This is a genomic window from Alkalihalobacillus trypoxylicola, from assembly GCF_001590785.1.
GTDB classification, from domain to species: Bacteria; Bacillota; Bacilli; order Bacillales; family Bacillaceae_D; genus Alkalihalobacillus; species Alkalihalobacillus trypoxylicola.
On the sequence record NZ_LTAO01000009.1, the window covers coordinates 1 to 57,671 of the forward strand.

Here is a 57,671-nt window from a genome sequence, read left to right on the forward strand (position 1 = left end):
AATCAAAACCACCCGTGGTAACGGGTGGTTTGCTCTGCGGCTAGAAGCCTCTCTTACCGGCCTCGGCCTTAAAGGCCCACTGAATAGGTCTCCCGCTTGCACCACATTCACTCACCCATTCTAAAGAATTTCTTTATCTCTTCTTGTTCTTCTCACCGGTAAATKGATCATAGTCTTCSAACAACGATATCTGGTCTCCTCTATGRTCTTCTACTAGCTGCTCCCTAATGTATTGTTGTATTTTCTTTTTATTCCTACCCACCGTATCGACATAGAAGCCACGACACCAGAACTTCCGATTTCCATATCGATACTTTAAATTCGCATGTCGATCAAATATCATGAGACTACTCTTCCCTTTTAAGTATCCCATAAATTGAGAAACACTTAGCTTTGGCGGGATRCTCACTAACATATGAATGTGGTCGGGACAAGCATTTGCTTCATGAATCACCACACCTTTTCGTTCACATAAATCCCTTATGATTTGACCAATACTCTTTTTATATTTTCCATAGATGATTTGCCTTCTGTATTTTGGCGCAAAGACGATATGATACTTACAATTCCATGTTGTGTGTGCTAAACTATTCATGTCCTTCACAGGGCATACCTCCTTCTTTGGTGAGATAAAGCGGTCGGGAAACCAACTTTATCCTACCATGAAGTGAGGTTTTTTTAATACCACGCTAGAAGCTCTTTTGAACCCCCGGCATAGCCAGGGGTTTTCTAAACCCGGTCGGGAAACCAACTTTATCCTACCATGAAGTGAGGTTTTTTTAATACCACGCTAGAAGCTCTTTTGAACCCCCGGCATAGCCAGGGGTTTTCTAAACCACTAAAAAAGGTTGAAGAAGCGGGGGCACACTTCTTCAACACAACTAAACCCTTCTAGTAACAAAGCCCTTATTATAATGTCCGTTCTATAAAGTATATGCAAACACTTCTTATAAGCGTCAACATTAGCCTAAGAGTTTGCTTTATTTTTTATTAAACATTTTTGCAAGAGAAGAGAAATCACCTGGAACTTTATTTTGTAAAATCGCTTGAACAAGCTGGTCTTCTTTTTCCTTTGAAACTGGTTTGTTCGCTAATTTTGCTACTTGGTTAATTAACTGACGAACCGTTGCTTCATCTTGAAAATTGGCACTGCTAACAGAATTCGCCAACTTCAACAATTGATCAGGTCTTACATTCGTATTTTTTTGAACTTTATCCATAAATGAATGGTCGTTCTTTTGAAACATGATGCGACCTCCTCCATACTAACATAGTTTCAACATATCCTATGCGAAGAAAGGAGATAGGTGCAAATCCTATTATTGATCGATTTCAGTTAATAGATAATTGGATACCTCTTCAACCTCATGTTTTTTTAAGCGACCCATCAAAAGCTCTGCAGCTTCTTTTGGATTTACTTGTTCAAAAAGCACTTTATATAAAGCATTGGTAATAGGCATCTCCACATTTAACTTTGTTGCAAGCTCATGGGTAGCTTTCGTTGTACGAACACCTTCTACAACCATACCCATTTTATCCAAAACCTCATCTAAAACAAGGCCTTGACCAATCATTTGACCTGCACGCCAATTTCGAGAGTGCACACTCGTACATGTTACAATCAAATCTCCTAATCCAGAAAGACCCGAGAATGTCATTGGATTTGCACCAAGCTTAATTCCTAATCGTGCCATCTCTGCTAAACCTCTCGTCATAATCGCCGCCTTGGTATTATCTCCATATCCAAGTCCATTCGTTAATCCACAAACTAAGCCAATGATATTTTTTAATGAACCGCCTATTTCAACACCTATTAAATCAGCGTTCGTATAAACACGGAAGTGATGATTCATAAACAAATCCTGTACTTGCTCTGCTGCATTGATATTTAGAGAAGAAGCCGTAACCGTTGTTGGTTGCCTTAATGCCACTTCTTCTGCGTGACTAGGCCCTGATAGTACAATTAAATCTTTCATGAAATTGGTTTGCTCAAATTCTTCACTAATCATTTCCGACACTCGCTTGTGTGTCCCTGGTTCAATTCCTTTTGACGCATGAATAATGACCGCTTCTTTTTCCATCACCTTGATTAATTGTTGAACCATCTCTCTTATCACTTTTGTAGGGGTGACTAACACAATAAATTCAGCGCCCGTAATGGCTTTTTTCAAATCCACAGTACCTTCAATTGAAGGAGGTAAAGTAATGTTAGGTAAATATTTATGATTTGTATGCTTATGAGTGACTTCATCCATTTGTTCCTGTCTTCTACCCCACAACTTCACTTCATGCTCATTATCAGCAAGAACAAGCGCCAAAGCTGTCCCCCAGCTACCAGCTCCTATTACTGCTACTTTTGCCATAAGCATCATCTCCTAATTCAGAAATTTTATCATAACTATTAGACAGCTTTTTTTCCAATTTTATTTTCTGTACCATTAAAAATCCGAACGACATTTGTACGGTGTCTCCACAATGAAAGAAGCGCAACGATAAATGTGAGTATAAAGTACGAAGATGGAATATTTAATGTATTCAACAATAAAAAAGTCGTCACTGGAGTTAGAATCACAAATAATAAGGAACCTAAAGAAACATATTTAGTCAAAAATATACTTGCTATCGCAATCACTCCTGCAATTAAAGATGGTAAAAATACTAAAAACGCCAGCACTCCAATCGTTGTTGCCACACCTTTCCCACCTTTAAAACGGAAAAATATCGGCCAATTATGCCCTAATATCGCAGCTAAACCTGCCATCGCTGGATACCACCCTAAATCATTTGGAGCTAAAAGTGAGGCTATAATGACTGCAATGATCCCTTTTAGGATGTCCAATATTAGTACAGCCACTGCCGGCCCAACACCTAGTACACGTAATGTATTCGTAGCCCCTGCGTTTCCACTACCATGCTGACGAATATCCACTTTTTTTATTTTCTTAGCAATCAAATAACTAAAACTAATCGATCCTAATAAATAACCAATGATAAGGCTTGTAACGAATAAAATAACGTCCATATTCTCCCCCACCGCTTTTAATCGTTCTTTTTACGAGCTATGATTTTAATTGGCGTCCCTTCAAATTCAAAGGTAGCTCGAAGCTTATTTTCTAAAAACCTTTGATATGAAAAGTGCATAAGTTCAGGTTCGTTCACAAAAAACACAAATGTTGGCGGTGCAACGGTTACTTGAGTAACATAACTAATCCTTAATCGCTTTCCTTTATCTGTTGGCGTCGGATTCATTGCGACAGCATCCATGATCACATCATTTAAAATATGCGTTTGTACACGAAGCTCATGATTTTCAGCTACTTTATTTACTGTTGGCAATACGAATTGTAAACGTTGCTTCGTTTTAGCCGACAAAAATAAAACGGGTGCATAACTTAAAAACAAAAATTCATCTCTAATTTTTTGTTCAAAGTTCTTCATGGTTTTATCATCTTTTACGACTGTATCCCACTTATTTACGACAATGATGACTGCTCTTCCAGCCTCATGAGCATAACCCGCTATTTTTTTATCTTGTTCGATAATTCCTTCTTCTGCATTAATAACAACTAGCACTACATTAGAGCGCTCTATTGCCTTAAGAGAACGAAGCACACTATATTTTTCTGTTGCTTCATACACTTTCCCTCTTTTTCTCATACCAGCGGTGTCAATTAACACATATTTGTCGTCATCTTTTTCAAAAGGTGTATCAATAGCATCTCTTGTCGTTCCTGGGATGTTACTGACAATGACTCGTTCTTCTCCTAGCATGGCATTTACTAACGAACTCTTTCCAACATTAGGACGACCAATTAAGGCTATACGAATAGTTTCTTCATCATAATCTTCTGTCTGCTCAGGAGGGAAATGGTCATTGACGGCATCTAATAAATCCCCTAAACCTAAACCATGTGCTCCTGATATAGGATATGGTTCTCCAATTCCAAGTGAATAAAACTCATATAATTCTTCACGCATTTGAGGGTTATCAATTTTATTTACCCCGAGTACTACTGGTTTTTTTGAACGAAATAATAGCTTGGCTACTTCTTGGTCTGCTGATGTGATACCTTCTTTTCCATTTACGATAAAAACAATTACATCAGCTTCCTTAATCGCTAACTCGGCTTGTTCTCTCATTTGAACAAGTAGCGGTTCATCTCCAATTTCAATTCCACCTGTATCAATTAAATTAAATTCCCTATTGAGCCATTCTCCAGAGCTATAAATACGATCTCTAGTAACTCCTGGCATATCCTCTACAATTGCGACTCTTTCACCAACGATCCGATTAAATATCGTTGACTTACCAACATTCGGACGGCCTACAATCGCCAATACTGGCTTCGTCATAGCGTCACGACCTTTCTTTCTATACTTAATTACTTTTATCTTACAACTTATTTATTCTACTAAAACTTATCCGACTTGTACATATTTATTCGATAAATGGCTCTATAATGATTTTAACCTTTAGCGACTTGACCTTTTATAGTTGATTTCGCAGATTGAGTATTTGAAAAACGCTCTTCTTCAATCCAGTGTCTGCTTTTTAACCATAGAGTAAGAATTCTATTTATAAATAAAGCACATTGCTTAAATCCATATAAGGAAAGCAAAAACAATGCTGAGTAAAAAACAACATCAAAAATGAATAATCGACCAATCTGGCCAACTGAAAAAAATGTATAAGAAGTAATCCCCCAAAAGAACTCACCTATAACAATTCCCATTATACAAGTCGATAATTTATGACTAAATCGCCCAAAAACGAAAGCAGCTAACAAAATAGAAAATGCTGATAAATAATATCTAATGTCTATAAATAAAACGACCGGATCGTAAAGGGAAAATAATTGGAAGCTAATGCATGCCATTGCAATACAAATAGAGATCCCGAGCATGTAGAGTAGCTTTAGTAAGCGAATAGTCCTCATTAAGTAACACAAAAGAATAAAAATAAAAATAATGGCCATATTTAATTTCACTGAAAATAATTCTATTTCCACGGGTATTAAAGCTATTAATAATAAACTTATAGTAGCTAAGTAAAATCGTTTGTTTGATTTTTCTAAAAAAAATGTAGACCAAACCCATAATAGCCAACACATCCAAATAAACGAACTTCCTTCCATATCCCCTCCTCCTCTTGGTTGATTCTATAAAAAGTATCGACCAAGAATCGTAAATTTAATCATCATAATTTAGAGCCTATAAATAAGACACCAAATCTAATCATATAGAGGTCGATTCGTTCGTTCTTTGCTAAAAATGTTACTTAGCCCTAACACAACGGCATTTTTTCTCTTCACGCAGAGCCCGTATCGTGGGGGGCTGTCAATCGAACATACTTAAAAAAGTCAACTCTAGTTGAACAGTCACTCCACTGAAATTCTTTGACTGGTTTTCTCTAAAGTGTGTCATTTCATAAAGGTTCTTTCAAATTCACCATTCATTTGCAAAGATTGACTTTAATACTTTCACTTTTTGTCTTCTTATTAAATTTAAAGAACATTATGATTTGTATTTTTTTAATTGGTCTCCAATCATATCACCAAGTGAAAATCCAGTCGACTCTTCTTCTTTCATCTTCTCATATTCTTCATAATTCTCTTGCCCTGAATCTTCCTGTAAAAGAGCACGAATACTTAATGAGATTCTTTTTTCTTCCTTATTGATATCTAGCACTTTCGCTTCGACTTCTTCTCCTTCTGTTAAAACTTCTGATGGAGTACCTATATGTCGATTGGCAATTTGTGAAATGTGCACAAGCCCTTCCACTCCGTCAGCTACTTCAATAAAAGCTCCGAATGACACCATACGTCTCACGATCCCTTTAACTGTATCACCGACCTGTAATTGCTGCTCAACCTTTTCCCATGGTCCTGGTAGTGTATCCTTAATAGATAACGAAACACGCTCGCTTTCTGTATCCACAGAAAGAACTTTCACTTTTACTTGGTCTCCTTCAGAAACAACATCTGAAGGGGTTTCAACGCGATGATGCGCTAATTGAGAAATATGCACAAGTCCATCAACACCACCTAGATCAACAAAGGCGCCAAAATTGGTTAACCTTTGAACCGTACCTTCTATCACATCACCAGCTTGAATTTCTTGTAATACATTCTTTTTCTTTTGGTCTTCTTCTTCATCTAAAACAGCTCTTTGCGATAATATTAATTTATTATGCTCTTTATCTAACTCAACGACCTTCAGACGAACTAATTTTCCTTTATAATCTGAAAAATCTTCCACATAATGTCTTTCTACTAAGGATGCTGGTATAAACCCTCTTACACCTAAATCAACCACTAAACCACCTTTAACAACCTCAGCTACTTCGACTTCTAATAATTCGTTTTCCGTAAAGGCTTGCTGTAACTTTTCCCAAGCTTTTTCAGATAAGACAGCTCTCTTTGACAAAATAAGCTCATCATCTTCTAATTTAATAATTTTTAACTCTAATTCTTCATCTACTGATAATACATCAGACACTTTTTCAACATGCAAGCTGGATAATTCACTAATAGGAATAATCCCATCCAATTTATAACCAACATCTACTAAAGCTTGTTTCTCTTCTACTTTTGTAACTTTTCCTGAAACCACATCACCGACTTCTAAAGCTTTTAATTCCTCTAGTCCATTCTTCATTTCTTCCGTCATCATTCTTCCTCCTTTAAACTTCATTTTTTTAAATGATTTATATTAAAAATAATGTATAAGCAAGGTTTATCATCAAGAATGTTCATCAATTAATTTTTGAATTTCGCTCATAATGATCGATGTAGCTTCTTCTGCCCCTATTTTTTGTTCACGATATGTTTCAAAGTCAATCGGTTTACCATAAACCATTTTTACAACTTTAAATTTTTGATATGGACCAACGATCGCACAAGGGATAACAGTAGCTTTTGACCTTAAAGCGAAAAATCCTGCACCAGATAAGCCTTTCCCTAGCTTGCCGTCCTTACTGCGAGTTCCTTCAGGAAATAAGCCTAATATCTCGCCATCTTTTAAATATTGGATAGCCGTTCTAAGCGCTTGCTTGTCGCTCATTCCTCTTCTTACAGGAAAAGCTCCTAGCTTTGGTAACAATCCTTTTAAAATTGGTTTCTCAAATAATTCCTGTTTAGCCATGTAATGAATAGGTCGTTGTAAATAAGCACCTAACAAAGGAGGATCTAAGTTGCTAATATGATTTGAACATAATACAACTCCCCCTTCCTTTGGAATATTTTCTTCACCGACTATTTCCACTTTATAAAAAGAAGAAAGGAAAACTCGACATACCATTTGACCAAATTGATAAATGCCCATTTATGATACTCTCTCCTTCACAAGTTCAATAATCTTTGCTACAACTTGTTCAATCGTTAATGTCGTTGTATCTAGCTCGATCGCATCTACAGCTTTCTTTAAAGGAGCAATCGCTCTTGTTGAGTCCAGTTCGTCTCTTCTAGCAATGTCCTGTTTTAATTGTTCAAAGTCAGTCTCTATCCCTTTTTTCAACTGCTCTTCGTATCTTCTTTTCGCACGTTCTTCAACGGAGGCCGTTAAGAATACTTTCACCTCTGCTTTTGGTAAGACATGTGTTCCTATGTCTCGACCATCAAGTACTACTTGTCCACTTTCAGCTAAAACCCGCTGGCGCTCTACCATTTCTATCCGAATTAGTTCATGACTAGAAACTAATGAAACATTCTGATTTACTTCGTTTGTTCTAATATCTGTTGTAACATCTTCACCATTTATTAATACCTTTGTCCCTTTTTCTTCACTTATAAGCTTAATCGAAATGCTATCTAGCAAATCTCTTAATTTCTGCCCATTTTCTAAAGGTACATCTTCTTTTATGGCTGCATAAGTGATGGCTCTATACATCGCTCCAGTATCAATATATAAAAAAGATAAGTTCTCAGCTACTAACTTAGCGACTGTACTTTTACCTGCACCTGCTGGTCCATCAATGGCGATAGCTATACAATTATTCATTTATTACACCTCATCCAAGTCCAAAAGCTTCTACATTAAGACTTTATTACAATTTTGATATTTTTCACATATTCTATTTTATCATACTCTTTTTTTGCGGTCTAATGAGATTATTTATACAATCAAATCAATTTTATCATTCATATCTTATAATGAAAAACGAACGATAAGGTTTTGATTTTCACTTTAGGTAGATGCTTTGGGCTTATCTTCAGCTAACTCTGACTATTCAGAGCTTCGTCAGAGTGGATCTTCAAACTGCGCTCATTCTTTGGGAGTCACTACCTACCGTTACAATCAACAAGTTTATTTAAAAACATTCAAAACATATTTTATAAGAGACGTTCGGTTTCATTGGCTTATAGAGCAATGATGAAATTCACTCAATCATGACTATTTTTCTGTTTTTTCGAGTAATTGCTTTTTATAACAAAATTGAATAATATGCTCTCTCTCCCGCACCGGAATATCTAAGAATTCACAAGAAATCATCTGCTTATTTCCTCTTACTGTATTACTGCGTACCACCCTTGATTTCGTTCGAATCGTACGTATACCATTTGGTAATTTTAAAGAAAGGCTTAGCATAAACTCTTGATCATCTGTAACCTTAACTTGTTGTGAAATTAAAAACGAGCACCCACCACCACTCAAGTCGATCGACGAACTATGTATACTTTTTCCATTAATTGATAGGGACAAATCCATATTAGCTGATACTCTCACATATTCCCTTCTTTGAATCCGTTCGAAGTCAACGGGTCCCTTAATAATAAGAACAGGTATTTCTTCTTTTTTTCTCCCTATAATCTCTGTTTCAAATTGATAAACAGCGGTATCCTGTCCAACATAAGATGCTAAAAACTGAGTTCCATCCCAAAAGAAGCTTTGTTTTCCCGTTTCGACACTAATGGGGTACTCAATGACTATATCATGCTGTAATAAATCTAGGACTTTACTATGATATTTTTCAGGTTGTCCACTTTCAGATTGTTTAATTAATTCAAAATGTAGTGTATCTCCTACTTCTACCATCTTTTCACACCCTTCCATTTTCCCATATTTATTATTATCGCATGAAATAAAAAAAAGAAGAAGCTACTGTTTGCTTCTTCTTCAAAGTTTTTATTCATAATGATGCATAGATTCTGATTGTGGTAATCTTTGAACAAACTCTTCTTCACCATCTTCTGCATTAATAAAAATTCGATAGGTTTCATCGTTAATTACGCCTAGAAACTCATAGCATAATACTTCTTTACCTAGTTCATTTTTAATTAAACCTACATGCTCTTCCATCACTTCAACACGAGGATTTATATTTTTTCTAGCTTCTTCTATGGATATACTTGGATTTGGTATATCTCGCTCCTTATGATTAATAATATAATCCTTTGCTTCATACCCAAGAATGTCCCCGTCATCCAGAGCAACCTCTAACATGATAGAATCCGTATAAACTCTTACATCTTCATCAACATAGACAAATTCTAAAACGCCTACTGAATCATATTGTTTACTATCGACTAGCTGCATCCCTTTATAATTTTGTTTTTCTAGATACTTTTTACCTAATTCAGATGCTTCATTCAAACTAATTTTTCTTTCCTCTATTTGCCGATCCTGTAAAAACCAAATTGGCTTTCCTCCATGTATACTAATATCCATATAATAATTCTTCTGATGATCGGGGTCATCAATCTCTAATGTATATGCTGGATATTGCAGGCTGTCCCCTGCTTCGGTGATGTTAATCATAATATCTTCTTCAATATTTAAATAATCTCTTGCTATCTTTTTAGCTTCTTCTTTGGAGATTTTTTTTCCTGTTAATGCTTTTTTCAATTGTCCATTAATATCTCGCATAGAAGCATTCTCGGGTCCCCATTCAATCTCACTATAACCTTCAACTGATTTATTCATGATCTCAAAATTAGATAACACTCCGCTACTTTCTGGAGTTTGTTTAGCATTCATTTCCTTTTCAATATCAAGCCAGCTCTCACCATTAGCTAAAACCTGTGCCTGTGAATGTCTAATTTCTTTTCTAATTTCTTTAGATAAACCATATAAATTTTCTAATTTTTGATATTCTTCTTCTGTAAGTGGTTCTTTATCTAAATCTCTAATCGATGTTCGATAGCTAAACTTACTTAGATTGTATAAAAACTCTTCCGTTTGTGTATTATCAATTGAAGAGAGTGGTAGTTGACCAAATTCATCTTGTGCCAAACTGGTTACTCTCCAAACCTCAGCAAGCGATGGGGTAAGCTGTCTTCTAGTATTCATCGCCAATGTCGAGCCTAGCTGATCTTCAATTTGATCAATGTGAAAAGCTAGATCATGAAAAGCACGCTGATAATTATTTTCACTATTTATTTGTAAGGCAAGCTTCTGCTCTCTCTCTTGATAGGCCCAGAAAATCGAACCAATAAGAGCTACTGTCAAAAGTCCAATAATGACATTTCTAGTCACAATTTTTGTATCTCTATTCATCGAATTACCTCCTTCATCGAATTAATGGCAAAAGATATGCTTTCCGATTTGTTTAATTTGTGGTCTTGTCCAAATCCAACCTGAGGTCGCTGTATTAGGATTAAAATAATATAGAGCATTACCGGTAGGATCCTGACCATTTATAGCATCTAAGACAGCTCTTCGAGAGATTTCATTAGGCTCTAGCCAAATTTGGCCATCAGCGACCGCAGTAAAAGCTCGCGGTTCAAAAATAACATCTGATACTGTATTTGGAAAAGTTGGGCTATTGACTCGATTTAAAATAACGGCCGCTACAGCCACTTGACCAATATAAGGCTCTCCTCGCGCTTCTCCATAAACAGCTTGTGCCATCATTCTAATATCATTGTCAGAGTATCCTGCTGGAACATTTGTTGCTTTTTCAATTGATATTTCATTTCCTTGTTCAGCAGGTTGTCCAGGGCTTGGAGTTTCAACATTTTCAGGAGTTCCCGCTTGCTCCCCACCTTGCTGTTCTCCTTGGTCCCCACCACCGTTTCCTTGATTATTTCGATTAGGTGTAGGCTGTTGTCCTTTGGAAGCACCGCCACCTCGTTTATTACTTCCCTTTTCACCCTTTTGGATAGATTTTGGTGTCCCTCCATAATGTGTAAATTTCCGACCTTCTTCTAATGATTTCTGAACATGCTGACGATTATAATTAGTTGATTTTGCAAGCATATTTTTCATTTTAGGTCCCACTAAACCATCAATATCCATTCCAAATTCATACTGATAGTTGCGCACAGCCCAATATGTTCCCCAGCCAAACACTCCATCAATCTTGCCATTATAAAAACCGATATACTGTAATCTAGATTGCAATTCGACTACATCTTCTCCTGTTGCTCCATGTTGTATGACTTGTTCTGAGAAAGCATCTGCATGCTGTAAAGGGTATGTCATACACAATAAGCTAAAAAGCATTAAGGTCATTAAAATCGAACGCTTATTGAACAGATTATTTTTCATCTCGTTAACCTCCTGTTGTCGATCCATCTGTTAGTTTTAGCTACCTATTTTTGATCGGATTATTTGTTTCAAATTTATTTTTAGACAAAATCTGTTTAATTATCCGTTCACTTACTAAATAATCCAAAAAACCTTTTAAAGAAGGTTCAATGATTTCGAAATCGATGAATATATGAACAAAATCAAACTGTATTTGGTTATAGTAATTTCCCCATAATAAAACCCTACTTTGTTTAAATACAAAGTAAGGGTTCATTCATTAAAATGGATAAAGAAAGATATTCTACATGTAATAGAGACTGGTGAATTAAATTCAAACAAATAGAGTTAAAGAATTTTTTTAAAATAAATGATTTTTCTTTTTAAATAAATCCATTTCATCATTCCTATCGTATAACGAGAACCGAGCGGGTTGGTTTTTGATTTTCACTTTAGGTAGATGCTTTCCCAAGGGCTTGTCTTCAGCTAACTCTGACTATGAAGAGCGTCGTCAGATTGGATCTTCAGACTGCGCTACTCCTTTGGGAGTCACTACCTACCGTTTCAATCATGAAGTTAATTCGCAAATGTTAAAACATATTTTATAAGAAACGTTCGGTTTTATTCGTTTATAGAGCCCTTATGAAATTCACTCATCTTGCTTGATTTGATTAAGTTCTTTTTCAGATGAAAAAAATGAACGATCAGTAATAAGAGAACGAGAGATATGAAACTGTGATACAGAGTAAATTAGTACTCACCATTTTTTTGAAAAACTTATTGTAATTTTTGAGTGTGTTTCTCGTTAAACCTTCAAAACCTTCAATTTCTTTTTTTCGTTTTAATCGCCTTGAACCTTTTTAGTCATTAAAAAACCTCCTTTTCATTATATGAATGAAAAAGAGGTTTAAATTTAGTAGATGGTTTCATGTATACTTTTTTATGGAAATGATTCAACTGCCATAAATTATACTAAGATAGTTGAATCAAAACCTAAAAATTCATATAGCTACTGTTACATCCATGTTTTTGATTAATTCTTATAAAACATTAAAATAACGGCCCTCAGGATGAGCAAAGACCATTGCGGTTACACTTGCTTCAGGCTCCATCATAAAACCTTCTGTTAGCTCAATCCCTATTTGCTCTGGGTTTATAAGCTTAAACAGCTTCGCCTGATCTTCTAGATTTGGACAGGCAGGATATCCAAAAGAAACCCTTACACCTTGATATTTAGCCGCAAATCGCTCATCCATTGTAAAGTCAACCGGATCAGAGAATCCCCATTGATCTCTCATTAGTTGATGAACTCTTTCTGCTAATCCTTCTGCGATCTCTAAAGCAGCAGATTGTATTAAATGACTTTCTAAATAATCACCTGATTGCTTGGCAGCTTCAGCAAGCTCCCTAACTCCTTTGCCTGCTGTTACGGCTAAAAAGCCTACATAATCCATCTCTCCACTCGAAACACTTCTTATATAATCAGCTAAGCATAGGTAAGGTGCTTTATTTTGACGAGGAAACTCAAAAGTTTCAATAATATTCTTCTTTATTGGATCATCATAAATAAAGATTTGATTTCCATTTGATTGAGCTGGGAAAAATCGATAGAGAGCATGACTTTGTAGCATTTCCGTTGCTTTTACTTTGGCTAGAAAATCATTGACTTTTTCATTCAATTCAACGGCTCTCTTATCTCCCTCAGCAAGCAAACGGCTAACCTTCCCTTGTAATCCTAAATGCCGACCTAAGAGCATTTGTCGATTCACATATGGCTCTACATGAGATAGCTTGTAATTTCTAATCACATGACTTTGTAAATCTTGTGGCACATAAACAGAAACACTCTCGGACACATTTGAGCGCTCAGGCACTTTTTCATCGCTTGTTTTTTCACGTTTTATGGCTGCCTGTTTATCACTTTTTTCACGACTTTCAGCCACTTCAAGAGCTAACTTTTCTCGCTCTTCGACTTTTACTAATCGATTAGCAATATCTAATCCATTCATGGCATCCTTTGCATATAAGACAAGTCCATCATATTCAGCGGCAATTTTATTATTAGTAAACTTTCGTGTTAAAGCAGCTCCTCCCACTAAAATAGGAATTGAAATTTCTTGCTGCTTCAAATCTTGAGCTGTTAATACCATTTGCTGAGCTGATTTAACTAATAAGCCTGAGAGACCAATGGCATCTGGTCTTTCTCGTCGGACGGCATCAATAATTTCATTCGAACTAACCTTAATTCCTAAATTAACAATTTTAAATCCATTATTACTTAATATAATTTCTACTAAATTTTTTCCGATATCATGCACATCACCTTTAACCGTAGCTAAGATAATTTTTCCTTTGCCATTATCGTCTTCTTTTTTCTCCATAAATGGCTCTAGATGTGCAACAGAGGCTTTCATCACCTCTGCACTTTGTAATACCTCAGCAACAATTAGCTCATTATTATTAAACAATCGGCCAACTTCATCCATTCCTTTCATAAGTGGACCATTAATAATATCCAAAGGAGTATCATACTTGGATAAAGCTTCATCTAAATCCTTCGTTAACCCTTCTTTTGAGCCTTCTACTATATAATCGGCAAGCCTCTCTTCCAAAGTTAAATGAGAAAGCTCCTTCTTCTTCTCTGTTTTTTTCCCTCGATAAAAAGCGGTAAATTCCGCCAGGCTCTCATCCGTTGTTTTAAATAAAAGCTCTTCTGCCATTCTTTTCTCTTCTTCTGGAATCGAGGCAAACCTTTCAAGCTTCTCGGTATTTACAATCGCATAGTCAAGTCCAGCCTGCGTACAATGATATAAATAAACAGCATTTAGCACTTCTCGGCCAACTGGAGGTAATCCGAAGGAAACATTACTTACACCTAAAATGGTTAAGCATTCTGGCAGCGCCTCTTTAATTAAACGAATACCTTCAACCGTCGCTTTAGCCGAGCCTATATACTGTTCATCTCCCGTCCCTACTGGAAAAACGAGTGGATCAAAAATTATATCGCTCGGTTTGATTCCGTATTGATCGACTAATAATGAATAAGAACGCTTTGCAACCTCTAACTTTCGTTCAGCAGTTACAGCCATACCTTCCTCATCTATCGTACCTACAACGACTGCCGCTCCGAATTTCTTTATGGTCGGAACAACTTTTGTAAATCGTTCCTCTCCATCCTCTAGATTAATTGAATTAATAATCGCTTTTCCTTGTGAATAAGTTAGGGCCGATTCAATAATGTCTTCGTCCGTAGAGTCGATCATTAAAGGAACTTTCACTTTATTTACGACATAAGATAAAAAGTTATCCATATCCTCTTTCTCATCACGATCGGGATCAGCTAAGCAAACATCAATGACATGTGCACCTTTTTTTACTTGAGCACGAGCGATTTCAGAAGCTTCTTCATATTTCTCTTCCTCTATTAACCGTTTAAACTTTCTAGACCCAATGACATTCGTTCTTTCCCCAACAAAAAGGGGCCGCATGCTCTCATCATATAATAGTGGCTCAATTCCTGAAACCGCATGGCCCTTTTTTTCTTCCTTTTTTCTTGGCTCGTATTTTGAAAACTCTTCTCGTAGCACACGAATATGCTCAGGTGTTGTTCCACAACAGCCTCCAACAACATTCAACCAGCCTTTTTCAGCAAAACCAGCTAGCTTTTTCGCTAAAGATTCTGGTGATTCATGATAATGACCTTCTTCATCTGGTAGCCCTGCATTAGGGTAACAGCTTACATAAGTCGATGATAGCTCTGAAAGAGAGCGAATATGATCTCTCATAAATTCGGGGCCAGTCGCACAATTCAAGCCTACAACAATTGGTTTCATATGCTCTAAGGATAAATAAAAAGCTTCAATATTTTGACCCGCTAATGTCGTTCCCATTGGTTCGATCGTTCCAGAAACCATAATAGGGAGCTCTATATTTAATTCAGTAAAAGCCTGTTGAATACCTAAAAAAGCAGCCTTTACATTTCTCATATCCTGACTTGTTTCTAATAATAATAAATCAGAGCCGCCACGAATCAGCCCTCTAGCCTGAATAAAATAAGAATGAATTAGCTTTTCAAAAGTTGTACCACCTGTAACCGATAAGGATTTTGTCGTTGGCCCCATGGCTCCAGCTACAAACCTCGGCCAATCATTAGTTGAATATTTAATCGCCTCTTGTTTTGCTAAGTAAGCGGCTTGAAAGCTAAGTTCCTCTGCTTTAAAACCGATATCATAGTCATCTAAAACTAAATCAGTTGAGCCAAAGGAATTCGTTTCAATAATATCCGCACCTGCTTCTAAATACTCAGCATGTATGTTTGAAATCACAGCCGGTGCTGTTTCATTTAGATGCTCATTACAGCCTTCAAATTCTTCTCCTCCAAAATCCTCTGCTGTTAATTCAGCATTTTGAAGCATCGTACCCATGGCTCCATCCATGATTAAGATTTTTGATTCTAGTTGCTTTTCTATTAAAGATTTTGTCATGAAAACTACCTCTCTTTTTCTCTCCAAAAACATCCTATAAAAAACTTTTTTCCTTCTCTATCGTTTTTGAACGAATATAGTTCGTTAATTGCACGGTCATTTCGTATCTTAAAAATGGTGTGATTAAGTATATACCATTAAAATGCTCCAAAGCTACATCTATTAAAGATTGAGCAATTGAAATTCCTTCTTTAGCAGCCGCCTCTTTATGATCGCCATGTTTAGCCATGACTTCCCTAATTTGATCGGTTAACTTAATGCCCGGTACCTCATTATGAAGAAACTCTGCATTTCTTGTATTAGTTAAAGGCATAATCCCAATATAAATAGGCTGCTCTATATGTTTCGTTTCATTATATAACTGAATAATTTGTTTTTCGTTGTAAATGGGCTGAGTCATAAAATAATCAGCACCACTAGTAATTTTTTTCTCCATTCTCATAACCGCTTTGTCGAGATGACGGACATTAGGATTCAAGGCCGCTCCTACCGAAAAGCTTGCCTTTTGACCTAAATCCTTACCTGAAAATGAAATTCCTTCATTTAATTGTTTAATCATAGAAATGAGCTGGAAAGAAGTCATATCATAAACAGATGTTGCTCCAGGAAAATCACCAATCTTTGTTGGGTCTCCTGTAATCGCAAGTAAATCATGAATCCCTAAAGCGTGAAGACCCATTAAATGGGATTGTAATCCAATTAAATTTCGGTCTCGGCACGTCACATGAACTAATGGTCGAACGGAATGATTATTTTTCATCATAGCCCCTAATGCCATGTTATCTACCCTTGGACTGGCCAAGGAATTATCCGCTAAAGTAACAGCATCCACTCCGGCTTCCTTTAAAGCTTTTGCTCCTTTTAAAAAACGATCTACAGCCAATCGTTTCGGTGGATCTAACTCTACTATTACGGAAGAACGTTTTTTTACAATCTCAGGAAGAGTCTCTTGAATTTTTTCAACCGGCATTTGATGGCTAATTTCTAGGCGAGGCTTTACCACTTTCTCTAGAACCGGCTTAGAAGACTTTGCTACTTTCGCAAATGCACGAATTTGTTCAGGAGTTGTACCACAACATCCACCTATCAATCTCACACCTTGTTCAATAAACCTCTTACCCATATCAGCAAAATAATCGGTGTTTGATTGATAATAATATCGACCATCTCTGAAATCAGGTAAACTTGCATTAGGATAAACAGCTAAATATCGGTCTTTTGGAATGGGAATACCTTCAATGGACTTCAACATGTGAAAAGGTCCCATTCGACAATTTAATCCAACAACATCGGCTCCTACTTCTACTAACTGTTGATGAGCTTTCTCTAATAAAACACCACCTTGAAGCACTCCCACTTCACCTAATGATACATTAACGACAATAGGCTGATCCGTTAATTTCCTCGCAAGTTTAGTTGCCATGATAGCTTCTTCAATATCATAAAAGGTTTCTAATAATAAACCATCTACACCTTCTTTTAGAAGCTCTGTCATTTGCTCAAAAAAGGCAGATTTTATTTCTGCAAGTGACCATTCCTCCATTTGGTAACGCCTAATCCCGCCAACCGTTCCTAATACATAGATTTCATCATTGGCCACTTCATTTGCAATCTCCACGCCTTTTCGATTGATTTCCTTCACTAAATGGGCCATTCCGTATTTTTCTAATTTTAATCGATTAGCTGCATAAGTATTTGTTTGAATAACATTTGCACCAGCATCTATATACGCCTTATGCGCTTCCGTAATTCTACTAGGATTGGAGAGATTAATGGCTTCAAAACAAGTGTCAATACCTTGTTCATACAATAAAGTCCCCATCGCTCCGTCTCCCACAAGGATTGAATTTTCTAATTTCTCTAATAAATTCAAAATGGATCTCTCCCCTTTACTTTGAGATTAATTTAATACAGATTCGAATGCTTGCTCTAAATCAGCGATTAAATCTTCTGCTTGCTCTACCCCAACTGAAAAGCGTAACAAACGATTACATACACCATTCGCGATTCTTATTTCTTCTGGAATATCCATATGCGTTTGTGTAGCAGGATACGTCATTAAGCTTTCTATCCCACCTAAACTTTCGGCAAAAGAAACAAGGGAAAGATTCTGTAAAAATGGATTAACCATTTCCTCTTTTAAAATTCTAAATGATAACATTCCGCCTTTACCTGGATAAAGAACATCCGTAACGGCCTTATGTCCTTGAAGATATTCAACCATTTTTTGTGCATTTTCCTCATGTTTTCTCATTCTTAATGCCAATGTCTTCATGCCTCTAATGAGTAACCAGCTATCAAACGCGGAAAGAACTCCTCCAATGCCATTATGGAAATAGAATAACTTTTCACACAATTCTTCTCCTTTTGCTACTACAAGTCCTGCAATCAAATCATTATGTCCTCCTAAATACTTAGAAGCACTATGGATTACAATGTCAGCTCCTTCTAAAATAGGCTGCTGTAATAAAGGGGTATAGAAAGTGTTGTCAACAATTAATAACAAGTTATTTTCACTTGCCACTTTGGCTAAATCTGAAATAGAAGCCTCCTGCATTAACGGATTCGTTGGTGTTTCAATAAAGATAGCTTTTGTTCTTTCCGTTATACATGATTCAACTTCATCTAAATTCCGTGGATCTGCGTAGTGAAAATCGATACCCCATTTTTTCCATCCTTGTTCAAATAAACGATAGGTTCCGCCATATAAGTCTTTTGATGCAATAATTTCGTCTCCTTGCTCAAAGATAGATAGTACCGTTTGAATAGCTACCATTCCAGAGCTACACGCAAAGCCTCTATCACCCTCTTCTAGCTCGGCAATAGCATTTTCTAATACCTCACGAGTCGGATTACCTGTTCTAGCATAATCATAGCCAGTTGATTCGCCAATTCCTGTATGTCTATATGCTGTTGAGAAATAAACGGGAGTATTAATAGTTCCCGTTTTATCATCTAATCGATTTCCTATTTGTGCTAATAATGTTTCAAGATTTTTTCTCTCCATAAAGTCCACCCCTACTTTTTTGTCATTTTGCTTAAAATATACAGAAAACACCTTCTCTCAAGTAATAAGAAGAAGGTGTTATGGATAACCAAATATATCTTCTCCTTATCTTTCAAGCATTCGCTTGATGGATTTAGCACCTGACCAAAAGGCTGGTTGCTGAGACTTCGTCGGGCCATTCCCTCCATCTCTCTCGATAAGAAACCATCTATGCATTTATGTGTATTGAAATAAAATTACAATAATTCGAACATTTTTGCAAGTACTTTTTCATATTTCCATAAATGTACATCCATTTATTTTTCAGGAGTCGCGTCTATAGTTAAGCTAGATTCATTGCCACAGACACATTTTTTAAAACCCGTTTCGTATTCTCCTTTTTCATTTCTTTTTCCTCTAAGAATATATTTCTCTCCACATTGTGGACAACGAATGATTACACGATATCGAATATTGTTCACCTTGCTCACCTCAGATATAATAATTAGTCGTCTAACTGACTTGCCACTTTTACTTTATGTAGCGCAAACCACCATAACAAAATCATAAAAGGGATCATGATATAAAGGAAATAAAAATGAAATACAGAAAGAATTAAATCATACAAACTATGTAAAGCCACTGGTAATAATAATGCTAAAATCATATATGAGCTTTTATTGTTAGGCTCTAGCTTCGATTTACCCATATAATAACCCATAATAACACCAAATAATGAATGACTTGATACTGGTAAAATAGCCCGCCCAACAGCATTTTCTAATCCATGTGCAAATAAGTAAAATATATTTTCCACGGATGCAAATCCTAATGAAATCGAAACACCAAATATAATACCATCATATCTTCTCTTAAATTCCCCATGTTGATACGCAAAAATTATTAACAAAAACCATTTGAAAAATTCCTCAAAAAAACCATAAACAATAATGGATTGAGAAATCGAATCGGAAAAAACATCTTCTATCATAAATGCATATTGTAAAACCATTACAGGAAAAACTAACAAAGCTCCAATAAAAAAAGTTCTTAAAATGAGACCATTAATTGTTGGAGTATACTGATTTCTTAAATAAAAATAAGCCAGAAGCGCCATACCAGGCGCAATGGCTGCTGTGAAAACCGCAAACAAATGAGTCCCGACCTTTCTATGCAATATTCACTAAACTTGTGAAGAGAAAAGTAAGTGACGCTAAAAAAATTTAACGTTATAATGTAAAAATGTACTATTTCCATATTATCATAATTTGAGGTGGATTTTCATGAAGAAAATTTTAATTATACATACAGGCGGAACAATCAGCATGCAAGAAAATTCACAAGGAGCCGTCATTCAAAATGAATCTAATCCATTATATTCCATAATGAATACTCTATCAACTATAGCACTTGTTGATAATGACGATTTTCTTAATCTCCCATCCCCGCATATAACGCCTGAATTAATGCTGCAGCTCGCTAAAAGAATACAGCAGAAAGTGGCAGAAAATCATTATGAAGGCATAGTCATTACTCATGGAACAGACACGTTGGAAGAAACAGCGTATTTACTTGATTTATACTTCGATTGGGAAATTCCTATTATTGTAACAGGTGCTATGCGTTCTAGCAATGAAATTGGCTCTGACGGACCTCATAACCTTATTTCTGCGGTTCGAACTGCTGCAACTACTGAGGCCCAAAATAAGGGAGTGCTTGTCGTATTTAATGATGAAATACATAGCGCGAAAAACGTCACTAAAACTCATTCAAGTAATATCGCCACTTTCCAAAGCCCACAATTTGGTCCTATTGGTATGATTACAAAGCAAGAGGTTCGATTTCATCATACTTTAATTGAAAGAGAAAATTATACGATCACTAATCTCAACAAAAAAGTCATTCTTTTAAAAGCCTATGCTGGAATGACAGCTGAAATCATACAAGCACTTTCAGCAACAGAGTTAGATGGATTTGTTTTAGAAGCTTTTGGCCAAGGAAATATCCCACCTTCTATCGTCGAGCCACTTAATCATTTATTAAAAAGAAATGTTCCTGTGATTCTAGTATCGCGTTGCTACAGTGGCGTAGTACAGGATGTTTATGCCTATAAAGGTGGTGGAAAGCAACTTAAAGAAATGGGCGTTATTTTCACCAATGGACTAAATGGTCAAAAAGCGAGGCTTAAGCTAATGGTTGCCTTAGAGATAACCAATAATCAAGACCAACTGCAATCCCTCTTTTTGAAATAATGGATTAGGAAAGAGGTTGGGACCTTACGTATGAATGATTCCTCATGTTAGGTGACCGGTTATTCGCTCCGCCATGACACTTCCTGTCCGGTGGGGTGAGACCGAACTAACTTTTTTTAAAAGTGGAAACTCAGCACTTTTCCGCTTTGAATCCCTATTAGAATGATATGGTGAAAATTAGCCAATCAAAAAAGGCTGCACCCTTTTAGATTTTTAAATAAAAACCACTTGGTACAACCTATTCTATCTGTATTATTTTTTTTTCTCTTTTTCCTTAATATAAGAAGCTATCGGCTTTCCATGCTCGCGACCATTTTCTATAAATATCTCATTCGCATTATTCCCGGCTGCGATGACACCTGCAATAAATAAATTAGAAATATTCGTTTCCATCGTTTCATCGTGGAAATAAGGTCTTCCACTTTCTGAATCCACCGTCACTCCCATATTTTTTAGAAACTGATGATCGGGGTGGTAGCCAGTCATGGCAAAAACAAACTCTGCCTCTACTTTCTTTTGATGGCCATTAACAGAATAGATAACTTCATTTTCTGTGATTTCTTGTACATCAGCTTCAAATTCTAACATAATACGATTATTGTTAACGAGTGATTGATATTCTGGCATAATCCATGGCTTGACACTTGATGAATAATCCTTTCCACGATATAAAGCCGTTACATGCGCACCCGCTTTTTCGAGCTCCAATGCTGCATCAATTGCTGAGTTTTTTCCACCAATTACGACTACTTTTTTTCGGAAATAAGGATGTGCTTCTTTAAAGTAGTGAAAAACATGATTTTGCTTTTCTCCTGGTACATTTAGAAAATTTGGCGAATCATAATAGCCTGTTGCAATAATGACATAACTCGCTTGATATTCATCTTTTGATGTTTTGATATAAAAATCGCCTGACTCTTTCTTTTCAACTGACAGTACTTGTTCAAAAGTCTGAATACGAATATTTTTTCTTTCGACAACATCACGATAATAAGATAAAGCTTGATTTCTTCTAGGCTTTCTTTCCTCTGTTACAAAAGCTACTTCACCAATTTCTAATCTTTCACTTGTACTAAAAAAAGTTTGGTGAGTTGGAAAGCGATATAATGTGTGAACAACATTTTCCTTTTCTATAACAAGTGGTTCAAAGCCTGCATCTTGACAAGCAATTGCAGCGGCTAATCCACAAGGTCCTGCTCCTATTATAATGATTTTTTCTTTGATCATTTTTGCCACTCCATTTCGCCCATTACATTCTTTATTTTTTCCTGGAAAGATTAATTAGTTCTTCTATCATATCATCATAGGATAACCCTATTTCATGAGCAGCATCAGGATATAGGCTTGTTGGCGTCATACCAGGTAACGTATTAACCTCTAAAATAACCGGCTCTCCCTCTTTGGGCACAATAAAATCTACTCTAGAGTAAATATCACAGCTCAGAGAACGGTGCGCGATTACGGCGTGATTTTGGACATAAGCTAGCTGTTCTTTTGAAATCGATGCAGGAATAATATGTTCACTCATCCCCGTCGAATATTTAGCTTCATAGTCATAAAAATCATTTTTCGATATAATTTCAACAACAGGTAATGCTTTCTCTTTTCCTTGATTACCCATAACAGCGACCGTTACCTCTTTACCACTAATAAACTCTTCTACTAATACAGTTTGGTCCCATTGAAATGCTTTTTCAATACCTTCTTTTAATTCGTCGTCGTTCTGTGCAATGGTAATCCCAATAGTAGAGCCTTCTTGGTTCGGTTTAACCACAACCGGGAAGGAAAAAGAATGTTCAAATGAATTCTTATTATATGATCTTTTATATACCACTAAGTCTTTAGCTATTCTAGTACCTGCTTGCTCAAAAAATAGCTTGGCTTTTGCTTTATCGATAGCTAGTGCTGAGCCTAGTACTCCAGAACCTACATAAGGAATTTCTAGCATGTCTAACAATGCTTGTACTTTTCCATCCTCGCCAAAACGACCGTGTAAGCCAATATAAACCATATCAACTTGAAGATTCATCACTTCATCGAGTTTTTCTGGTGAAAAATCAATTCCAACTACATCATGACCTTTATTTTTCAACGCTTGTATAATCCCTTTTCCAGACGAAATCGATACCTCTCTTTCGGCTGATACTCCCCCATATAAAACGGCTATTTTCATACGTTACCACTCCTAAATATATGTATCTCTATTCTATTCTGATAAACAAACTTGGTTGCTAGTCTTTAATATTGTAACATATTCTAATCATTATCTTCCTGTTCAACGAATGTTTTAAAGTGATCGATTCCATACATTTCCGACTTTTTTTTACAAAATAAAACTTGATGACGAAGTGGCCATCAAGTGCTCATTTTCTTATAAAGTGCTGATGTAATTGTTCAATTGAATTTTCTTCTATAATAGTCGTTCCATATTCTTTAATTCGATGAATGGAGGCCGTCGCTGAACTGCCATATTCTGACAGAAGGGCAATGAATGCATCTTCTTCTAAAGGTTCGAAGTCGAACTCTTCAAAGTTAAGAAAGTAGCGATTCTCATAGGAAAATAACGCACCGCCAATGACACCATATGAATAGAGACGTTCGACTAGTCCTAAAATATCTTCAAAATCCTTATATTCATAAAGAATATCTTCATATTCATCTAGCGTAACCTGCATTTCTATATATCCCTCTTCAAAAGCATCTAAATCAAAATCTTCATCAATATCGCCTTTTGTCACAATAATAACCATACCTTGTGCTGGCATTGCAAATACTTCTACAGCAATCGGACCATCAATTTTAAAGCCTAATTCATCATCGGCTTCAATCATCATATCTCGAAATAAGTCATGTACTTTAGGAACATCCTGCCATAAATCTTCTTTAGTAATTCCTCTTTCATTCATATCATCAAAAGTTAAAAAAGCTTTAAACTTATTTATATCTAAACGTTCGAGTCGCACTCATGCCCCTCCTTTTGTACAAGCAATCATCACCATACATAAAATTCCTCTTATCATACGGTATGTGAGACTATTTAAGAAGGTTCTACATCATTAGCCTTAGGACAAACTTATTTATTTAATATTAATGCTTTCATCCAATTCTCCGTGTCTCGTTTGTTATGTCTAATCAATTGTACATTTTTTAATAAACCTTCAGGTTGCTTGGACAACCTAATATTACTAGTAACAACAGCGATCGTAATTCCACTTAAAACCTGCAATTGTCTAACTAGTGTTAATGATTTCTTATTTATAATCTGAGACCCTAAAGACATTATAAGAACACTCGCTTCTGTTTCTTTAATCAGTAATTCTACATCTCGAACTGAATATCCTGCCTCCACAACTACCACCTCAAATTGGTGTTTCCTCAAATGAAGAAAAATAGCTGATAAGTGTAATTCATCGATGTATTCTTCATTACAAATAACAAGCACCTTTGGAAATGGCGTTTGAATTAAAAAAAGATTAGAAACTTGGTGTATCTTTCTCGAGAAAAAGCTTAATACAAATTCTTTTTGAACTTTATGGCTATTTTCCCCCATTAACTTTAAATTAATCAATTCTTCTAGTTTAGAAAAATAAGTCCATCTAAAGTCATCGTCAATAAAATGATGAAGAAACGGCTGAAAGATACGTTCAGCAGTATGAATTCGAAATCTCATTAACTCGTTCATTGTTTCATGAAGCATCGTTTGCACAGAAGAAAATTCATCTGCTATTTTTGGATTATAAAGTGATGTTTGATGTTCATTTCCTAATAATTCAATTGCTTGTCCGATCGTTATCCCCACATCAAGCTGATTTTGTATCCACTTCATCTGCTCAACATCTAAATCGGAATACAAGCGGTGCCCCAAGCTATTTCGCTGAGGTTTTAGGAAGGAATATCGCCTCTCCCAAGCTCTTATGGTACCTGGCTGAATCCCGACCATTTTGGAAAAAGCTTTCATATTATATTTACCTTTTTCATTCATTGAATTTCTCACCTTTCAACTACAAAAACAAAAAAAAAACTTCTATCACCCATCTTATTTTTTATTAATCTCAATTAAATGAGTTTCACTTGGTGCACCTAACCGTAAAGGTACTAAAGTTGTTCCATAACCATTACTAACTAAACTCGCAAACTGTTGTTTCCATTTTAAGCTGCCTCTTTCTTCTAAACCGAAGTTACCTAAGCGAATTTGACCACCATGTGTGTGCCCAGCCAAAAGCAGAGAAAAAGGATGATTTAATGGTAAGTAATCTTCTACATTAGGGTAATGGCTAATTAAAAGTACAAAATCATCCTGTTTTATCTCTTTATAAAAAGAATAATAATCAATGGGGTACTGCAGTTCATTCACACCCACTAACGAAATAAACTGGTTTTTTACCATAATCCTTGAAACTTGATTATCTAAAATAGTGATCCAATATTTGTTAAAAAGCTTTACAAGTAAATGTGTATTAACCTCAAGATCGTTATTTCCCCATACAAAATATATTTGATTACAAAGAGCTTTTAGTCTTTTTATATTTTCCTCGGTTCGATGTAAAGGTACTCCTTTTTCAGTAAAATCACCACCGATGATGATCAGATCACATGTTCCGACAGATTGAAGCATCTCCTCAGAAATACATCTAGCGTGAACATCTGATATAAAATAAATAGTGAAACCATTTGAATGCTTTGAGATTTTCTGAAAAGATAATTCGTGTGTTAGAACAGAATTTCTTTTAGCCTCAAATGCCATATAGCCTAAACCTACTAATCCAATTCCCATTAACGTACCTAACCATCTTTTCAATGAGTGTTTCCTCCGTTTTTTAGCAATTAGCTCAAACAAAGCCTAGCTTAATTTTTACACTAAACTAGGCTTTACACTATTTTCATTTATTATGACTTACGTTAAAAAAAAACACAATTCATTAAGACTTAGTTTTCCCATTTTATAGAATTTATCATTTTTGTGATCATGTCTTCACGTTCGTAAAAGTCTTGATCTCCATTAAGAACAATTGTATATAAAAATAGTATTTCTTGATTATGTTCCTCTAAAATATAATAAATCCATTCATCACCTTCTTCAACTAACCAATCAGCTTTTTTGTGCTTTTGTAAAGGTACATGAAATGATGATAATATTGGGTGATCTTCTTTATTGATTAATGCTTCCTGCTTTATATTATATTCCTCTGTGACGTCTCTATCCTCTGACCACTTTTCAATAATGAATAGAGGTCGATCAGATTGATAAATCGTTAGCAAGTGTTCATCAAAAGTATAAGACATTTCATTAGGTAGTGAGATTTTGAGATTCCAAGTTGGGTGATAAACCTCTTCCCATTGTCCTATATCTTCACTCATTTCTCGACTACTATTCTCTGTTGCCATTTCTAATTCAGCATCATAATTTACCACCTCATCAGATTCTTCAAGCATCATGATTTCACCAGAGCTTTCTGCTTCTGATGACATCTCCTGTTCATTAGAAGAAATCATTTGAAAAACCAAACCGCCAGTAATGAATAGAATAATACAAGCAGCGATTGAACCAAATTTCCAATATGATTGGGAATAGTCTTTCGATTGATTTTCCTTTTTTATCTGATTCATGATAGAAGAGGCAGTGTTTTGACTCGGAATCTTATCATATTGTTTTTTTAATGTATTTAATTTTTCTTCAATAGGATCCTTAGCCATTATGTTCACCTACCTTTTCATACTTTTCCTTTAGCATTTTTTTGGCTCTTAATATTCTCGATTTAATAGCCCCTTCGCTCACTCCTAAAACGCCTGCAATTTCCTTGTAATTCAAATCATGAAAATAATGTAAAATAATAGGAACTTTATATTTTGCATCTAATTGTTGAATTTTTTCATGTAAATCAAATGAGTCATGATCCATATAGGATTCTATATATGATGTTGAGTCCTGGCTCTTTTTTAAGAGTTTAAATTTCTTAATTTGTCTTTGCTCTTGCCTGTACATATCTCTAATCACATTTAATGTTAACGAATAAAGCCATGTCGTAAATTTACCATGAGTTTGCTTTGTTATGAATCGATAAACTTTTATAAAAACCTCTTGGACAACATCATCCACCTTTTCCTGTGATACACCCATTTGATAGCTAAACCTTTCTACAGTTTTTATATGTTTATCCATTAATAGATGAAAGGCCTCATCATCACCAGCTTTTGCCCTTTTTATCCAATCTTCCTCCATCTCTTTCCCCCCCATGTTACAAAATGAGTGAATATTGAGGTTGAAAAAGAGCATTCCATAATGAAACGCTCTCTATTCTTATATAGTTTCATTTTCGTAAATTTAGCTTTATTTACAAAAATTTCTATGTGCACTCAACCAAATTTTCACCTACGAGTTTTTCGTCTTCTAAGTAATGAACGGCTGCTGTTGCTAATAATTTTGCTGCGACTAACAACGCGCTTTCATCAAAATCAAATTTTGGATGATGATGTGGATATGTTTTTCCTAACGATTCATTACCTGCTCCGATAAAAAAGAAGCTTCCTGGAACATGCTTTAAATAGTAAGCAAAATCCTCTCCTCCCATAACCGGATCTATTTCAATAACTTTTTGATTTTTAAGATTAGATACACTCCACTGTACTAATTTTTCCGTTTCCGTTTTTGAATTCACAACAGTAGGGTAACCTTTTTTGTAATCAAACTCATAATCAGCTCCTGCAGCAAGACAAATCCCATTCACAACCTGATTCATACGTTCAATAATGAAAGATTGTATTCCCTCTTCAAAGGTTCTAACTGTACCTACAATTTTAGCTGTATCCGGTATCACATTAAAAGCTTCTCCAGCATGAAATGAGCCAATACTAATTACTGCTGACTTTAATGGATCTACATTTCGGCTAACAATTTGCTGTAACTGTTGAACAATGGAAGTGGCAACAGTTATGCTATCGACCGTTTCGTGTGGGGACGCTCCATGACCACCTCGCCCCTTCACTGTTAGCTCAAAACGATCCGCAGCTCCCATAAACGCTCCTTCTCGAAAACCAATTTCTCCATAAGGTAGGGGTGTCCATAAGTGCGCACCGAAAATAGCATCCACATCTTTTAAACAACCATCTTCAATCATTGAAATTGCACCTCCAGGCGCCAATTCTTCTGCAAATTGAAAGATAAGGACAACATCACCTAGCAGTTGATGTTCCTGTTGTTTCAAAGATTTTGCTACAAGCAACAAAGCAGCTGTATGTCCATCATGTCCGCAGGCATGCATTTTACCTGGTACAGTTGAAGCAAAAGGTAATCCCGTTTCTTCATGTATTGGAAGAGCATCAAAATCTGCTCGTAATGCTACTGTTTTACCACCCTTTTTTCCACGAATATAACCGACAACTCCACGTCCCCCCACTTCTGTACGATGCTCAATGTCTAAATCCTTAAGATAAGTAGCGATCTTTTTCGGGGTAACAACCTCTTCAAAGGATAGTTCAGGAAACTTATGAAGCTCTCTACGAATCGCAATCAGTTCATCTTCACTGTTTTCTAACATTTCAAAAATTTGTTCAATCATTGAAACACCTTCTCCACTATTTTCTTTTATTCTACCTTTCTCATTACTAAAAAGAAAATAATATTTTCAAAAATAGGCCCTGAATGAATTATTTTGAAACGTAAAAAGCTGATACCCGATTGGATACCAGCTTGGATTCATACATTTTATTTTGATAGTTGGGATAATTTCAATAAGCCGAAAGCCATAATAACAGCTAAAAGCATGGCTAATAAACCAATTCCTAAGACTGCTGTAAGTTGAACTAAAGTCATCATTCAACACTCCTTATCTGTGTGTATACTTACTATACTTATAATAACATAGATTAAGAGAGTGCTCCTTTTAAAATGTGACAATTTTTTTAACACCCTTAAAATTTTTGTCACATTTCAATGGATAAAAAAGGGTAGAAAATCCAACAAATTAATTGAAAAGTCAAAATAAAACACTTATACTTAGAATAATCATCATCAGAAAACGCTTTCAATGATCTTACGTTTTATATTTAAAAGGAGGAAAATAATGAATATTTTGAAAATTACAGACAAATCTTTAATCACTAACGCAGATTTGCAGTTCAGTAAAAATTTAGGTTTACCCGTAGAAGTGTATTGCTCTAAAAACAAAAAAACAGTAGCATTTGGTCAAATTCAGGATTTTAATAATGAGCAAATACAAATTTCTGGAGTTACTTTCCGCAGAGAGAATTATTTATTTTTCGGAAACCGCCATGAATCTGCTTAAATTCATTCTATTAGATACTAGTTTCAAGGTGATCTGCGTATTTAGACAGACTGTAGAATAAATTCAAGTTTGAAAGCATTTCCTACAGTCTGTAGACACTAAAAAGGATAATGAGTTTTCTTTTTTATTTATGAAATAAATTTATATCATTCTCAGACTTAATTTGTGTAAAGATTAAATGCCTTTTTGACCAATCTTGGTCCTCTTGCCAAAATTCAGGGCTTCGCTCAATGATTTCTAACCTTAATTCCTCATATTCCTTCTCAGCTTTTTCTTCTTTCTTTTTAAAATACTTAACCTGTAGGACTCCTAAAGTCGTTATCATAATCAATAAAATTGTTGATGTATTTAGTGTGAAAAATTGACGTATATTTGTAGATGCTGTATGAATAAAATACGTGTAGATTATATATATAAAAGCAATCGCCATTGAAGTAAACACGAAGATTGACCAGTTTATTTTTGCTTTTTCATGTTTATCCATTTTTTTCTTACGATTAATGAGCTCAGTAAGCATAAACTGAAAATATTTTGGCGTGTTATTATTTTTTTTAGATGTTCCCATAAACTCCTCCCCCTTACTTTGATAAGTATGAGAGAGAACATTTATTTAGAACAAGCTTTAAAGGAGCCAGCTTGGTACTAAAAACGCGCCAATGACAATGATTAGAAAAAGTAATAGTAAAATACGGACTATAATTAAATTTAGTGCTTTACTCTTCTTTCTTTCCCCTCTCTTTTTCTTATGCTTTTGACTTCTAGGAGGTAAATCCTTCGGTTTGTTTAATTTCTCTAAATCATATTGATAGTTTTCATCATTTTCGTTCCAGTCTTCATGTGATTCTGACATGTTATTCATTGAGAGGAACCCTCCTTACTTATTTTCTAATATGAATCCATACTCCAAGTATTAAATCAATACAAAAATGGGCAAATATAGTGACCCATAAATTTTCTGTTACCATAAAAACATAACCAAGGAAAAAGCTTATACTTACTACCCCTAATAATAGAATTGGTTTTGATAAGTAACGGATGTGCAAAAGGGCAAAGACAATACTCGCAAACCATAATCCAAAGTTTGTTTGCAAAACCCCTCTGAATAATAGCTCTTCAGTGAAAGAAATAAGCATACAAAGACTTATGATTGTCGGAATGTTTATTTCTGTAAAAAGTTTTTTATTCAAGCCTCCATCATCTAGTGATTGACTACCAAAAATCAGCAATAACATGAAATTAAAAAAGATAACGCCTGCAGTTACAATTAAGCCAATCATGAGAATTTCTTGAAAGTTCCACTGAAACAAAGCTCTCCAATGACTCAATGAAGGGAAAAGTATTATACTAAGAATGAAAGAGATGATTAAAAAGAATAATTGAGTGAACAAAACACTCCAGGCAATATCAGTTCCTTTTATTTGGTCCATTTCACACCTGTAAAAGCTTCTTTTTTAATAATTGTTGCCAATCTTGGACTTTGTCTGCATTCAACACATGATTTCTCTCTCGTTTCCAAAAGCGACGATCTGAAAACCCACAAATATCACAGCACTCTTCTGGCTTATCTTTTAACGTTTCAGTAAAAAATTCCAAAATAGCTTCCCTTCTGCAAGTACGAGTATTCATAAAATCCTCAAAATATTCCCATTGCTTCATACGTTTCATGCGCCTATTTTGATAATGCTTTATCAAACCATCGATTAAAAGGTTTAACTCAAGTTTTTTCACTTGATTATTTTCAATAAATTGAAATTTTTCTAATAAATATTTAAACACTCTCCAAGTTGATTCTGAAAGGTTAAATTGCGCTTGTAAAGACTCCTCCAACTGCGTCGTTATTGTTTTTTGTTCGGATAATAAACCGACAATTCTTTTAATAACCACTTCTTCTATTTGTTCAATATCAATAAACCGATGTGTGAGATGTTTATCTTCACTCGAATAGAATAGATAGGATATGCTTTTTTTACGATCTCGACCAGCTCGACCGATTTCTTGTAAGTAACTTTCCATTTGCTTGGGAGGATGAAAATGAATAATATAACGGATATTATTTTTATTTATACCCATTCCAAAAGCATTCGTACAGCATATGATCGAGAGTTGATTTTGCATAAATTGCTGCTGTATAAGCATTCGGTCATTATTAGTCATGCCACCATGATAGTAGCTCACTTGCTGTCCCTGCTGCTGTAATAGCCTTGTTGCTCTTTCAGCACTTTTCCTACTTGAAAAATAAATCATCCCAGGACCTTCTAATTTTTCAACTAAATTTATTAGCCTCTTCCATTTATCGTCGGGTTCAGAAAATTCCTCAATACGCAAAGCAATATTTCTTCGGTCGACAGAATAAATATGTTCTTTAACATCTCTCAGATGTAATAATTGAATGATGTCCTTTCTTACCTCCTCTGTTGCTGTGGCTGTAATAGCTAAGGTAGGAGGAAAATTAAGCTGAGCGATTACATGACTTAGCCTAATATAATCGGGTCTAAAATCATGTCCCCACTGAGAAATGCAATGAGCTTCATCAATAATAAAGTAAGATACCTTCATGCTCATTAATCGAGCAATCAGCCTTTCACTTTGAAGCATCTCAGGAGAAAGATAAATCATCTTATACGTGGACAACTTTCTAAAAATCTCATTTTTTTCATCGTAATTTAAGAAGCTATTAATCGCTACTACATTCTTTATACCTAATGTTTTAAGCTCTTGTACTTGATTCTCCATTAAGGATAATAAAGGTGAAACAATGATGGTCACTCCATCTGCTAGTAAAGCAGGCAATTGATAACATATAGATTTACCAGTTCCTGTAGGGAGCATTGCAAGAACATGCTGTTCATTCATAATGCTTGTAATGATTTCCTTTTGACCTTCTCTGAATGTTTGATATCCAAACCAGCGATTTAATGCTTTAGATAAATCCATTTGTAAAATCCTTTCTAGCTAATACTAACCGAATCAAAAAATAATCAACGGCTACGGGTAGCGCTTCTTTAATATCCTTCAATTTATGAGACTTTGATTGTTTGATCGCTTTTTGAATCATTAGGTATTCTTCTAAAGTCATAAACTTCTTTAATGAAAAATGGGGGTCCACTAATGCTAACTCTACGATGTGATCCAAAATCGTCGCGGACTTCAACTGCCTTTTTTTACTAATATCTTTTATTGATAACCCGTTTTCTAACAACGATTTCGTTTTCTGTGTAGAAACGGTCAATTCTGATTTTTTCTGTAAGTCTTTAAGAAGCCTATTTAGAATACTAATCGTATTTTGGTCATGTATGAGTAATTCAGAAATAAGCTGATGTATAGTGGCTTTATGAATGAGCGTTGCTTCAACTTTTGTAAGGTCCTCCCGCTCTGCTACCTGATTTAATGTTAGACCAACAGAATTTGAACTAGTGAGTAAAGCAACGAATATACTTGCTTGGATTGGCTCACACCTTACTAAAAAGGAGTGGATCTCTTCATAAATAGCATGCAATAATGAATCAACCGATTGATTTTGGTTCATCAAATAAACTTTTATAAATGCTTGTATTTTCCAATCCTGAATAATTGGGTTAAATTTTTTTTGGTTTTTGATGGAGGTTAAGCTTTGAATTAAAAGTAAGCATCGATTCCAAAATATGATATCCATTTGGGAGTATGAATAACCATTCAGGGAAGCAAAATATGGATGGTCATTCCAATACTCTTCAACCATTAATGCTCCTTTATCAGTCAAGGAAATAACGTTATGTTCATCAGTTTGAATGATGTTCTTCTCGCTATTTTTTTTAATACTTTCCTCAACCTCACTTCTTGTGATGAATGGCAGCAGACCAAAAAAAGGCTTCAGATTGAATAAATGAAGATCCTGTATCGTTTGCATCGTTTTATTGCCCTTTAGGACATGATATGAACTATATATACTGCGCTGTCCTTGATTTAATTGATGCACTTTAAAAAGTATTGGACTAATATCAAAATTCACAAATCATTCCTCCGCCTATGTACATCTACCTACCATTTTATCAAAAATTCACGTGGAAAATGTCCTATTTAATAAAACTTTTTTTATTTATGATTCTTGTAAACATTAAGGTCCGTATTGTAAACAACATGAACAATGATAAACGTTTTCCTTTAAAACATGCATCTAATTTCTGAAATTAAGCATCAAGTTATTGAAAAGTTTTGATTTTGCCTTTAAAATAGATGAAGACAATACACCAGTCTACTTAAGGAAGAAATATCTTGATATAATCTCTACATTCTTTTCGGTGTAAACACCTGTCCTTTATTTATCTAGAAAAAAAGGAACAGTAGCACCCTGATTGATACAATGATGATTCTGTTAATGGCCACTTAGCCGCCCAACAAAATCTATTTTCTTTTTTATATAGTGACTGATTACTTAAAGATAAAATGGAGGTTTTTTTCAATGCCAAAATTCACAATAGTCGACCAAGATACATGTATCGCTTGTGGTGCATGCGGTGCGGCTGCTCCTGATATTTATGACTATGATGATGAAGGAATTGCTTTTGTTATTTTAGATGATAATAAAGGGGTAACTGAAGTACCTGAAGAATTAGAAGAGGATATGATTGATGCTCTTGAAGGATGTCCTACTGATTCAATTAAAGTAGCTGATGAATCATTTGAAGGCGATCCATTAAAATATGAATAAAAAAAACTGATGGTCTCCATAAGGACCATCAGTTTTTTTATGAAAATAACAATAAATTAATTGCAGATATAGCAACTATAACCATAGCAAGGATACGAATCTTCTCAGCTTTCCATTTAGTAAAGCTTCGAACTCCAATACCTGAACCTATTAAGACAGCTACAAAACCAGTTAAGAAATATAGCATAAACGATGAATGAAAATCACCGTTAATACCGTGTGAAACGACAGTTAGAAGACTGGTAATAAAGAATACAGCTTGCAGATTTGCCGTGTACTTTAGCTTGTCCTCATAAATGGTCAAAAAATAAAAAACAAAGAATGGTCCACCAACAGCAAATACTCCCCCTATCAATCCCCCCACTAATCCTAAACAAATAGTAAAAATGGTTGCTACCTTTCTTTCACCTTGGGACGGCTTTTTATTGAACCATAAATATACGACTAAAAGTAATAAAACGACACCTAGCCATTTTTTTAAAATCGGTAGCTCACCGAAATGAGTTAATATAAAAAAGCCCCCGATTCGTCCAATAATCGCAGAAATAAGAATAACAGAGAGTCTATTAAATTCAATATAAGGGTAAAAACGCATAAGTATACGTAGTGTTAGTACAATGGTTAAACTCATTATCAGTAAAGTACTATCAAGCAAATGGAATAGAAATGGCAATAAACTCATTGCAATTAATCCAAACCCAAATCCACTAACACTTTGAATATAGCTCCCTACTGCAACAATAATAAAGATAAAAAGTAATTCTAAAATCATGCTGTCACTTTCCTTCATGTAAAAAACTTAACTGTACGATTATTTCTAGAATAAGAAGTTGTCATTCTTTATGATATAAAATAAGAAAATGGTTATAAAATAAACATTTCCTAAAGCATTTTCGGATTTCCTAAGTTAAGTACTATGGAATGAAAAGTGATTTCTCAACCCCTAAAATATGATCCATCATTGATTGAAAAGCCTTTTCCTCATTCCTTTCCTTAATGGCTTCATAAATTTTTTTGTGCTCATTATAAAGCGCTGTTAGTTTTTCTTGGTCACCATATAAATAAGTCATTCTAGCTTCTTGCATGGCTGCTTTCATCGTTTCAGAAATCGTTTCTAGTAGTGATTGAAGCATTTCATTTTTGGTTGCTTTAACTATTGCCTGGTGAAATTGTATATCAGCTATTTCACCCAATTTTCCGTCACCTAATGCTTGTCTCATTTCTTGTAATACTTGTTCAAATCTTTCTAAATCTTCTTCCGTTCTCTTTTCTGCCGCAATTTTTGCAGCGCCCGTTTCAATCATTTTTCGAATTTCAAATAATTGTTTTAAATCTTTTTTTTCTAATAAATCAACAGAAGGTAAAATCATCTTTGCTAAGTCGTGTTCTATTTTCTTAACAAAGCTTCCTTCTCCTTGTCTAATTTCTATTAATCCGACTGCTCTTAATGCACTTAAAGCTTCTCTAATCGCAGACCGACCGACCTGATATTTAGTAGCTAGCTGCTGTACAGAGTCCAAACGATCCCCAGCTTGAAGCTGTCCATTTTTGATTTCATCTGTAATTTGCTCAGCAATCATTTCATAAATTTTCTTAGCCTTGATCGGTCTTAATGACATGATGATCCCCCACATTTTCGTCGTCAAACAAAGGCAGAAAATGTACTTTTCTGCCTTCCTAACGCTATAACTTATAATCCTCTTATTGACTTAAGTTTATCATGCTTCAAGAGATAAAACGAGCCTATTTTTCTATAAACGAAGTCCTTCCAATGCTAAAAATAAATTATTAGACCAGATTTCATTTATGGCATCGTTATTCAAAGGGTTCACCCCAACACCAACTTCTATCGTAAAGCCAGGTCGTTTTGTTTCTTGGATAAACCAGTCCTTATAACCTCCATCACTCTCTGCGGTATGAATGGGAGTATAGGAACTGACTAATGATAGCTTTTGGACCATATCCTTACTTTCTGCCGGCTCATAGCCTCTATATCCCCAATAAATCACTTGACCTTGTGAATGAAAGGCTAATACATAAGAAAAATCATGATTTAATGTACATTTATAAATCGCCTGTGCTTCTGGTTCAGTTAACGGAGCTATGCCACTAAAATGTCGTGGCCATGGTTGCTGTGGACTTTCCTTCGCTTCCTTTTCCCAGCCTGCTGGCCATTGGTGGTTTAAATCTACACCTCTAATATTGCTTGACCAATGCTCAAATCGTTCTGATCCCTTATTAATTTTTAACACCTCATGATAATAGGGATGCTCCTTATAAATACCTTGCTGTACTAACTCGATTCCATCAGGGTTAACCATTGGAACGATAATTAATGTTACCTTTTCCAACAATTGTTTTATATTGTATGAATAAATAGATGAATTAGATTGTAAAGCCTCTACACATGTATAAAGGAATTTCATTAAAAATTTTGAGGTGTGCCACTCATTAGCATGCCATCCACCACTGTAGAATACTTGCTTTTTTCCTGTTCCTATTTTAATTTGATAAATGGGCGTTCCTAATACAGAATGACCACATTTCTTAATATCAACATTTGATTGTACTAATTGTTTTAAATCATCTTCTAAATCCAATGGACCATACTCCGTGACAATGTCCCCTCCAATACCTGCTTGTCTTTTATATTCTGGTAAATAAAGCGTCATCCCTGGATAAATATAGGTGTGTTCATTAATGATTGAATGATTTTCCAAAAGTATATCAAATGGGCGCAAATCATGCTTAGCTGAAATTTTTGAAATGGTATCTCCTCTTTTTACACGATAATCCATTCTATCCCCCCTCATTGAAATGTATGAAATTAAAATGATTTCATGAAAAACATTTCTGAGCTTTTATAAAAAAGCTAATTGACAACCCACCATTCATATGATAAATTATCTAACAATTAGGAAAGATGAAAAACTTTGATGAAGAATGAAAAAATGGTTTCCATTTAAGAGAACTAGTGGTTGGTGTGAACTAGTATGGAGCATTTTCGATAGCGCTTCGGAGTTAGTGTATTGAACTTAAGTAAGTACACTCGGTTAATCCGTTATCTTGGATTGTTATCCACAAGTTGCATGCTTTAGCATGAATGAGGGTGGTACCGCGGTTCAAACCTTCCGCCCCTCACATTCCGTGAGGGCTGGAAGGTTTTTTGTGTAGCGCTTTCATTAAGACGATTTACGTTTTTAGAAAGTTAGCAAAATGATGATTGACTTTGCTACGTCAAAGCAGTAGAGTTATTAAAAAGTATAAGGAGTGTAAAGAACATGAGTGATCAAGCGATTGCAGAAAAACAAGCCTTAAACAAACAAAACGCAAAATATCGAATTCTCGTATCGGACCAAATGAGTGAAGAAGGTCTATTGCCACTGTTGCAAAGTGACTTTGTAGAATGTGTTCAAAAAAATGTTGACGTAGTAGAAGATTTAACTGTTTTTGATGCACTACTTGTTAGAAGTGCTACAAAGGTAACAAATGAATTACTAGAAAAGATGACAAATGTAAAAATTGTCGCTAGAGCTGGTGTAGGTGTTGATAACATTGACTTAGATGCCGCAACAAAACGAGGCGTCGTAGTCGTTAACGCTCCAGATGGAAATACGATTTCCACAGCAGAGCACACTTTTGCGATGATCTGTTCTCTGTTAAGGAAAATTCCACAAGCGAATGCCTCAATTAAATCAGGAAAATGGGATCGAAAAGCCTTTCAGGGAGCAGAATTACGTGGGAAAACCTTAGGAATCATTGGATTCGGACGTATTGGAACACAAATTGCTCAGAGAGCAAAAGCATTTGAAATGCCACTTCTCGTTTTTGATCCATTTTTAACAAAAGAAAGGGCTCAAAAAATCGGAGTAACCTCTGCAAGCTTAGATGAGGTTTTAACGACAGCTGATATTATTACCGTCCATACTCCACTGACGAAGGAAACAAAAGGTTTGTTAGGGATGAAAAATATCGCTAAAACAAAACCTGGTATTTATTTAATTAACTGTGCTCGTGGAGGTATTATTGATGAGCAAGCTCTTAAGCATTATTTAGCAAGCGGGCACGTAGCGGGAGCAGCTTTAGACGTTTTTGAAGAAGAGCCTGCTACAGACCGTGAGTTAATTGAATTTGAACAAGTCATCACGACACCACATATCGCTGCCTCTACTGTAGAAGCGCAATTGAATGTTGCTTCACAGGTATCTGAGGAGGTCTTAAACTTCTTAGAAGGAGAACCTGCACGTAATTCAATTAATTTACCTACTCTTTCAAAAGAAGTATATGAAAAGGTAAAACCATACTATGAACTGACGAAAAAAATGGGTAATATTTTATCTCAAGTTATGAAGACACCTGTTAAGGAAATCGAAGTATTTTATAGTGGGACCGTTAGAAATTTGGAAACCACAATCACCACGAGAAGTTTGATGGCAGGATTTTTACAACCACGTGTAGATGCTGCAGTAAATGATGTAAATGCTTCAGTCATTGCTAAGGAAAGAGGCATTACTTTTGGCGAAAAACATTTAGATAAATCTTATGGGTATTCAAACTTAATTCATGCTATCGTCCATGGTGAAGATCGACGCTTTGAAATTCAAGGAACCTTTATTAAAGAATACGGTGCACGTATCGTTAATGTAAATGGGTTTAATGTTGATTTTGTACCTAGCGGACATATCCTTTATATTCAGCATAATGACCGCCCTGGTGTAATCGGTAGAATGGGTCAGCTCCTCGCTCAGCACAACGTCAATATTGCAACGATGCAAGTGGGACGTAAGGAAGAAGGCGGAGAAGCCATTATGATGGTTACGGTAGATAAGCCTGTAACCGACGAACTTGCTGAAACCCTAACAAAAATAGATGAAATTTCTTTTGCCTATAAAATTGAGATTTAGTCTCTTAAGCTGTTTTGTCATTTATTGATAAAGCAGCTTTATATTTTTTCAGCAGATAAAGGACCCCAAATCTTCTGAAATAAAAGCTCTAATTGCTCCTCTTTCGTTAGCTGCAAATAATGTAAGCCTTTTTCTGTAATTTTTACAAAGAAATCCTCAATGTTTAAAAACTCTTCTAACAAAGCTACCTGAAAGTAAAATTGGTATAATTGTTGAAATTCTTTTTCCTGCTCGCTTTCCTTTATAAGGTAACCAAAAGCACGGTTATGAGATTTCCAAAAACGAGGGTGGATTTGTCCTTTTGTTTTTAAACGAATTTTTTGATGGTTTTTTATTTTTTTTAGCATAAATACAAACCCATCTACTAAATCAATTTGATGCCCATTTAAATCTGTTTGTTTATTTAATAATTTTAATAATGATGTGCTGACAGAATGCTGGTCTATTTTCATACACTTTCCTCACCTAGTAAATTTAGATCTATTTTACCATATTAAATCTATTTACTATAGCAAACAAAGAGAAGATTTCTTTTAATCTTGAACGATTAATTTCATGCCTGGGTGTATTAAATCAGATTCAAAATGATTTAAATTAAATAAAACTTCTACTGTAATTTGATGATTATAAGCAATTTGTGTGAGCGTATCTCCAGCTTTGACAATATATTCATTGTCGGGGTTTTCATATACAACTAATTCTTGACCTATTTGCAATACATCGTCTTTTAATTGATTCCATTTCTTTAAATCTTCAATCGTAACATCATATTCTTTCGAAATAGCCCAAAGGCTATCATTCTTTTTAACCGTTCTTTCTACCATTTGCTCATGCTCTACTAATTCTAATAAGGAGACTAAATCTTCTTCAACCATGTAATCTAATGGTTGATAATCGGAACTATCGTCATCTATTTCTTCTGTTTCTTTTATCGCTATTGTCTCCTTTTCTGTTTCCAGTTCATTTTGGTTTACTTCTTTCTCTTGTTGTTGTTCTTCTTCCACCTCTTGCTGTTGTTCTACATCTTCTTTCTCTTCTTCCCATTCTTCATCCAGATAGGAGCTCATAGTTTGCAGCACATCTCCTTCAGCATGTCCTAGTGCCGCATACATAGATTCATGGTCAGAACCAAGAACGGTCAGCGGATCAAAAGAGTTAGATTTTTCTGCATCCCATTCATCATAATGCATCTCGAAATGTAAATGATTTCCTGATGAGCGTCCTGTATTTCCAACAGTTCCTATCAAATCCTTTTTCTCGACTGTTTCCCCCTCTTCTACAAACCGTTGGTGAAGATGAGCATATACCGTTTCGATATCTTGATGGTTGTGTTTAATAAAAATAACATTTCCATAGCTTGAAGAATAATAAGACCGACTAACCTTTCCCCCCTCAACGGCTATGACTGGCGTCCCCTCAGGAGCGGCAATATCAATCCCATAATGTGTTCCACCCCTTGTACCATATGTATCGGTTAACTGACCAACGGTTGGCCAAATGATTGGATATTCACTGTGATTACCTTCTTCCGCTTTAGCAACAGGACTATTAGCTCCTAGAAATAAAATACCGATAAACAATGCTAGAGCAAAAGCTATTATAAGCCTCTTTATTAAATCAAGCATAAAATCCTCCTTATAAACTTTTAGATTGATTTACACTTCAGCTTCTTGTCTACATAAGCCTATGAGTGCTTGAAAGCAATTATGCTTGTTTATTCTACTGCTCCTGCAACATTAAGGGTGACATTCGCTTCAACCTCAAATGAAACCTGATGATAAATAGTACTCGCCCATTCGTCTGGGTGCCAATTTCTCGTTTTACTTCGATAAAGCTCACCTATCCCAATTGGATCAATATCTTGGTCTCTGAACATGTTTAATAGCCTTTCAGAAGCACGAACTATTTCTTCTTCAATTTGTTTTTCAATATCGTCTGCTTCCATTTTGTTTTCTAAATTTATATTTCCACCTGTATCATATATTTCAGATTTTATATCGATTGTAAACGTTACTTTTGGCTCACCTTCATCATGTTCTAAATGGCGCTTAAGGCGCGAACGGACGACTTCAATGACGATTGGCATTTTTTCATCTTCAACCTCAACAAAAAATTGATGATAAGATTTCCCAGCATTACTTAATAATAATTTAATAAAAAAACTTTCAGCTACATCGACCTTCATTTTCATAACGTCGCGATCAAACAATGCTAACCCCGTTATATCTACTGAGCCATCTTTCTTTCGAATGATAGGTAAATAAGGGTCTCTAGCATCACTATACAAATCAAAAAGGAATTCATGTAAGTTAACATTTGGAATCGGACCTCTTTCCATATTTTGCATAACTAAATCAGCTAAGAAAACACCCACCTGTTCTTCAGAGCTAATTTTATTGATTAATAATTCACCAGCCTCGCCATCCTCGATTACCACTAATAATATTCGATTTCCAACCGTTGGATCACGATATAAAGGTAAAATATATGGTTCTAGCCCTTCGTCTGCCAATTCCTCACTAAATAAGGCCATTCTCAACTGACCTGTTACTAAAGGCTTTTGGGCACGTTGATTCAGCTTATTAATAATCGCTTTCGGTGTATCCCCTTCACCTTGCAAGGTTTCTTGTTCAATTTTTCTCTCTACGACTTGTTCACTAAAGGTCGGAAAGTTAACAGACATTTTAACCAAGTGATCCTCTGAGCCTTTATCATAGGCAATCGCACTTATAATTGAAATTTCATCAATGATTTCCGTACTAATGATACAGCCAGATAATAAAAAGAGACACAGCAAGCTATTACATACTTGTCGTTTCATGATGATTTCCTTTCTTCTTTTTCCATTTATAGACGATAAACTGCAACAGGACGAGAAGAGGTATGTAAGCAAAAGCAAAATAAAAGCCAATTTGGTTAAAAATTTCACCGATTTGGTCCAGCTCTGCTTTTGTTGGAATGATCGCTGATAAAAAGGCTACTAGTAACACGATAAAGACTAAAACATGACGTTGATTTAAACTGAAAACTCGCTTACTTAAACGACTCGCTGCCCAAATCGCTAAGGCTATATTAGGAACGATTAACACTAACCATAATGTCACTCCTACATACTCAAATCTTTCTAAAAAGGGAAATTCAATGACCTTAAACAAAGTTAAAGTTCCCCAGATTGTTTTGTTTAATTGTTCTTCACTATAGAAAAATAAGCTGACCAATGTAATATACGTATAGGTTAACGTTGTAAATATTGCGCCTGCCTGAGTCCACTTTTGACTAAATTGTCTATTTTTTAAGAAAGGATAATAAATTAAAAGTAGCTCAAAGCCAGAATAACTAAAGATAACCGATTTTGCTCCTTCAAAAATTTCGAAAACACTGTGCTTCCAAATAGGAAGAATATTAAGATAATGAGCAAATTCTAATGGCATAAGAAATAATGGAAAAAGTGGAATAATAACGATTGTACTAATGAACGATAGCCCAACTACAGTTCGAAATCCACCAGATACGACGTAATAACAAAAAGGGATGGTTAATACAGAGAAAAAAATGGTCGATACATCCTCAAAGACCCATACTTGGACGACTTCTATATACGTTCTAATAATAATAACTGCTAATGCTAGAAAATACGCACCAATCAATAGGCTTAGAAAACCACCTACCCACTTTCCGAAAATTTCCATATGGATATGAATAATATCTCCATCCGCTTTTTTTAATAAAACATACATTAGTGCAATACTTAAGCTAACTAAAATTCCTGCAATAATAACCGAAATCCAGCCATCATAACCGGTAATTTTGACTAAATTTCGTTGAAACCCTAGTACTCCTACACCGAACTGCATAGAATGAATGATGAAAAAGGATAAAAAGCCTGATACGAGATATTGTTCTTTTATTTCTTTTGCCAACTTTGACCCTCCTTTCTACTTATTCATCTATATCATGTTTCTTTACCGCATTAGAGAAGTTGAGACGTTTCTTTTTTTGTGGACGTAGGAAAATAGGTCGCTTAGACATCCAACTAAACGGAAGGCGAATAAAGGCATCTTTCCAATCTCTAAAACGTGGTGGATAAAATGGCGATAAATACGGTCTTCCTAAAGAAGTTAAATGTAATAAATGTACAAGAGTATAAAGGAGTGCAATACCGATTCCAATTACTCCTAACCATGCAGCCAAAATAATATAAGGAAAACGAATCATTCGAATCGTATTACCCATTTGATAGACAGGAGTAGTGAAGGATGCTAAGGCTGCTAGGGCAACGATAATTAGTAAAATATTACTTGTTAAGCCAGCTTCAACCGATGCTTGTCCAATAACGATTCCACCTACAATTCCAATCGTTTGCCCTACCTTTGTTGGAAGTCGTGCTCCTGCTTCTCTTAAAAGCTCAATCGTTAATTCCAAAAACACAGCCTCTATTAAAGGTGGAAAAGGAATATTGATTCTTGATCCAATAATGATACCGAGTAAATCTCTAGGAATAAGCTCGTAATGATAAGTTAAAACCGCCACGTAAATGGGTGAAGCAAAGATGGAAAAAGTAACAGCTAAATAACGAAGTAAACGAATAGCGGAGGCAATTTGCCATGAAAGGTAATAATCCTCCAAAGAAGAAAAAAATTCAACTAAAGTCGTGGGTCCGAAAATAGCCTCTGGAGAGCCTTCACAAAAAAAGCCTACCTTTCCTTCTGCAAGGACCGCAGCAAAACGCTCGGGTCTTTCCGTATTAATAAACTGTGGAAATAACGATAAACTCCGATCTGAAATCATCTGAGATAAACTATTAGCATCCATTACTTGGTCAATTTCGACATCTTGTAGCCTCTGTACTAACGTATCCAAATTATCTTGATCAGCAATTCCTTGTATGTATAAAATAATAACTTTCGTTTTCGTAAGAGTTCCGATCGTTAATTCCTTTGTACGTAATTCTCCAATCGGAAGTCTTTTGCGAATTAAGTTTATATTCGTATCAACCGCTTCAATAAATGCTTCTTGTGGACCGGTTACACTAAATTCTACCTCTGGTGCTGTTACCTCTCTTTCAGAGGACATCTTCACATCTACGATTGCATATTGCTTCTTTTCATCGTTCAAACTAATGAGCAGAAAGCCTCTCATTAGTAATTCTCGCACCTTTTCTCCTCTGTCTACTAATTCTTTTTTTTCAATGGGAATATGACTTATAATATCAGCCATCTCATTTGTATTTGATTGAAATAGATAAGGAATGCAGTCTTTCACCACTCGGTCTGGGTCTACTAAAGTGGAATAATAGGAAATAAAAAAATTTCGTCCGTTTATTTTTTGTTCATAATGGACAAAATCTACTGACACTAAGAAGTCGCTTATAACATCTTCGATTGATTCTGTTTTTTGTTTGTATTTAATTTTTTCCTTCATCCATCGAAGTAGCATCGTATCATTCCTAACCTTTTTAATAAGTGGAAAGCTTTTTTTATTATGAAACGACAAACGTTTAATTATACAAATAGATGAAGAACAGTTAAAATTCTCTAAAATGAAACTCCTAATACAACCCATGTATAAAAAATCAACCTAAAAGATGTGAACTTGCACCGCTACAGAAATACTTTTCTTTCTTAGAGAACAGCTTTGAGCATGTACAGTGAAAAATAGCTATTCTACAGCCTTCAAAACATATATGACATCAGGAGTCTTTGTATTGATTTTGCACTCTTAGAAAAATAAAAAAAGAACACTCCTTTTTAAGGGAATGTTCTTTTTTTCAATTCGCTACTTATACATTTTTTTCCTGAGTGGTTACCTCTATAGTTAGCTGGCCCGCTTCCACTTTAGCAATGATCAGTACCGGATAAGGTAATGAATTTTGAAATTTAAAATCAGGTCCTCCCCATGATACAGTGGCATCTCTTCCTTCTGGAACATAACCAATTTCCCGTGAATGCGTGTACCTTTCAATGATTTCTAATCCTGCATTTTCGATTGCATTAAATAAGGTAGAGGAGGTTTGACATATACCACCGCCTATCCCCATTACAAATTCTTTATTTACAATCTCCATTGCTTCCTGGTAGCCACGCTCAACCGTTCTTTCTCCAACTATTTCATTAAATGAAAATCGATCTCCTGGCCCTAAGATAATCGAATCTATTGCATCTGCTGATAATAAAATATTTTGACTTCTACCAAGAACAGACGCATCAAAATAAGTAGTATAAGAACCGATCGAAGCTTCTTTAATTCCGATAATGTCTTCTTCTTTTATATTTGGCTCTGTCACATAAATTGGTAATTCCATTTTGGTTTGGTCACTCGTTAAGTTGAGCACCTTTTCAACCAATTCTTTTTCAGAAAGAATCACCCTGTTCCTTCCTGGGATGATGTTTCCATCTTCAGATAAGCTAGCATTTATCATCGGAGTGTCAATGTCTAATGCTAATTCTTTTGCGAACTGCTTTAAGGCTTCTTCATTTAAGTTCATTTTTTGATTAGGAATATATCCATACTCATTTAAATTCATTACTAAGTTTTCTTGCTCATACGTATTTTCGAGCGTTACATTCCACAAAACATGAGTTTTTTGATTAGTTGGCGTAGATAATGTAAAGCTATGGTTTTCTGCTGAATAAGCTTCTTTTTCAGCATCTATATTGGCACAGCTCATTAAAAAAAGAAAGGGTAAAAACATAAGACTTTTTTTCATAATCTCCTCCATAATATTGTGACAAATCATTTATATGAAGGAGAAAGAAAAGAAATGAACTAATTTTTATAGTTTGTAAAACTTTGTTTAAGTTATAGCTTTATTGTTCCTCATGAGAAGTCTTTGTTTTAAAAACGATTGCACTTCTCTTATATTCAATATCACTTATTTTTTGACGATGATTGGCTACTCTTGCCGCAGCAAAAAAATAGTCAGATAGACGATTCACATAAGGTAAAACAAAAGGGTGAAGGTCTGCTTCTTTTTGAAGCTGCACAATTAATCGTTCACATCTTCTTGTAATCGTGCGACATACATGAAGTGCTGATGCTAACTTACTTCCTCCAGGCAAAATAAATTTTTCTAAATCCGTCGTTTCATTTGTAAATTGATCAATTTTTTCTTCAAGGAAAATAATCATCGATTCTTTCGTTTTATAGGGAAAATCCTTTTTATATTCAGTGACGGCTAAATCTCCCCCACAATCGAATAATTCATGCTGGATGTTAAGTAGTTGAGTCGCTAAATCATTAAATTCATCGCCCTCAGGAATGACACTTATAGCATAACCTACGAAAGAGTTTAGCTCGTCTAGACTACCAAATGCTTCGATTCGAATATGATCCTTATCACATCTACCCCCAATAATATTCGTTCGTCCTTTATCGCCTTTTTTTGTATATAGTTTCATTTTATAACTCCTTCCTAATCTCTGTTATTTCTTCCATTAATGACTGAGCTGAGCTTTTTATTTCGACGAGAAGCTCTTCGAAATTAGCTACTCTGTCACCTTTCTGATTAGTTCCGACCACTAACGATTGAAGTTCTATTTCCGAATGCTTTTCAAAAATGGGTGATAAGCGCATAAACCCTTTTAAAATATCCGCTTCACAAAAATGACCTTCCATAAAAAACCATACTTTCAAGGAGATGTTTTCATTGTTCACTAAAAGATGAACAAAAAAACAAAAATGTTGGTTTTGAAGATGTCCAGTCTTTTGTAGTGTTTTTAACCATTTTTGAGAAGTTTCTTCGGTATGGTGAACTCTCTTATGATGATCTTGCTGATTTTGCTCTTTCTCTGTTTTTAAGGACAAAGTATTAGACCAAAAAAAGCCAACTTCGGAAGATACAAATTTCCAATCATTTTGACTTATCACCCTAAGTTCCTTTTCTTTTTGCTCAAAAATGATACTCTTAACAGAGTGAAGCTCCGTTTCCTCTCTATCTAAACTAGGGACAAAGGTGATTAACGGCTTAGATACTTGTGGGTGACTGAACGTTCGAAGAGCTGTTTGGTACACTTCATTTAGACTTTTCTCATTAAACGTTTGATTTGGATGATTTAATTCAACCTTTTCACCTTTATCTAAAAGGAGAATTCGGTCAAAATATAAACTAGCTAAATTCAAATCATGCAGGACAGCAATGACAGTGATTTTATGCTCTCTTGTCCACGCTCTCAACGTATCTAACAATTGAATTTGATGTCTCATATCTAAATGATTAGTTGGTTCATCTAAAATGAGTAATTCTGGCTCTTGTACTAGAGCACGAGCTAATAACACTCTTTGCCTTTCTCCCCCACTCAATGTTTGCAAACTTTGGTTTTTATATGAATGTATTTGTGTATCTTTCATTACCTTCTCAATCATTTCATGGTCATGAACACTTAGCTGCTGAAAAATTCCTTTCTGATATGGATATCTTCCTAAAGCAACAATATCTTTAATTTTATAATCAAATGCGGTTTCGGATAATTGTGGAAGAACAGCAATTAGCTTAGCTAATTCCTTTGTTGAATAGGATGAAATTTTCTGATTTTTTAAATAGATTTCACCTTGGTCACACGGTTTGCCACCATGTATAGCAGAAAGCAGAGTGGACTTACCACTGCCATTTGGACCTACAATACCAAACATTTCATAACGATTTACTTGAAAATCAATATGACGGATTACTTGGTGTTCTCCAAATTTAAGTGTCACATTGTTTACATTTAGCACCTACAGTCCCCCTTTACACCATCTTTCGTTTTTGCCTAATTAATATTAAGGCAAAAATGGGTGCACCAACCATTGCTGTAATAACACCAATCGGTAGCTCAGCTGGCGCAATAATCGTTCGTGCAATTAAGTCAGTTAAGCTTAAAAAGCCTGCACCGACAAACATCGAAAGAGGTAATAAATGCCGATGATCAGGCCCCCATAGCAGTCTAGTTATATGAGGAATAACTAAACCTACAAAACCAATTGTTCCCGAAACAGCTACCGCTCCCCCAGTGATTAAGGTTGCTCCTATTAAGATGACATATTTCCGAACTTTAATATTAACACCTAGCTGTCGAGCCGTTTCTTCACCGAATGCTAACGCATTTAACTCGTAACGATTAAAATAAAGCATAAAGAATCCAATGATTAAAAAAGGAAGCGACATAATTACATGACTCCACCCTCTCATTGAAACACTTCCCATTAGCCAACCAATAATTTGTCTTAACTCTTCACCTGTTAAAGCAATCATTAATGAAATAAATGCTCCTAAAAAAGAGCTGAAAATAATTCCTGTTAAAATAATCGTTTGGCTCGATAGAGAACGATGAACAAACTGAGAAAAAGCAATGACTAGTAGTAGGGTGATAAAAGCACCTAATATACTAATAACAGGAAGAGTGTATAATCCTAAACCAGGAATAGTAATTCCAAAGAAAATAACCGCAACAGCTCCGACTGCACCTCCAGAAGAGACACCAAGAGTATAAGGATCCGCTAATGGATTTTTTAGAAATCCTTGAAAGCAGGAGCCTGCAAGTGCTAGACTCGCTCCAACGATCATCGCTAAAAGAACCCTTGGCAAACGAATTTGCATAATAATATTTATTGTTGTTGCATCAACCTGATGTTGAATAGGTAAGCCAAGACCCTCAGATAATATAATCATAATAACCGTATAAAAAGGTATCTCTATGCTTCCCTTGCTAACGCTTATAACCATTGAAATGATGGCAAATACAATAACTGTGATATATGCCCAAATATGATGCTTCCTAATTTTTCTAAACAAATTAAACAAATACAAATGATTGGACTCCTTCATGTTAAAGTCGGTATGATTGCATGTTACCAAAAAAGAGTCTGAAATGAATAGATTAAAAAAATAAACAAGTCCGATCCAATCATCGGACTCGTTTTTTAAAGTCTTCCTTTTAAAATGACGAAAGGTCAACCAGCTCACTAGCAACATCCACTATTGGGAGCCAAGGGGCAGGCTTTATTTCATAGACTCTTTAGATTGGTGTTCTTTTGGTTAATATTGAATATCGCGATTATATCATAAAATATTATGCATCCACCTTTTGAACAGGTAGTCTAAATGTGAAAGTTGTCCCTTCATTAAGTTTGCTATGAACAGAAATCTTCCCCTTATGAGAGTCGATAATATTTTTGGCTATCGCTAAACCTAATCCTGTTCCACCCTTCGCTCTCGTTCTCGCTTTATCAGCTTTAAAGAATCTTTCAAAAACAAAAGGTAAATCTTGCTCTGAGATTCCACTTCCGTTATCAATCACATCAAAGATAACCTCATTTTTATCAGCTCTCACTTTAATATTAACAAAACCAGCTTCCTCGGTATGTCGTATCGCATTATGAATTAAGTTGGTTAAAACTTGCTCTATCCGATCATGATCAAATTTTAATGGAGGGAGCGGTTCAATGAGCTCTAAATCTAATCTAACCTTTTGCTCATTCGCTATTCCTTTGAATTTACGAACTACTTTTTTCATAAAATCCTGTAGATGAATTTCGTCCATATGTAAATCCACATAGCCTGCTTCCATTCTAGCAATATCTAATAATTCATTAACCAATCGACCCATTCTTAATGATTCATCATAGATAATACGAGCTAATTCTTTCTTTTCTTCATGACTTTCCGCAATATCATCAATAATGGCTTCACTATACCCTTGTAACATCGATATCGGGGTACGCAATTCATGAGAGACGTTGGCAATAAAATCTTTTCTAAGCTTATCGTGCTGTCGTTCCTCCGTCATATCTCTAATAACAGCTACAGCTCCACGAATCTGCTCACGATCATATAAAGGGGTCATAAGAATCGCGAAGGTTCTGCCTTGAATATTTTTTTCAAGTGATTGTTCTCTTTCACCTGCGACGACCTTCTGGAAGACACTTTGTAACTCCTTCGGCCCATTATTTGGTTTTATAGCACCCTCCTCATAAACCCAAGACTCTAAAATCAAATCCGCTGGAGGATTGGTAATCATAATATGCCCTTGACGATTAAAGGTAATTACTGCATCAGCCATACTTGCCAGTATTCGAGAAAGCTGCTCCTTTTCTTGATTAACCTCTGTAATAGAAATATTTAAATCTCTTGCCATTCGGTTAAATGCCATTCCAAGTAAGCCAATTTCATCATGACTGACAATCGGAATTTTAGTCTGAAATTTCCCTCTAGCAACCTCTAGAGCCGCTTCTCTCATTTTTCGTAAAGGAGCGGTAATTCTTGTAGATAAGAAAAAAGCAAAAACGGTTGTTAAAACAATCGCAATACCTGCTGAAAGATAAATAATGCTTTTTGTTTCCTTCGAGGTTTCTTCTACCACTTGTAATGATTGATACAAAAAGAAGGCTGTATCTCCTTCGTTAGAATTAAGTGGTATCCCAACAACCATTAACTCGTTAAGTGAATGATTTCCCTCTGATTGAAAGTGTCCTTCTTTTATTACGATTGATTCTCCATTAAATACATTGGCAAGAACATCATCTTCATAGAAGGATGCCAATTCAATCACTTCGCTTGGATAGACTGCTTTATCGAAGACAACTTGTCCTTCTCTTATCATAATCATATTCATATCAAGTAACTGTGAATATTCATTGATTCTTAGAATGGCCTCGTTTTCATTTTCATAGCCCTCGTATATATGTTCAATCATAGTAATATGATGAACAAGCTGCGACTCTGCTTCTTGAATATGGAACTTTTCGAAAGAGCGTAATAGCATCACCATAAGTACGGTCAAGACGACAGCAACCAATAAGATGATAGTAAACCAAAGTTTTCCTACAACACTTCTCCAAAGCATTATTCTTTTTGACCTTCAAATTTGTACCCTACTCCCCAAACCGTCGAAATCATTGATGCCGCCTCATTTGAGATACGATTCAACTTCTCTCTTAACCGTTTGATATGAGTATCAACGGTTCTTAAATCTCCAAAGAAATCGTAATTCCAAACATCCTTTAGCAACTGCTCTCTTGAGAAAACTTTATCAGGAGCCTGGGCTAAATAATATAATAATTCATACTCTTTTGGAGTTAAATTAATCTCTTGACCAGAAACGGTTACCCGATGTGCATCATTATCGATAATTAAGCTTTGAAATACGAGCATATCTTTCGTTTGTGTTTCCGTTTGTAAGAATTTTGTTGTCGATGACCTTCTTAATAAAGCCTTTACTCGTAATACAACTTCTCTTGGACTAAATGGTTTTACAATGTAATCATCTGTTCCAGCTTCAAAGCCTTGAACACGATTCGCTTCTTCCCCTTTAGCTGTAAGCATCATTACAGGCGTTGCTTTTGTTTTTCTCAACTCAACGCATACTTCTAATCCATCCATACCAGGCATCATTAAATCTAGTAATATTAAATCATAATCATTTTCTAGAGCCTTTTCTAAAGCAGATTCTCCATTCTCTGCTTCTTCGACTTCATAATTTTCTCGTTCTAAATACATTTTTAATAATCTTCTAATACGATCCTCATCATCAACGACTAAAATACGCGCTTCTTTTTCCATTAAGTTTCGCCTCCAATATGTATACCAGCTTAGCAATACGTTATAATGTTATCAAAATAAAGCCTTTACTTTTCTCTTCTATTTTAACATGGATTCGACATTCTTATGAACTGATATAAAATAAAGCAGATGAGACAATACCTCACGAATGAATGATTCCACAAATGTTAGGTCCCGCCTGTTCGTTCTCCCAAGACACTTCGCATCCGGTGGAGAGCTGCCGAACTAACTTTTTTTATAAAGTGGATTTCGGCATAGCCACTTCCTCCCATTGGAGTCTCCGTGTCTTGTGTCCGCTATCCTACGATTTTCATAGGGAATCTACCCGTTCAAAAAACCCTCCTTTTTTGCAAAAAGAAGGAGGGTTCATGGTTCGTTCTTGATGTTTGCATCCATTAAACATCATTTCAATTTTCTCTCATGTAATGATTTTAAAACAGGTTTTGTCCCTGCCTCTCCAGATCGTTTTCCTCATTTTTGTTAGTCAACAAGCTTGCTCTTTGCTTTTCTAATTATCCTGCTGCATAAGAGTGAAGTCCGGCAATGACTAAGTTAACAAATACTAAATTAAACATGATGATAGCAAAGCCAATAACACCTAACCAAGCTGACTTTTCGCCATGCCATCCTTTTGAAAGTCGTAAATGAAGATAAGCTGCATAAAACAAGAAGGTTATAAGCGCCCATACTTCCTTAGGATCCCATCCCCAAAAGCGAGACCATGCAATTTGTGCCCAAATCATCGCAAAGATTAAGCCACCTAATGTGAATACTGGAAATCCAATCGCAATCGCTCGATAGCTTACTTCATCAATGGTATCAGGACTCATCCCTTTTACGAGTGGCGTAAACAATTGCGATACCCGTTTTCTTGTAATCAGTCGAATAGCGACATATAAAATTATTCCTACTAAAAATGACCAAATAACCGTATTCAAATCGTCAGCACGAATGAACGAAGGTACATTAAATAATGGTTCCATTTTATTTTCAGTAATCAGCTGACCCTCATTTGGCCCAATTAAAGCTGGTAAATCATAGATAATAGGTGCTTCCGTACCGTTCTCATTCGTATAAGTAAATTCAGCTTCATAATTCATCCAGCTGAAAACATTGGTAATAATAATAAAACCAACTAATGTCACTAGACCATACATAATGAATTCTAGAGAGATTGTTTTTTTATTTCTTTTTGTTAAATCAACCGTTCTAATTAAGTAAATTAATCCCGAAGCAAATCCTATTGCTAAAATACCTTGCCCCAATGCGACGGTAATAACATGTATCGTTAACCAGTTACTTTGTAAGGCAGGAATTAAAGGCTGCACCTCACTTGGAAACACCGATGCATAGGCAATAATTAGCATAACAACAGGCATCGTAAATACTCCTAATACATCTGAACGATAAATGGCATATAACAACACAAAAGCAATACCAATCGCAATCCCTAAAAAGGTCATATATTCAAACATGTTTGAAACGGGTGCGTGTCCAGTAACACTCCACCGCGTAAAGAAGTAGCCTAATGAAAAGATACTTCCAAAAATTGAAGCAACAAAACCTATTAAACCTGCTCTATTTTTTTTAACTTCTCCTTGCTTGTTGCGAAAGTTTTTCGCGTGAATCGATAAAGCGAAAAATATAGTCGCAGCTAAGTAGAGGAAAAAGGCAACAAATAAAAGGTTTGAACTCAAGGCTGCCATTTTTAACCCTCCTGATTCTGATTTTTTAACTCATTATTTTTTTCATTCATTTCTACCTGATCAATTGGAGAACTCAAATCCGTCTGATCAATCACTTCATCAATATCCTTACGTAATGCTAGCCAGTTTTTATTTGTATGACCAGCTATCCAAATCTCACCTTTAATTTTTTGGAACCAAATTCTTCTATGAGCCCAATATGAGCCTTGGACAAGGCCTATCATAAAAATGGCTCCTCCTGCAATGAGAATTGGAATCGTAATATCCTTTCGAACACCTATTCCTGTTACATTGTTTGTTGTAACATCTACAAATGTCACCTTGTAATCATTCTCACCAAATGGTTCAATATTTTGAGCAATTCCCACTAAGCTTGTTTCCCCATCTGGAGTTTCTGGAGTTGTAATATTAAACACAAAAACAGGGTTATTAGGTAGCCTTGTTCTTGAAGCAGGCTCATTATTATCATCCATATAAAAATCAGGGAAATATTCCTCTACCTTCACCATATAACCCTCATCTAACTCATAAAAATCTTGCGGGTTATTCAAATCAACATCCATTCGACCGAACTGTTCGCTACTTTCTTTATTTTCGACTGTAAAGCTCATAGTTGCTAATTCATTTAATTTATAGTCAAGCTGATAGAATTTATAGCCTTGATATTCTAATGGATCGTTTACTCGAATATCATGCCTTTCTACCTCTTGCAAATCATCAACCACTCCAACAGGAGAGTCAGGGTTTGCTTGATAAAGAACGGCATTTGTTTGATAATTTTTGACCCTAGGTGCCTGCATAGGTGCTTCATCAGCTTCTTCCTCTTGGTCATAAATTTCTAATAGAAATTGTTCATTTTCTAGGAAAAGTTCCTGATTAGATCCTGGTACAACCTGTACCTCACCCTCTCGAACCCACACATGTTCATCTAAATAAAAGCCTGGAAAATATCGAAGCATACAGCCAATTAAAAAGATGATTAAACCTAGATGATTAACATACGGTCCCCATCTAGAAAAACGTCCTTTTTCAGCGACTAAATGACCCTCTTCCTCACGAATTTGATATCGCTTAGCTTTTAACTTTTCTTTTACATGCTTTAATACTTCTTCTTCGTCTTCAACCGTAGAAGAACTAAAAACACGTTGTCTTTTCATGAAATTTTCATGTCTTTTTGTTCTTTGATTCTTTAAAGCTCTATGTAAGGGTACAACTCGATCTAAACTTGCAATAATTAAAGAAATCCCTAATGATGCGAGCAAAAGCATGTACCACCAAGAGCCATATAAATCGTGGAAACCAAGCTGATAATAGATTTCTCCTAAAGCTCCATATTCCTCTTTATAAAATGTAGCCGGATTGGCTCCACCAATATAAAATTCCTGTGGAAAAATCGTACCAAAGATGGAGGCAACCAAAATTAAAACAATAATCCAAATCCCGACTTTAACAGAAGAGAAAAACATCCAAATTTTATCAATAATCGTTGATTTGTACGTTTGAGAGCGTCTTGCCACCCCTTCATAACGCATATTGAGTAAATTTTTTGATTGATTTTGGTCCTCTAAAGGTTTCCCACATGACTCACAAATAATTGTGCCTTGTGGATTCGAATGTCCACATTCACACTTCACTTCCTTCATTGGTTCCACCTCAATTAAGCCTTCGGTTTAATTTCTTCCATAAATTCTCTAATTACTTCTTCGGTTAATGCGCCAGAAAATACTCTTACTATCGTTCCATTTTCATCTACTAATACAGTAGTAGGCAGCGGACGAATTCCATATGCCTCAATGACATTTGTTTTTTCATCAATGACGATTGGAAAGGTTAAATCTAAACGTGAAGCAAACCTTTCTACCGTTAATTTAGGTTCATCTGCATTAATCGCGATAATTTCGATGCCTTGATCTTTATACTCATGATAGAGCTCTTCCATAATTGGCATCTCCCTTACACACGGAGGACAGTATGTACCCCAGAAATTAATGAATACACCTTTTCCTTCATATTCTGCAAGCTCGATTCTCTCACCTTCTAAATCCTCTAATACAAAGTTTACTGCTTCATTGCCCGCTTTTGCTACACTGTGATCCGCAATATAAATATAATAGAAGGTATAACCTATTGCTATTAGCATAATAAGTAATAGAGTAGACCTCATAATTAATCGTTTTCTTTTCAACTGTCATTCCTCCCTTCCTACGTTGTTCTCTAACCTTTCGTAAAAAGTGATAGGTCACGAATAAAAACTTGGCAAGGCCAAGTTCAGTATTTTAATGAAGCTTATCATACAAAAAAAAGATCGAATCTGATAAAAGCATCAACGAGCACGATTCCATTATAACCTTATTACGAAGAATCGGGCTTCGGTTTTTATGACGGTTTCGTGACAGCTAGATCCTTCAACCTTTTGACTTCAATCGGTTTTAAAGGTCTAGAGTCGCCAGGGTTCAAGCCATGTAAATTTAAAAAGCTGTATTGTTCCCTTTTCAATTTAAGAACTGGAAACCCAATATAGTCGAACATTCGTCGGACTTGACGATTTCTACCCTCAAAAATAGTCATTTGAATAATGGCTGTTTGCTTTTTCTTATCAATGGTTAATGTTTTAACCTTCGCTGGAGCAGTAACTCCATCCTCTAGTTTAACGCCTCTTTGTAATTGCTTTAACTCTTCTTTAGACGGTATACCCTTTACTTTTGCAACATATACTTTTTCTACATGAAATTTCGGATGCATTAATTGATTAGCCAAATGCCCGTCATTTGTTAACAGCAACAATCCGGATGTATCATAATCTAGACGCCCAACTGGGAAAATTCTTTCAGTTGATTCAATATAGTCAGTGACAACTTTTCTACCTTTATCATCTTTCACACTCGAAATAACAGAGCTTGGTTTATATAATAAATAATAGGTAGGCTCCTCTTTGTCTATTGGAACTCCACTTACTTCAATTTTGTCTTTATTTGGATTAGCCTTAGCTCCTAATTCAGAAATAACCTTGCCGTTTACGGTTACTTTTCCATCTATTATTAATTGCTCAGCCTTCCTTCTTGATGCAACCCCTGCTTGGGCAATGATTTTCTGTAATCGCTCCATTATTCTTCACCTCAATTAACATGATACCTCTCTAAACCTAACTATACAACTAATGAAACCAAAAATCCAAATCAATAAAAGAAAAAAGAAACAAGCAGAATATTCTGTTGTTTCCCTCTCATTATACATGATGCAGATTTATCTTCTTTCACAAATAAAATCAAGGCTTACTACTTACTATTTCCATTCATTACATTCCCCCAAAAACAATCGTACAAATGACAATAGCCGCTATTAAACCTACTAAATCGGATAATAAACCAACCTTTAGAGCATCTCCCATTTTTTTAATTCCAACAGCCCCAAAATAAACCGTTAATATATACAAAGTAGTATCCGTACTTCCTTGCATAACAGAAGCAAGCTTCCCAATAAAAGAATCTGGTCCAAATGTAGCAATTAAATCGGTTGTCATTCCTAGAGCTCCCGTTCCTGAAATCGGTCTAATCATAGCTAATGGAACGACCTCTGCTGGCACACCTACTATTCCTAGTACCGGCTTTAACAAATCGACAATAAATTCCATTGCACCAGACGCTCTAAAAACCGATATTGCAACAAGCATTCCTACAAGATAAGGAATAATAGAGATGGCTAAACCGAAACCATCTTTTGCTCCTTCTACGAACGCTTCATATGTAGGAACTTTTTTTAACGTTCCATAAATAAGTACAAAGCCAATTAAAAGCGGGATAATCCAGATAGAGACCATCGTGAGCACTGCCATCTAAATTCTCCCCTTTCGTTTTCTTCTATAATAAAATAGTCGATCAATGGTTATAGCCCCAATCGTCGAGATCGTGGTGACTAATATCGTAGCACCTACAATTTCAGTTGGAGCAATTGAATCATACGTCATGCGAATCGATATAATCGTTGTTGGAATAAGAGATAATCCAGCCGTATTGATTGCTAGTAATGTAATCATAGAGCGACTTGCCACATCACGATCTCCATTTAACCTTTTAAGCTCCTCCATTGCTTTTATCCCCATAGGTGTAGCTGCATTTCCAAGTCCGAACATATTTGCTGTCATATTCGATAAAATGTACCCCATTGCCGGATGATCGGCTGGGACTTCAGGAAAAAGGCGACGAAATATCGGCTGCATCCATTTTGAAAAGTTCTTAAGTAAGCCTGCAACCTCGGCTATCTTCATTAAGCCTAACCAAAAAACAAGAATACTGATTAGTCCTAGACAAATCGTCACAGCCTCTTTCGCTCCTGTAAAAATGGCCTCATTCACCTCTGGGATGGTTCCATT

General features: G+C 35.5%; 54 protein-coding genes, 1 riboswitch and 1 other annotated feature (1 of these 56 running past the window's edge). Of the genes, 4 read left to right on the top strand and 50 right to left on the bottom strand.

The genetic code is table 11. The features are described from left to right. Positions 1–133: 133 nt before the first annotated feature. The 17 genes from tnpA to prsW form a co-directional block, all read right to left on the bottom strand. Positions 134–595, bottom strand: a complete 462-nt coding sequence (gene tnpA, locus AZF04_RS06165) for an IS200/IS605 family transposase (RefSeq protein ID WP_061948048.1) — start codon at positions 593–595, stop codon at positions 134–136. A gap of 385 nt (positions 596–980) precedes the next feature. Next, a complete protein-coding gene (locus AZF04_RS06170; protein WP_045484117.1) occupies positions 981–1,247 on the bottom strand; it encodes a stage VI sporulation protein F in 267 nt (88 codons plus the stop codon). A 72-nt stretch (positions 1,248–1,319) separates the two neighbouring features. Then, positions 1,320–2,363: an NAD(P)H-dependent glycerol-3-phosphate dehydrogenase gene (locus tag AZF04_RS06175; protein ID WP_061948005.1), complete on the bottom strand. Its 1,044-nt coding sequence runs from the start codon at positions 2,361–2,363 to the stop codon at positions 1,320–1,322. Between the two features lie 38 nt (positions 2,364–2,401). Beyond that, positions 2,402–3,022, bottom strand: a complete 621-nt coding sequence (gene plsY, locus AZF04_RS06180; protein ID WP_045484123.1) for a glycerol-3-phosphate 1-O-acyltransferase PlsY — start codon at positions 3,020–3,022, stop codon at positions 2,402–2,404. 17 nt (positions 3,023–3,039) lie between these two features. After that, positions 3,040–4,353: a ribosome biogenesis GTPase Der gene (gene der / locus AZF04_RS06185; protein WP_061948006.1), complete on the bottom strand. Its 1,314-nt coding sequence runs from the start codon at positions 4,351–4,353 to the stop codon at positions 3,040–3,042. A 113-nt stretch (positions 4,354–4,466) separates the two neighbouring features. Beyond that, positions 4,467–5,135, bottom strand: a complete 669-nt coding sequence (locus tag AZF04_RS06190; RefSeq protein WP_061948007.1) for a YphA family membrane protein — start codon at positions 5,133–5,135, stop codon at positions 4,467–4,469. A 379-nt stretch (positions 5,136–5,514) separates the two neighbouring features. Then, positions 5,515–6,669 (bottom strand): 30S ribosomal protein S1, encoded by a 1,155-nt coding sequence (gene rpsA / locus AZF04_RS06195; RefSeq protein WP_061948008.1) that lies wholly within the window; start codon positions 6,667–6,669, stop codon positions 5,515–5,517. A gap of 72 nt (positions 6,670–6,741) precedes the next feature. Beyond that, the gene (locus AZF04_RS06200; RefSeq protein ID WP_061948009.1) at positions 6,742–7,323 is read right to left on the bottom strand and encodes a lysophospholipid acyltransferase family protein; all 582 of its coding nucleotides are present in this window, start codon (positions 7,321–7,323) and stop codon (positions 6,742–6,744) included. Then, positions 7,324–7,998, bottom strand: a complete 675-nt coding sequence (gene cmk, locus AZF04_RS06205) for a (d)CMP kinase (protein WP_061948010.1) — start codon at positions 7,996–7,998, stop codon at positions 7,324–7,326. It lies immediately after the preceding gene. 393 nt (positions 7,999–8,391) lie between these two features. Continuing rightward, complete coding sequence (locus AZF04_RS06210; RefSeq protein ID WP_061948011.1) at positions 8,392–9,033, bottom strand: flagellar brake protein; 642 nt, start codon at positions 9,031–9,033, stop codon at positions 8,392–8,394. Positions 9,034–9,123: 90 nt separating this feature from the next. Continuing rightward, positions 9,124–10,494, bottom strand: a complete 1,371-nt coding sequence (gene ypeB / locus AZF04_RS06215; RefSeq protein WP_235599935.1) for a germination protein YpeB — start codon at positions 10,492–10,494, stop codon at positions 9,124–9,126. Positions 10,495–10,515: 21 nt separating this feature from the next. After that, positions 10,516–11,487 carry a spore cortex-lytic enzyme gene (gene sleB, locus AZF04_RS06220; RefSeq protein WP_061948012.1) on the bottom strand — a complete coding sequence of 324 codons (972 nt, stop codon included), beginning with the start codon at positions 11,485–11,487 and terminating at the stop codon, positions 10,516–10,518. A gap of 1,019 nt (positions 11,488–12,506) precedes the next feature. After that, complete coding sequence (metH, locus tag AZF04_RS06225; protein ID WP_061948050.1) at positions 12,507–15,950, bottom strand: methionine synthase; 3,444 nt, start codon at positions 15,948–15,950, stop codon at positions 12,507–12,509. Between the two features lie 34 nt (positions 15,951–15,984). Beyond that, complete coding sequence (locus AZF04_RS06230; protein ID WP_061948013.1) at positions 15,985–17,823, bottom strand: bifunctional homocysteine S-methyltransferase/methylenetetrahydrofolate reductase; 1,839 nt, start codon at positions 17,821–17,823, stop codon at positions 15,985–15,987. Between the two features lie 27 nt (positions 17,824–17,850). Then, the gene (locus AZF04_RS06235) at positions 17,851–18,957 is read right to left on the bottom strand and encodes a methionine biosynthesis PLP-dependent protein (RefSeq protein WP_061948014.1); all 1,107 of its coding nucleotides are present in this window, start codon (positions 18,955–18,957) and stop codon (positions 17,851–17,853) included. Between the two features lie 102 nt (positions 18,958–19,059). Beyond that, positions 19,060–19,160: riboswitch (SAM riboswitch) on the bottom strand. Positions 19,161–19,253: 93 nt separating this feature from the next. Then, the gene (locus tag AZF04_RS21385; protein ID WP_169802508.1) at positions 19,254–19,418 is read right to left on the bottom strand and encodes a hypothetical protein; all 165 of its coding nucleotides are present in this window, start codon (positions 19,416–19,418) and stop codon (positions 19,254–19,256) included. Positions 19,419–19,441: 23 nt separating this feature from the next. Continuing rightward, a complete protein-coding gene (prsW, locus tag AZF04_RS06240; RefSeq protein ID WP_061948015.1) occupies positions 19,442–20,089 on the bottom strand; it encodes a glutamic-type intramembrane protease PrsW in 648 nt (215 codons plus the stop codon). 130 nt (positions 20,090–20,219) lie between these two features. On the opposite strand from prsW, the gene AZF04_RS06245 reads away from it, so the two are divergent. Next, entirely contained in the window at positions 20,220–21,188 is a 969-nt protein-coding gene (locus AZF04_RS06245; protein ID WP_061948016.1) for an asparaginase, read from the top strand. Between the two features lie 252 nt (positions 21,189–21,440). Here AZF04_RS06245 and AZF04_RS06250 read toward each other — a convergent pair whose 3' ends face one another. From AZF04_RS06250 to AZF04_RS06285, 8 genes are all read right to left on the bottom strand, one after another. After that, on the bottom strand, positions 21,441–22,415 hold the full coding sequence (locus AZF04_RS06250; protein WP_061948017.1) for a YpdA family putative bacillithiol disulfide reductase: 975 nt from the start codon (positions 22,413–22,415) through the stop codon (positions 21,441–21,443). Between the two features lie 31 nt (positions 22,416–22,446). After that, a complete protein-coding gene (locus tag AZF04_RS06255; RefSeq protein ID WP_061948018.1) occupies positions 22,447–23,361 on the bottom strand; it encodes a D-alanine--D-alanine ligase family protein in 915 nt (304 codons plus the stop codon). 190 nt (positions 23,362–23,551) lie between these two features. Further along, a complete protein-coding gene (locus tag AZF04_RS06260; protein ID WP_045484162.1) occupies positions 23,552–24,151 on the bottom strand; it encodes a genetic competence negative regulator in 600 nt (199 codons plus the stop codon). 110 nt (positions 24,152–24,261) lie between these two features. Beyond that, positions 24,262–25,170, bottom strand: coding sequence for a MerR family transcriptional regulator (locus tag AZF04_RS06265; protein ID WP_061948019.1), 909 nt, complete (start codon positions 25,168–25,170; stop codon positions 24,262–24,264). Positions 25,171–25,224: 54 nt separating this feature from the next. Next, positions 25,225–25,986 (bottom strand): metallophosphoesterase, encoded by a 762-nt coding sequence (locus tag AZF04_RS06270; RefSeq protein ID WP_082795264.1) that lies wholly within the window; start codon positions 25,984–25,986, stop codon positions 25,225–25,227. Between the two features lie 128 nt (positions 25,987–26,114). Then, a complete protein-coding gene (locus tag AZF04_RS06275; protein ID WP_061948020.1) occupies positions 26,115–26,882 on the bottom strand; it encodes a hypothetical protein in 768 nt (255 codons plus the stop codon). After that, complete coding sequence (locus AZF04_RS06280) at positions 26,875–27,408, bottom strand: RNA polymerase sigma factor (protein WP_045484169.1); 534 nt, start codon at positions 27,406–27,408, stop codon at positions 26,875–26,877. Before AZF04_RS06280 ends, AZF04_RS06275 begins: the two co-directional genes overlap by 8 nt. 124 nt (positions 27,409–27,532) lie before the next feature. Further along, positions 27,533–28,744, bottom strand: coding sequence for a M20 metallopeptidase family protein (locus tag AZF04_RS06285; protein ID WP_061948021.1), 1,212 nt, complete (start codon positions 28,742–28,744; stop codon positions 27,533–27,535). Between the two features lie 504 nt (positions 28,745–29,248). On the opposite strand from AZF04_RS06285, the gene AZF04_RS06290 reads away from it, so the two are divergent. Then, on the top strand, positions 29,249–29,470 hold the full coding sequence (locus AZF04_RS06290; RefSeq protein WP_045484174.1) for a hypothetical protein: 222 nt from the start codon (positions 29,249–29,251) through the stop codon (positions 29,468–29,470). A gap of 124 nt (positions 29,471–29,594) precedes the next feature. Here the strand turns inward: AZF04_RS06290 and AZF04_RS06295 are convergent, their stop codons facing one another. From AZF04_RS06295 to AZF04_RS06315, 5 genes are read right to left on the bottom strand one after another with little or no spacing between them, the layout of a single operon-like run. After that, a complete protein-coding gene (locus AZF04_RS06295) occupies positions 29,595–30,035 on the bottom strand; it encodes a DUF2663 family protein (protein ID WP_045484177.1) in 441 nt (146 codons plus the stop codon). 57 nt (positions 30,036–30,092) lie between these two features. Next, complete coding sequence (locus tag AZF04_RS06300; RefSeq protein WP_061948022.1) at positions 30,093–30,329, bottom strand: hypothetical protein; 237 nt, start codon at positions 30,327–30,329, stop codon at positions 30,093–30,095. Positions 30,330–30,348: 19 nt separating this feature from the next. Then, positions 30,349–30,897 (bottom strand): CPBP family intramembrane glutamic endopeptidase, encoded by a 549-nt coding sequence (locus AZF04_RS06305; RefSeq protein ID WP_061948023.1) that lies wholly within the window; start codon positions 30,895–30,897, stop codon positions 30,349–30,351. A gap of 1 nt (position 30,898) precedes the next feature. Continuing rightward, the gene (locus AZF04_RS06310) at positions 30,899–32,404 is read right to left on the bottom strand and encodes a RecQ family ATP-dependent DNA helicase (RefSeq protein ID WP_045484186.1); all 1,506 of its coding nucleotides are present in this window, start codon (positions 32,402–32,404) and stop codon (positions 30,899–30,901) included. Then, entirely contained in the window at positions 32,391–33,458 is a 1,068-nt protein-coding gene (locus AZF04_RS06315) for a YpbB family protein (RefSeq protein WP_061948024.1), read from the bottom strand. Before AZF04_RS06315 ends, AZF04_RS06310 begins: the two co-directional genes overlap by 14 nt. A 450-nt stretch (positions 33,459–33,908) precedes the next feature. On the opposite strand from AZF04_RS06315, the gene AZF04_RS06320 reads away from it, so the two are divergent. Next, positions 33,909–34,157, top strand: coding sequence for a ferredoxin (locus AZF04_RS06320; RefSeq protein WP_045484192.1), 249 nt, complete (start codon positions 33,909–33,911; stop codon positions 34,155–34,157). A gap of 37 nt (positions 34,158–34,194) precedes the next feature. Here AZF04_RS06320 and AZF04_RS06325 read toward each other — a convergent pair whose 3' ends face one another. From AZF04_RS06325 to AZF04_RS06335, 3 genes are all read right to left on the bottom strand, one after another. Beyond that, positions 34,195–34,929, bottom strand: coding sequence for a sulfite exporter TauE/SafE family protein (locus tag AZF04_RS06325; RefSeq protein WP_061948025.1), 735 nt, complete (start codon positions 34,927–34,929; stop codon positions 34,195–34,197). 142 nt (positions 34,930–35,071) lie between these two features. Then, the gene (locus AZF04_RS06330; protein WP_061948026.1) at positions 35,072–35,776 is read right to left on the bottom strand and encodes a FadR/GntR family transcriptional regulator; all 705 of its coding nucleotides are present in this window, start codon (positions 35,774–35,776) and stop codon (positions 35,072–35,074) included. A 132-nt stretch (positions 35,777–35,908) separates the two neighbouring features. After that, a complete protein-coding gene (locus AZF04_RS06335; protein WP_061948027.1) occupies positions 35,909–36,955 on the bottom strand; it encodes a M14 family metallopeptidase in 1,047 nt (348 codons plus the stop codon). 126 nt (positions 36,956–37,081) lie between these two features. Further along, positions 37,082–37,299 (top strand) — a binding site (T-box leader). Between the two features lie 139 nt (positions 37,300–37,438). Between AZF04_RS06335 and serA the strand changes: the two genes are divergently transcribed. Further along, complete coding sequence (gene serA / locus AZF04_RS06340; protein ID WP_045484201.1) at positions 37,439–39,061, top strand: phosphoglycerate dehydrogenase; 1,623 nt, start codon at positions 37,439–37,441, stop codon at positions 39,059–39,061. Positions 39,062–39,099: 38 nt separating this feature from the next. Here the strand turns inward: serA and AZF04_RS06345 are convergent, their stop codons facing one another. From AZF04_RS06345 to AZF04_RS06425, 17 genes are all read right to left on the bottom strand, one after another. Beyond that, a complete protein-coding gene (locus AZF04_RS06345) occupies positions 39,100–39,513 on the bottom strand; it encodes a hypothetical protein (protein WP_061948028.1) in 414 nt (137 codons plus the stop codon). Between the two features lie 81 nt (positions 39,514–39,594). Continuing rightward, positions 39,595–40,686: a M23 family metallopeptidase gene (locus tag AZF04_RS22015; protein ID WP_061948029.1), complete on the bottom strand. Its 1,092-nt coding sequence runs from the start codon at positions 40,684–40,686 to the stop codon at positions 39,595–39,597. Between the two features lie 89 nt (positions 40,687–40,775). Continuing rightward, positions 40,776–41,882, bottom strand: coding sequence for a Ger(x)C family spore germination protein (locus AZF04_RS06355; protein WP_061948030.1), 1,107 nt, complete (start codon positions 41,880–41,882; stop codon positions 40,776–40,778). After that, on the bottom strand, positions 41,863–42,981 hold the full coding sequence (locus AZF04_RS06360; protein ID WP_061948031.1) for a GerAB/ArcD/ProY family transporter: 1,119 nt from the start codon (positions 42,979–42,981) through the stop codon (positions 41,863–41,865). The genes AZF04_RS06355 and AZF04_RS06360 overlap by 20 nt, the downstream gene beginning before the upstream one ends. A 19-nt stretch (positions 42,982–43,000) precedes the next feature. Beyond that, positions 43,001–44,497: a spore germination protein gene (locus tag AZF04_RS06365; RefSeq protein ID WP_061948032.1), complete on the bottom strand. Its 1,497-nt coding sequence runs from the start codon at positions 44,495–44,497 to the stop codon at positions 43,001–43,003. A 343-nt stretch (positions 44,498–44,840) separates the two neighbouring features. Beyond that, entirely contained in the window at positions 44,841–45,767 is a 927-nt protein-coding gene (locus AZF04_RS06370) for a VanW family protein (RefSeq protein ID WP_045484219.1), read from the bottom strand. 100 nt (positions 45,768–45,867) lie between these two features. Beyond that, positions 45,868–46,458: a cob(I)yrinic acid a,c-diamide adenosyltransferase gene (locus AZF04_RS06375; protein ID WP_061948033.1), complete on the bottom strand. Its 591-nt coding sequence runs from the start codon at positions 46,456–46,458 to the stop codon at positions 45,868–45,870. A gap of 1 nt (position 46,459) precedes the next feature. After that, positions 46,460–47,773 carry an ABC transporter ATP-binding protein gene (locus AZF04_RS06380; protein ID WP_061948034.1) on the bottom strand — a complete coding sequence of 438 codons (1,314 nt, stop codon included), beginning with the start codon at positions 47,771–47,773 and terminating at the stop codon, positions 46,460–46,462. 13 nt (positions 47,774–47,786) lie between these two features. Continuing rightward, on the bottom strand, positions 47,787–48,863 hold the full coding sequence (locus AZF04_RS06385) for a FecCD family ABC transporter permease (protein ID WP_082795266.1): 1,077 nt from the start codon (positions 48,861–48,863) through the stop codon (positions 47,787–47,789). A gap of 244 nt (positions 48,864–49,107) precedes the next feature. Further along, a complete protein-coding gene (locus tag AZF04_RS06390; RefSeq protein WP_061948035.1) occupies positions 49,108–50,880 on the bottom strand; it encodes an ATP-binding protein in 1,773 nt (590 codons plus the stop codon). Beyond that, positions 50,880–51,596 carry a response regulator gene (locus tag AZF04_RS06395; protein ID WP_045484227.1) on the bottom strand — a complete coding sequence of 239 codons (717 nt, stop codon included), beginning with the start codon at positions 51,594–51,596 and terminating at the stop codon, positions 50,880–50,882. Before AZF04_RS06395 ends, AZF04_RS06390 begins: the two co-directional genes overlap by 1 nt. 512 nt (positions 51,597–52,108) lie before the next feature. Beyond that, positions 52,109–53,302, bottom strand: a complete 1,194-nt coding sequence (gene ccsB / locus AZF04_RS06400) for a c-type cytochrome biogenesis protein CcsB (RefSeq protein ID WP_045484230.1) — start codon at positions 53,300–53,302, stop codon at positions 52,109–52,111. A gap of 2 nt (positions 53,303–53,304) precedes the next feature. Next, positions 53,305–54,945: a cytochrome c biogenesis protein ResB gene (gene resB, locus AZF04_RS06405; RefSeq protein WP_061948036.1), complete on the bottom strand. Its 1,641-nt coding sequence runs from the start codon at positions 54,943–54,945 to the stop codon at positions 53,305–53,307. A 14-nt stretch (positions 54,946–54,959) separates the two neighbouring features. After that, positions 54,960–55,487 carry a thiol-disulfide oxidoreductase ResA gene (gene resA, locus AZF04_RS06410; protein ID WP_045484235.1) on the bottom strand — a complete coding sequence of 176 codons (528 nt, stop codon included), beginning with the start codon at positions 55,485–55,487 and terminating at the stop codon, positions 54,960–54,962. Positions 55,488–55,678: 191 nt separating this feature from the next. Continuing rightward, positions 55,679–56,407 (bottom strand): pseudouridine synthase, encoded by a 729-nt coding sequence (locus AZF04_RS06415; protein WP_061948037.1) that lies wholly within the window; start codon positions 56,405–56,407, stop codon positions 55,679–55,681. A gap of 190 nt (positions 56,408–56,597) precedes the next feature. Next, positions 56,598–57,134 (bottom strand): spore maturation protein, encoded by a 537-nt coding sequence (locus AZF04_RS06420; RefSeq protein WP_061948038.1) that lies wholly within the window; start codon positions 57,132–57,134, stop codon positions 56,598–56,600. Next, on the bottom strand, positions 57,135–57,671 hold the 3' portion of the coding sequence (locus tag AZF04_RS06425) for a nucleoside recognition domain-containing protein (protein ID WP_045484245.1). The gene runs 57 nt beyond the window's last position; 537 of the gene's 594 nt are visible here — the last part of the coding sequence; its start codon lies beyond the right edge, outside the window; its stop codon occupies positions 57,135–57,137. It abuts the gene before it with no gap.

Bases quoted from the DNA above. Each gene is read 5' to 3' on its own strand.
- AZF04_RS06170 (WP_045484117.1), bottom strand. From the start codon at position 1,247: ATGTTTCAAAAGAACGACCATTCATTTATGGATAAAGTTCAAAAAAAT.
- AZF04_RS06175 (WP_061948005.1), bottom strand. From the start codon at position 2,363: ATGGCAAAAGTAGCAGTAATAGGAGCTGGTAGCTGGGGGACAGCTTTG.
- plsY (WP_045484123.1), bottom strand. From the start codon at position 3,022: ATGGACGTTATTTTATTCGTTACAAGCCTTATCATTGGTTATTTATTA.
- der (WP_061948006.1), bottom strand. From the start codon at position 4,353: ATGACGAAGCCAGTATTGGCGATTGTAGGCCGTCCGAATGTTGGTAAG.
- AZF04_RS06190 (WP_061948007.1), bottom strand. From the start codon at position 5,135: ATGGAAGGAAGTTCGTTTATTTGGATGTGTTGGCTATTATGGGTTTGG.
- rpsA (WP_061948008.1), bottom strand. From the start codon at position 6,669: ATGACGGAAGAAATGAAGAATGGACTAGAGGAATTAAAAGCTTTAGAA.
- AZF04_RS06200 (WP_061948009.1), bottom strand. From the start codon at position 7,323: ATGGGCATTTATCAATTTGGTCAAATGGTATGTCGAGTTTTCCTTTCT.
- cmk (WP_061948010.1), bottom strand. From the start codon at position 7,998: ATGAATAATTGTATAGCTATCGCCATTGATGGACCAGCAGGTGCAGGT.
- AZF04_RS06210 (WP_061948011.1), bottom strand. From the start codon at position 9,033: ATGGTAGAAGTAGGAGATACACTACATTTTGAATTAATTAAACAATCT.
- ypeB (WP_235599935.1), bottom strand. From the start codon at position 10,494: ATGAATAGAGATACAAAAATTGTGACTAGAAATGTCATTATTGGACTT.
- sleB (WP_061948012.1), bottom strand. From the start codon at position 11,487: ATGAAAAATAATCTGTTCAATAAGCGTTCGATTTTAATGACCTTAATG.
- metH (WP_061948050.1), bottom strand. From the start codon at position 15,950: ATGACAAAATCTTTAATAGAAAAGCAACTAGAATCAAAAATCTTAATC.
- AZF04_RS06235 (WP_061948014.1), bottom strand. From the start codon at position 18,957: ATGGAGAGAAAAAATCTTGAAACATTATTAGCACAAATAGGAAATCGA.
- AZF04_RS06245 (WP_061948016.1), top strand. From the start codon at position 20,220: ATGAAGAAAATTTTAATTATACATACAGGCGGAACAATCAGCATGCAA.
- AZF04_RS06250 (WP_061948017.1), bottom strand. From the start codon at position 22,415: ATGATCAAAGAAAAAATCATTATAATAGGAGCAGGACCTTGTGGATTA.
- AZF04_RS06255 (WP_061948018.1), bottom strand. From the start codon at position 23,361: ATGAAAATAGCCGTTTTATATGGGGGAGTATCAGCCGAAAGAGAGGTA.
- AZF04_RS06265 (WP_061948019.1), bottom strand. From the start codon at position 25,170: ATGAATGAAAAAGGTAAATATAATATGAAAGCTTTTTCCAAAATGGTC.
- AZF04_RS06275 (WP_061948020.1), bottom strand. From the start codon at position 26,882: ATGGCTAAGGATCCTATTGAAGAAAAATTAAATACATTAAAAAAACAA.
- AZF04_RS06280 (WP_045484169.1), bottom strand. From the start codon at position 27,408: ATGGAGGAAGATTGGATAAAAAGGGCAAAAGCTGGTGATGATGAGGCC.
- AZF04_RS06285 (WP_061948021.1), bottom strand. From the start codon at position 28,744: ATGATTGAACAAATTTTTGAAATGTTAGAAAACAGTGAAGATGAACTG.
- AZF04_RS06290 (WP_045484174.1), top strand. From the start codon at position 29,249: ATGAATATTTTGAAAATTACAGACAAATCTTTAATCACTAACGCAGAT.
- AZF04_RS06295 (WP_045484177.1), bottom strand. From the start codon at position 30,035: ATGGGAACATCTAAAAAAAATAATAACACGCCAAAATATTTTCAGTTT.
- AZF04_RS06300 (WP_061948022.1), bottom strand. From the start codon at position 30,329: ATGAATAACATGTCAGAATCACATGAAGACTGGAACGAAAATGATGAA.
- AZF04_RS06305 (WP_061948023.1), bottom strand. From the start codon at position 30,897: ATGGACCAAATAAAAGGAACTGATATTGCCTGGAGTGTTTTGTTCACT.
- AZF04_RS06310 (WP_045484186.1), bottom strand. From the start codon at position 32,404: ATGGATTTATCTAAAGCATTAAATCGCTGGTTTGGATATCAAACATTC.
- AZF04_RS06320 (WP_045484192.1), top strand. From the start codon at position 33,909: ATGCCAAAATTCACAATAGTCGACCAAGATACATGTATCGCTTGTGGT.
- AZF04_RS06325 (WP_061948025.1), bottom strand. From the start codon at position 34,929: ATGATTTTAGAATTACTTTTTATCTTTATTATTGTTGCAGTAGGGAGC.
- AZF04_RS06330 (WP_061948026.1), bottom strand. From the start codon at position 35,776: ATGTCATTAAGACCGATCAAGGCTAAGAAAATTTATGAAATGATTGCT.
- AZF04_RS06335 (WP_061948027.1), bottom strand. From the start codon at position 36,955: ATGGATTATCGTGTAAAAAGAGGAGATACCATTTCAAAAATTTCAGCT.
- serA (WP_045484201.1), top strand. From the start codon at position 37,439: ATGAGTGATCAAGCGATTGCAGAAAAACAAGCCTTAAACAAACAAAAC.
- AZF04_RS06345 (WP_061948028.1), bottom strand. From the start codon at position 39,513: ATGAAAATAGACCAGCATTCTGTCAGCACATCATTATTAAAATTATTA.
- AZF04_RS22015 (WP_061948029.1), bottom strand. From the start codon at position 40,686: ATGCTTGATTTAATAAAGAGGCTTATAATAGCTTTTGCTCTAGCATTG.
- AZF04_RS06355 (WP_061948030.1), bottom strand. From the start codon at position 41,882: ATGAAACGACAAGTATGTAATAGCTTGCTGTGTCTCTTTTTATTATCT.
- AZF04_RS06365 (WP_061948032.1), bottom strand. From the start codon at position 44,497: ATGCTACTTCGATGGATGAAGGAAAAAATTAAATACAAACAAAAAACA.
- AZF04_RS06370 (WP_045484219.1), bottom strand. From the start codon at position 45,767: ATGAAAAAAAGTCTTATGTTTTTACCCTTTCTTTTTTTAATGAGCTGT.
- AZF04_RS06375 (WP_061948033.1), bottom strand. From the start codon at position 46,458: ATGAAACTATATACAAAAAAAGGCGATAAAGGACGAACGAATATTATT.
- AZF04_RS06385 (WP_082795266.1), bottom strand. From the start codon at position 48,863: ATGAAGGAGTCCAATCATTTGTATTTGTTTAATTTGTTTAGAAAAATT.
- AZF04_RS06390 (WP_061948035.1), bottom strand. From the start codon at position 50,880: ATGCTTTGGAGAAGTGTTGTAGGAAAACTTTGGTTTACTATCATCTTA.
- AZF04_RS06395 (WP_045484227.1), bottom strand. From the start codon at position 51,596: ATGGAAAAAGAAGCGCGTATTTTAGTCGTTGATGATGAGGATCGTATT.
- ccsB (WP_045484230.1), bottom strand. From the start codon at position 53,302: ATGGCAGCCTTGAGTTCAAACCTTTTATTTGTTGCCTTTTTCCTCTAC.
- resB (WP_061948036.1), bottom strand. From the start codon at position 54,945: ATGAAGGAAGTGAAGTGTGAATGTGGACATTCGAATCCACAAGGCACA.
- AZF04_RS06415 (WP_061948037.1), bottom strand. From the start codon at position 56,407: ATGGAGCGATTACAGAAAATCATTGCCCAAGCAGGGGTTGCATCAAGA.
- AZF04_RS06420 (WP_061948038.1), bottom strand. From the start codon at position 57,134: ATGGCAGTGCTCACGATGGTCTCTATCTGGATTATCCCGCTTTTAATT.